Genomic DNA, 54,553 nt, shown 5'->3' on the forward strand with positions numbered 1-54,553 from the left:
GGGCCGTACCCATGGCCCGGCCGGGCCGGCTGTGCAGGGCGAGCGACGTACTGACGCTCGTGATGGCCGGCCGCGACCCGGCCGACGATGACGGAGACCCGGCGTGAATCATGCTGACAGCCCATCAACCGCAACGCCACCAGTGGACATCGCCACGATGCGCGCGAGCATCGCCCTGATCCTCCCACCCGACGTGACCCCCACCGACGCCGCCACCCTGGATACGCTCACCGGTTTGCTGCGCGGCCACATGGAGCTGGTCATCCCGGAGATCGAGCAACTGGCGGTACGGCTGCCCGAGGATGACGTGCCCCGCTACTGCGCACTCGCCTGCACCGGCGAAGCCCGCAGAAAACTGAACGCCGTACGCGGAGCGGGGACATACGACGCCATGGTCCACGCCCGCAAGCTCGCACGATCGCTACTGGCACTTTGCGACCACTACGACACCCTCACGGACGTCCGGATGTGCCTGGCCTGCAACCGGCCCATCCACAACGGGCAGACCAACCGGCCGTACTCCAAAGTCGGCCCCTCGGCGGGAGCCGGCGGCTCCGGACAGATCCACGACCACTGAGCCAAATCCACCTGAGTCAATGATGCTGCCCGCGCTGTCCGGTCCCAGGCCCCTCGCGACCTCCGGACCCAGGAACGGCCCTCTCGTCGGTGGGGGCAGGCATCCCGGGGAAGGCGCTACTGGTCCTCCCTCGTGAAGGTGCCGAGACCGGTCGTGTCGAGGTTCTCGACCTTCACCTTGTCTGCGCGTCCGCCGGACCCGATGGTGAAGGTCACGCCGGACAGGCCGACGGCGTTCTCCCCGGTGGTGCTGTAACTGAAGGTGTCGCCGTCGTAGTGGGTCAAGGTGAACCGTTGCTTCTTGGGGCCGAGTTGCATGGTGAGTTTGTCGCCCTGGGTGCTGACGGTCATCGGGCCGTAGTACTCATTGGCGTACGTTCCGGTGTAGGCGCTGTTCGCCTTGGCGGGTGTGGGCGAGGCCGGAGGCTCGCTGTAGTCGACCGGTGAGCGTTCCCCCTCCGCCGCCTGCTTGAAGATCGGCCCGAGGAACGTCAGCCAGTCGACGGTCGGACCGCCTGTCTGCACGGTGTCGAGGAATGTGGTGGCGATCGCCTCGGGTACGCCGATGGGCTCGCCGTTGGTCAGGACGACAATGCCGAGTTCCTCCGAGGGCAGCAACGAGACGTGGGTGGCCGCGCCCAGCGCGAAGGCGCCGGAGTGACCGAGCTTCAGCCTGCCTTGGTCGTCGTAGCTCACGTTCCAGCCGAGCCCGTAGAACCCGGCCCTGCCCGCGGGCGCGTGCGGCGGCTCGGAGACGATGTGCGGCAGGTGGGTCTGCTCCAGCGCGTCGGTGTCGACGAGCTTTCGCCCCTCGAATTCGCCGTTGCCCAGTTGCAGGCGCAGCCACTTCGTCATGTCCTGGACCGTGGAGCTGGCGCCGCCCGCCGGGCTCTGGGCGTCCGCGTCGCGGACGTACTCGGCCTGCCAGGTGTCGCCTTTCCTCACATGCAGGGCGGCCTTGTTGGCCGCCTTCTCGTAGTCGGCGAAGGAAGAACTGGTGGAGTCCATGCCGAGCGGCTCGTACAGCTTCTCGGCGGACAGCTCCTCCCAACTGGTGCCCGCCGCCTGCGCGGTGGCGACGGCGGCTTCGGTCAGCCCGAAGTTGGTGTACGCGTAGTGGGCGCGGAAGGGGGCCAACGGTTGGTCGCGAAGGTGGTCCAGGATGTACGAGCGGTCGTAGCCGAGGTCCTCCAGGAGGTCTCCGGCGTGGTCGGGCAGTCCGCTGCGATGCGAGAACAGGTCGGCCAGCGTCACATGGCGGGTGACCCATGGATCCTTCAGGGCGAAGCCGGAGCTGTGCTCGACGACCGGGTCGTCCCAGCCGACGGTCTCCTCGCCCACGGCCGCCGCGACCACTGTGGACGCGAGGGGCTTCGAGACCGAGGCGAGCTGGAAGACGGTGTCCGGGCCGACCTTGTCCTTCGTGCCTGCCTTCCGCAGGCCGAACCCCTTCTGGTAGACCACCTCGTCGTCGTACACCACACCCACGGCGACTCCGGGCACTCCGGTGCGGCGCATGACGTCCTCTACGACGTCGTCCAGCTGGTCCACCGCGGTGTCGACCTTGGCCCGGGTGAGCTGGGCCGGTGGCTGCGCGGGTGGGACGGTGGGCAGGGGCGACGTCGCGGCGGCCGCACGGCCGGCGGCGGTGGTGTCGGCATCAGCATCGGAATCGGCACCGGTACAGCCGACGGCCAGCGCTGCGACCAGGCCCAGTGCCGCGGCGGTGTGGAGGGGGCGGCTGCATGCGCTGTCGAGTCGGGGCATGTTCTCCATGGAAATCCCTCCGCCGATGCCTGTCGTGCCTGGGCGGCTGTTCGGGGGACGGTTCGGCGTACGCCGTCGGCCTGACGAGTCGGGTTCGAGCCCTCGGTGGGCCGGACGCCTGACGGTGTCGTACGACGACGGGCTGGGCCTGTGATGCCGACAGTGCCCCGGGACCCGGACTCCGACCGGCTGTGACCGGGGTGCCGTGCCTTCCGGGCTCAGCCGGTGGACTCCCTCTGCTGTCGCCACTCACGAGGCCAGTTCCCGGACGGAGGCGGGGGCCCGGTGACCCCCAGTTCGCGCCGGGCGCAGGTGTAGAACGCATCGCGCCTCTGACTCACCCGCTGCGAATCGCGGGTCCCCCCTCCGCGTCGTGGCGCGGCTCTCGTACATGGAACCCCCGCGTCCAGATCGCCTCGTGCCATGACCGCGCCGCCGCGACGGTCTCGGCCTCGCCCACCAGCAGTACGGACTCCCAGGTGACGGCCCGGCGTGCCTCCTGACCTCGATCCAGAAACACGCGACCCCCTCAGTCACCGGCCTCGAGGTCGTCGTTCTACCAGATCTTCCTTAACCGGCAACGGAGTTACGCCGGCCGCCTCGGTACGTCGCCGCAGGCGGACGTCGACCGATCAGGCCTACTGGGTGCGCGGCGTCACCGCCGCTGTCACAGTAAGGAGTGTCCGGCACCGAGGGGGTGGTGTGGTGGCTCAGGCCACGAGCATGCAGGAACTCATCCGGCGCCGACGGCAGGCCGGCTTCGTCGGCCGGAGCGATGAAATCAGCGATTTCCGCGAGAACTTCGCGGCAGCTGACGACCAACGACGGTTCCTGTTCAGCGTCTACGGTGACGCGGGCGTGGGGAAGACGCTCCTGACCGAACAGTTCCAGCGTGTGGCAAGGGAAGAGACCGGAGCACTCACGGCGCGAGCCGACGAGACCTCGGACGGCTTGGCCTCCACGCTGGAGACGCTGGTGAGCCAGCTGGCGCCGAAGGGCGCGTCGAAGGCCTTCGACAAGGCACTCGCGGCTCACCGCCAGCAATTGCGGGACGCCCAGAACGTTGCGGATCTGGCAGCGGAGGGGCCCTCCTCGGCGGGTCGGATCGCGGCTGGGGTCGGGCTCGCCGTGGCACAGAGCCTGCCTGTCGTCGGCCCCCTGGCGAGCGCGGTGTCGGCAGAGGAGGTGAGTCAGGCCGCGAGCCGGATGGGTGCGGCGATGTCGGAGCGAGCGCGGACCTCCGACAGCGCACCGCTCACCCCCGCGGCCGCGCTCGGCAAGCCTTTCGTGGACCTGCTGAATCGGCTTTCCCAGGACGTCCCCTGGCTGGTCTTGTTCTTCGACACCTACGAGCGCACTGAGGTGTTCCTCGGCACCTGGCTGCTCGACCTGGTGGCCGGCAGTCATGGGGATCTTCCGGCAAACCTGGTACTGGTCGTCGCAGGGCAACGCCGCCTGCATCCCGGAACCTGGGCCCCCTACCTGGACGCCATGGCCTATGTGCCGCTGCAGCCGTTCACGGACGAGGAAGCACGGCTGCTGCTGGCCGCCAAAGGCGTGACCACGGAACCCGTGGTGCAGGCGATCCTGGAAGTGACCGGATGCCTCCCGGTGCTGGTGGCCATGCTGGCCGAGAGTCGGCCTTCCGACATCGCCGCGGTGGGTGACCACGCCGGCGATGCCGTCGACCGCTTTCTGAAATGGGTGCCGCCGGAGCGTCATACCGCCGCCCTGGCCTGCGCGTTACCCCGCGTGGTCAATCAGGACGTGATGGACGTCCTCCTCGGCGAGCCGGTCAGCCGCGAGCTGTACCCATGGCTGCGCCAGCTGCCCTTCGTCCAGGACGACGCGGGCTTCTTCCGCTTCCACGACGTAGTGCGCGGCGTGATGCTGCGACTGGAACGCAGCCGCTCGCCCCAGCGCTGGCGTCAGCGGCATCAGGACCTGGCCGACGCATGGCGTCTGTGGCGGGAGAGCCTGCGCATGGACGAACGGGACGGCTGGTGGGATGAACACTGGCAGGACTGCGCGGTGGAGGAGACGTATCACCTGCTGTGCGCCCAGCAGGAAGGGGCCGTGGCGAAGGCGTTGTGCGCCTCGGTGCGGGCAGCCGAAGTGGGCACGGTGGTGGCACGGCGCCTGGCCGACGCGATCGCCCAGGCGGGCGAGACCACGGGCGCCGTCCACTTGGAACGGCTCGGCGATTCGCTGGCCGCCACCGTGGGCGCCGAAGCGCGGGACTGCACGGGCTTCCTGTCCGTCCTCCTGGAGGACCATCGTCTGGAGGACGCACACCGGGTCGCGGCGCTCGCTGAGCGGGCATGGCTCCATCAACTCGCCAACCGGCTCGATGCGTCTCTGGCGGACGTCGATCGCATGCTGCGACTGCGCCCCGAGGACTCGCACACTCGGACTCGCCGGGGCTACGTCTACCGACTGATGCGCCGTCACCATGAGGCTCTGGACGACTTCGACCAGGTCCTCGCCGACAACCCTGACCACGTCCAGGCACTGGTCTTCCGGGGTCTGACGCTGGAATCGCTGGGCAGGGACGACGCCGCGCTCTGCGACTTCGACCGCGCCGTGGACACCGGTGCCGGGCACCTCGGTGCGCGGGTGCACCGCGGTCGACTCCTGCGCCGCAAGGGACGCCTCACGCAGGCACTGGACGATTTCGACCATGCTGTCGCCCAGCATCCCCGGTCGGCCTGGGCCCGCGTGGAACAGGCCGCATGCCTGTACCACGCCGACCGCGCCGCTGAGGCTCTCCAGGCAATCGAGCACGCCACAAACCTCGAGGACGCCGCCGCCTACGTGCACGCCAATCACGGCTTCATTCTGTGCCGTCTGGGCAGGCTCCCAGAGGGCGTGGCCGCTCTCGACCGCGCATTATACATCGAGCCCGATGACGACTGGTCTCTGACCTGGCGGGGCTGGGCCACCGGACGGCTGGGCAGTGCTGACAAGGCCCTGGAGGATCTCGATCGCGCTGTGGCCCTCGCGCCTCACAACGCTTGGCCCAGTGCCGCCCGCGGCTGGCTGAACTGGGCAGTCGGCCGCCCGGCCCAGGCCCTGCCTGACCTGGAGCGTGCGGTTTTCCTGGAGGACGACTACGAGTGGGCCCTTACCGGCCTCGCCTTGACGCTGCTGTGGCTCGACCGTCCCGGCGAAGCCCGGGCTGCGCTGCGTCGTGCCACGGCTGAGTGGAGCAGACACGCACCCTACGCGCAGGAATTGGCCGACCGGCTCTTCGAGCTCCTGCAGCGGCACTACCGACACAACGACGAGGTGATTCGGCACGCTTGCTACTACGCACCCGTCGCCGTCTCCCAGCACGGCCGGTGGCAGAGCATCCGCCAGTTCGCGATGCCCCTCCTGCGCAAGAGCAGCCTGCCGCTCCTGCGGGACAGCGCAACACTCCTGCACTTCGCCAGGACCGTCATGGGCGACCACCCCGACACCGGCCCGTTGGAAAGCAACGCACTCACCGCCCTAGCGGGCGAAGTGATCGACCAGCTTCCACCACCGGGGCGGGACGAGCGCGAGTGAACGAAGTCATCCCGTGTGCCGCACCTGGCGACGACACCTGGGTGACTGGCCCTGACAAAGACGAGTAACGGCAGCTCATTGCCGGAAAAGGAAGGGTACGAACCCACCTCGCGAGAGGGAGCCCACATGGCTGCATTCGACGGCAGTGGCCCGATCGACCAGCAACCGCGCCGCTTCTACGACGGTGGCCTCGATGCCACAGCGGAACGCGAGGAAGTCCGGCCCGACGGCGACGCCGATGCCCGCATCGAACTCAAGCGGGTCATCGAGGACGACCGCGAGCAATTCATGCTGCAGCGCCGCATCGCCTACCGGGACCGGCATCTGGGCGAGCTCCTGGTACCTCGGGAGACCGGCACGTTCTGCACCGACCTGACCTCGGTACCGACGTTCCTCACCTGGCTCGTGCCCAAGACCGGCGAGCACCTCCCGGCCACGTTGCTGCACGACGGACTCAGCCATCCCGAGGGCGCCCCGGAGTACACCTCGACCGACGGCCGAGTCGTTTGGCGTGCGGAAGCCGACCGCGTCCTGCGCGACGCCCTGGCGGATGCCGGCACCGCGCTGATCCGGCGGTGGCTGATCTGGTCGGCGGTGGCCATGGCGACGATGTGGCAGGGCGAGGGAACGAACTGGCCGGCGTGGCTGAAGTGGCGCTACCGCCTGATCGTGGGCATGACGGGCCTGGGAATCCTCGTGCTCGGCGCCTGGGCGACCCTCGATCTCTTCGATGGCGAGATTTCCTGGCTCGGGAACCTTTGGTGGATGGGCGACCGGCCGTGCTGGGTGGAGCTGATCGGTGGACTGACGGCTGCCGTCGTGTTGTCGGTGGGCTGGTCGGTGACCTGGGGGCGCTTCTGGAGGGCCGGCGCGATCGTCGGGGTCAGCCTGGCGGTGCTGTTGCACGTGACGGTGGCCGTGCTGTGCATCACCGCCGTGTACCAGGTGATGGAACGCCTCACGAAGTGGGCACCGAGGGCGGCGGGCGCTCTGGCCGCCCTCGGCATGGTGGCGGCGCTGGGCGCATTCGTCGCGGTGCTCTGGACCCGGTGAGGCAGTACTTCACTGTCTGGCCGTGCGCTTCGTCAGATGTGGCGGTCGTCCGGTGCCGGCGGGCAACTCGCGCGGCAGGCCTCGGGAGTCCATGGCCCACTGCATGGGGCCGGATCGAGCGGACTGGTCTCCCGCGTGACAGCGCGGTCGCACCAGTCGCACAGCACTGTCGCCTGGACGCCCGCGGCATCGAGGACCTCGGCAGCCTCTTGCGCGGCTTCGAGCCAGCGGGCTTGCGTGACCGCTACCGGCGCTCTGTCCAGCAGAAGCTTGCTGTTCCAGAGGCTGAGACCGGTGACCGTCCGGATCGCACGGACCGCGTCCGTTTTCCTGTCTCCCGCCCCGGTCAGCAGGACACGGAATCCTGGCTCTTCCACACACCCTCCCCGGCGGCCTCCCACTGTCCGGCAAGTGAACCATCCCGGCCCTGGACAGGGGAGGCGGACCCGGGAGGGCGGCGACGGCCTCCAGGCCGTACCCGCCCTTCCTCTCAGTGCTCGCAGAGGGAGAACTCTCGTTCGTAGAGCTGTTCGTTGTGCTCGTCGATGAAGAACTTGCGTTCCTGCATGAGCTGTTCACGGTAGGTCTTGGCCTGCTCCAGCGTCATGGTCGAGGTGTCCGACCATGGCTGCTGCGGAGGCACATCGGAGGTCGAGACGATTCTCTGCGACGGGTCGACCAGGAAGAACGCGAGGATCTTGCGGTATCCCGGGCGGGTGGGGTCCGTCAGGCCGAACGAGCCGACGCGGTGCTGCAGGACGTTCGGGAACGCCAGGCAGCGGCCCGCCGGGGTCGCTACCGAGCCCAGCACCTGGTTCAGGGCGTCCTCGTCCTCCAGGCCGTAGACCTCACGCAGACCGTTGTCGTCGTTCTGTTCGTACGAGGGGTCGTCCAGGGCCGCCCGGAAACTCAGCCGGCTTTCGGTGATGTTGTCGCTGTCCCAGTAGTAGATGCCGGTCGAGACGATCCGCTCGTTCATCATCCCCTCGACGTGCCAGGAACCGCCGGCGTACTCGGGCTTGTCCGGGGTGAGATGAATGGTGGCGAGCTTGACGATGACCTGGAGGCTGCGGCCGCGCAGGTCGACCCGGGCGAAGTCGTCGGGCAGCTCGGGCGGGGTGAAGGCGGGGGCGTCCGGGACCACCGGGCGACGGTTCTCCCACCAGTCGTCCTGGGCCTGCTCCCACGCACGGGCCGCTTCCTGGTAGGCCGCGTCATCGCTGTAGGAGGCCTTGTCCGGGTACGCCGGCTTGGGGTCGTACCAGCCGTAAGGGTCGGCTTCGATCCGCAGGGGGCGCGGATGGCGGAGGTCGGTGAGCACGCTCTCCAGCAGCGGGCGCATGCGTCCGAACAACTCGGGCAGGACGGCGGCGAGTTCACGGTGCTTCTCGGGGTGGACGTTGTTGACGTACGAACGGAAGGCGACCGTGCCGTCCTCACTGACGTCGACGTCCGTGGGCAGCCACTGGAACTTCTCCGAGAACTCGTACCGCGAATAGCGGTCCGTCGGGTTCTGCCAGGCCCGCTCGGGCCCACCGCTCGCCTCGCGCACCAGGCAGAAGAGTGACGGGTGCACCAGATCCAGTACCTGGTTGTCGGATCCGGGATGCCAGTCCTGTTCTGCTGCGGGGACCTGTTCCAGAACCCGCACCGCCTCACGCAGCCGGCTCCTGAGGTCCTCGTCGATCAGGGTGTCCGACTGCCACACCCCGTCCACGGCGGACACCTCCGCGCCTGTTCGTGCGTCGCGCTGCGTGGCGTAGTGCGCGAGTTCCGCGAGCACGTAACGAACCTGGGCCTCGGTCAGGCCCTGGGCGAGGGCTTCCCGCGTCCACCTGGCGACGATGTCGGCGTCGTTCGCCTTGTCGACCCACCCCGGCTTCGCCCGGATCTGTGCGCTGCACTGCATCATCTGCAGTTCCCGCAGCGTCCGCGGTGTCGCGAACGATATGGAACGAGAAGCATGAAACGGCAGCGGGAAAGCAGACAGGCCAGTCAACTCTCTTGGTCCTCCCAGTCGATGTGCAGCGGCCGGAAGGATACGTCAGCTCACTGACATCGCCGCCGTACGGGCCCGGGATGACGAGCGCGCGAGGCACGTGTCGCCTGTGCCCCGCGCCCTCGTCGGTCCCGGCAGCCCGTCACTGCGTGACGACCGGGTTCATCCTGCCGGGGAGCGGGACTCAGGGAAAGGTCAGCTTGAAGCTGTTGATGTAGCCGGTGTCGTACGTCGCCCTGTCCTGGACGCGCAGCTTCCAGGAACCGTTCGCGACCTCTGCCGAGGCGTTGACCGTGTACGTGGTCTGGACGTTGTCGGCGGAGTCGGAGGACGAGAAGGGCTTCAGGTTGTAGACCGTGCCGTCGGGAGCGACGAGGTCGACGACGAGGTCACCGCGCCAGGTGTGGATGACGTCCACGCCGACGGCGAGGTTGCTGGGCGCGTTGCCCGTGATGCCGGTGACGCTGACGGACGAGGTCACCGCGGCGCCGTTGTCCGGGATGGAGACGTCGGCGGTGTTCTCGAAGACCTTGCCCGGCGGGTTCGTCGTACCGGACGAGAGGGTCCAGATCGCGTGGGCGATGGCGTCGCTGTTGCGGTCCAGGGCCGTGTCGTTGATGTTGGCGGTCGTGTCGCACGACGAGTGGTAGCAGCGGTCGAAGGCGGTCGTGGTGCCGCCCCACTTCTGCACCTGCGTCGAGGTCTTGGTCCGGCTGGCGCCGGTGAACAGGCCGCCGACGGGTATGCCGACGTTCTTGAAGGAGGCGTGGTCGGAGCGGCCGTCGCCCTCGGTCTCGATCTCGGTGGGTACACCGAGGCCGGCGAAGTAGTCCTTGAAGGTCTTCTCGATCGCCGGGTCGTCGTCGTAGACGAAGTAGCCCGGGTTGGGCGAGCCGATCATGTCGAAGTTCAGGTAGCCGCTGATCTTCGCGCGGTCGGTGGACGGCAGGTTGTTGACGTAGTACTTGGAGCCGACGAGTCCGAGTTCCTCGGCACCCCACCAGGCGAACCGGAGGTGCTTGGTGGGCTGGTAGCCGGACCGTGCGACGGCCAGTGCGGTCTCCAGGATCGCCGCCGAGCCGGAGCCGTTGTCGTTGATGCCGGGGCCGGACGTCACCGAGTCCAGGTGCGCGCCGGCCATGACGACCTGGTTGGTGTCGCCGCCGGGCCAGTCGGCGATCAGGTTGTAGCCGGTGGAGCCGCTGGTGGTGAACTGCTGGATTGTCGTGGTGTAACCGGCGGCATCCAGTTTCGCCTTCACGAAGTCCAGGGATGCTCTGTAACCGGCTCTGCCGTGGGCCCGGTTGCCGCCGTTGGCGCTGGCGATCGACTGGAGATCGGCGAGGTGCTGCTTGACGTTGGCGACCGGGATGTCGGGCGCCGCGGCGGCGGTTCCTGGCGCGGTGGAGGCCGGGACGGCCCCGGCGAGCAGGGCGGTGACGGCGACACCGGCCACTGCGAGGACACGCTGACGAGCGGAGAGGTTCATGTGGGGGCTCCGTGATTCCGAACTGAGGATGGGTTACGGAACGTGCGAACGTCCCGCTGCATTGGTGAAGCGGGACGCTGGAGCTGTGTGATGCCTGTGCCTGGTGCGGCGATGCGAATTGAATGTTCGGGGAATGCTGACCCATCGTCAAGAGCGCAGCAGGCGCACCTGTGTTGGGTACGCCCGACGAAAGGCGCGGCGCCGTGGTCACCGCCTCATCCGGAGCGGCGGGCTTCTCTACGACTCGTACCGAGGTGGATCAGGCCCGCCGCTAGCGTGGCCTCCTCGCCTCCGCGCGGACACGGTCGGCGATACCCAGGGTCAGCGCCTCCGCCTTGTCCTCGAGGTTCCATTTGCCATCGCGGTAGGCGTGGTTGCTGACCCAGTACACGAGGACGCCGTCGCGCAGGGAGCGGCTCAGGAGGCCGAGGGACCAGTCGTTGCCGCCGTCGTGCCAGGCGAGACGGCCGTCCGGGGTGTCGCTGATGGTCCAGCCGTAGCCGTACGAGGTGTCTGCTCCCGGCTCTGTCACGCGCGGTTCGAAGAGCTTGTCCCTGGCCGCTGCTGGCAGGATCTCCTCCCCCAGGAGCGCGCGGTGCCAGCGGAACATGTCCTCGGCGGTGGAGAGCATGCCGCCGTTGCCGCGCAGGTTCCAGTACGGGCCATCGTCGGCCCAGGGGTGGTCCAAGGGCCTGCCCTTGCTGCGGCCCTTGCTGTCGTACTCCACCGCGATCAGGTGACGTGGCCAGCGGGGCAGCACGTATCCGGTCTGCTCCATGCCGGCCGGGGCGAACAGGTGCCGGGCCAGGAACCCCTCGTACGTCTGTCCGGATGCCTCCTCGACGATGGCGGCGAGCAGGCTGTAGCCGGTGTTGGAGTAGTGGAACTCCTGGCCCGGGGCCGCCCGCAGCCGCGATGCCATGGCCCGGCGCAGCAACTCCTCACGCGATACGGGGTCGTAGTCATCGCCGAGCGCCTCGACCATGCCCGACGTGTGCGTGAGCAGGTGCTCGATCGTGATGCCTCGCTTGTCCTCGGGCACAGGCCGCTCGCGGCCGAGGAACCGGCTGATCGGATCGCTCACTCGGAGTCGGCCCATGGCCTCCAGTTTCACGATCGCGGCCGCGGTGAACTGCTTCGTGATCGACATGACGTCGTACACGGTCCGGCAGCTCGCCGGGGTGCCGGCGGCCCGGTCGGCCGCTCCGAATCCGGCGCAGTGGACGAGTTGGTCGCCGTGGGCGGCGATCACGGTGCCGCTGGGTCCGGCGGGCAGGGCGCGGCGCAGGAAGTCGGCGACCGATTCGCCGTCGCGGGGCTCGGACTTCGCCGTGCGCACCGGCGGCGCCGCGGCATCGGGACCCACGGCGCACCCGCCGAGCATCAGCAGAGCAGCGCCGGCGGCGACCATGGCCGTACGGCGGCGCGGGCGGGACAGAGTCGTGTTCATGCGGCCTCCAACATCGGTAATCCGCTCCGAGGTTGAGCGCCGCTATCGCCGGGCTTCAAGCCATGATGGTGTTCGAGCTTGTGCGAGCTCGTGTACGTCCAGGTCAACAGGGGGGACCACCACGATGACCACACCAGCACCCGCACCGGTCGACACCGACGCGGCCGCCTTCGTGGCGGCGCTGCGCCGGCTCAAGGCGTGGTCGGGCCTCAGCTATCGCAGGCTGGAGCGCCGCGCGGCGGAGGCCGGCCATACCCTGCCCTACTCCACGGCGGCGACCATGCTCGGCCGGGACCGGCTGCCCCGGGCGGAGTTGGTCGCCGCGTTCGTGGCGGCCTGCGGGGTGCGGGGGGACGAGGCGGAGGCGTGGCTGGACGCGCGGATGACCATCGCGTGCGGCGGGCGGAGCGACGTGAGGACCATCGAGCCCACGCCCGTGGCGCGGAACAGGTCTGTCCAGCGGCCGCGTTGGGCGCTCGCCGGGGCCGTGGCGCTCGCGGTCGCGCTCTTCGGCGGGGCGGCGGCGGGCGGTGGCTTCACCGATGACGTGGAGGTCGACGAAGGGCGGACGGCGCTGCATCTGCCGCGTTCCTGAGCGGCGACACCGGCACGATCCTGACCCGACCCGGCGTGCGGAGTGAGTCCTCACTCATTGACGGAGTGTGCACTCACTCCGTACGCTCGTCTGCATGACGGCACCCAAGGAGAACCAGACGCCCCGCCGCCGCGCCCCCGGCATGTCGCCGGAGCAGCGCCGCGAAATGATCATTCAGGCCGCGATCCCGTTGATCGCCGAGTACGGCGCCACCGTGACCACCGCGAAGATCGCCCGCGCGGCGGGCATCGGCGAGGGCACGATCTTCCGGGTCTTCACCGACAAGGACGAGCTGCTGCAGGCCTGCATGGCCGTGGCGCTCTCCCCCGACCACGTGGTCCGCGAGCTCGACGCGGTCGACCTGTCCCAGCCGCTGGCCGACCGGCTCGCCGAGGCGGCCGACGCGCTGCAGGCCCACATGGCACGGATGGGCGTGATCGCCGGCGCACTGGGCCACGGCGGCGGCAAGCATCCCGGCACGGTGCGCGGCGCCGGCCGCCACGAGTCGACTGCCCGCATCCGCGCCGCCCTCGCGGAGCTGCTGGAGCCCGACAGAGCAGCTCTGCGCCGGCCGCCGGAGCAGATCGCGGCGCTCTTCTTCGGACTGCTCTTCACCCAGCCGCGTACCGACGACGAGCCCGACCTGACCCCGCAGGAGCTGGTGGAGGTCTTTCTGCACGGGGCGGTCTCGGGAAGCGCCGAGTGAGCGCCCGGCGAAGGCGCCTGGGGGCTACGGCTCTGGCCGTCCTGGCCCCCGTCATGGTGTGGCTGGTCGCGGACCCCCTGCTCGGGCAGCGGCTGCGGATCGCCGACGGCGAGCGGACGCTCGACGTCGGCGCCGTGCCTGTGGCCGTCGTCGCCCTGCTCGCGTCGCTGAGCGGCTGGGGACTGCTGGCGGCCCTGGAGCGGTTCGGGGTGCGGCGCGCCCGCGCCGTCTGGAGCGGGGTGGCCTGCGCCGTACTGGCCATGTCCTTCCTTCCACTCGTCGGCGGCGGCATGAGCAACGGCACGCGGGCCTGCCTGGCTCTGATGCACGCGGCGGTGGCGGCCGTGCTGATCCCGGGGCTGGGTGGCAGGTCCCCCGGGGCAGGGGCCACCGCGGCCAGGGGATGATCGCCGGCACTACATACGACGGCTTCTGATCCCACAGGCGGCAACGCTCAGCCATGGGACCGACCCGAGTGATGAGTTTTCGCGTCCACACCCGTCACACGTACGACAGGGCACGACGAGACGGAAGGATGACGTGATGAGTGCGATCGGGCGGCTGGAGGAACTGGGTGTGGACGGTCTGGGCGAGGTCGACGAGCCGGCGTTCTCGGGGCTGGCCGAACGGCACCGGCGGGAGCTGCACGTGCACTGCTACCGGATGCTCGGGTCGTTCGAGGACGCCGAGGACGCCGTGCAGGAGACCTTCCTGCGTGCCTGGCGGCGGCGCGAGACCTTCGAGGGGCGCTCGACGTTCCGGGCCTGGCTGTACCGGATCGCCACCAACGCCTGCCTGGACCTGCTCGCCAAGCGCCGCCCTGAGCCCGCGACCGGTGGTGAGGTGCGGTGGCTCCAGCCCTACCCGGACCGGCTGCTCGACGAGCTGCCCGCGGACGACGCGGACGAGCCGGAAGCCGTCGCCGTCGCTCGGGAGACGATCGAGCTGGCGTACGTCGTCGCGGTCCAGCACCTCGCGCCGCGCCCGCGGGCCGTGCTGATCCTGCGGGACGTGCTCGGCTGGCCGGCCAAGGAGGTCGCGGAAGCCCTCGGGGACTCGGTCAACTCCGTGAACAGCGCGCTGCAGCGGGCTCGGGCGGGGATGCGCGAGCACCTGCCCGCCGCGCGGCAGGACTGGACCGGCGGCGAACAGGGCACCGATACGCGCGAGTTGGTGCGCCGCTACACCGAGGCCAGCGTGGCCACGGACATCCCGGCGCTCACCTTGATGCTGCGGGACGACGTCCGCTGCTCGATGCCGCCCACCCCCGGCCTGTACGTCGGCCGCGACGCCGTGGTGAAGGACTGGGTGGAGAGCGGCTTCGAGGGCATGCAGGGTCTGCGCCCCCTCCTCACCTCCGTGAACCGGCAGCCCGCCATCGCCTTCTACCAATGGTGCGAGCAGGAGGGCGCGTACCTGCCGTTGACGATCGACGTCCTGCGCGTCGCGGGCGGGGCGATCGCCGAGATCGTCACGTTCCACGACGACCAGTTCCCGCGGCTCGGGCTGCCGAAGCGGCTGACGGCGGACGGCGCGAAGTAGTACCGGAGGGCACCCGCGAGTTCAATGTCAGACTTCGCGGTGCAGGTCATCGAAGTACTGCTGGACCTGAACAGCCATGGCCGTCACCGGGTCCGGCTCGGTCTCCTCCAGGAGCGGACCGTCCGGATCAGGGCGGAACACGTAGAGCTCCATTCCCTCCGTTCCCAGTTCCTGCATCTCGGCAAGCTGGGCGGCGGCGATGCCGCCGTCGAGGTGTGTCTGCTCGAGCGCGGCGATGGCCTGGGCGTTCACGTCGACGCGGCCGTCGACGACACCGGTGACAGCGGTCTGGAAGTCCTGGACGGCGCTGACTGTTTGGTCGCCGACGAGCCCGTCCAGCGAGATCAGTGATCGGCCGTTGCGGCCACGCCAGTCGTTCAGCAGGGCCTGGACATACCGGGTGTCCTGATGCTCGTTGACGCCCCCGGCCCCCACGCTGCCGCCCAGCGGAGAATTCCACGCGAAGGCGGGTGCCGCCACGGGAACCAGCAGGAGCAGCACCGCGAGGACCGCCATCTTGATCAGCGCCTTGGCGAACACCTCGGCGAGCAGCTGGCCGGACACCTCCACGCACACCTCGTAGACGATGAGGCCTTCTTCTTCTCGGAAGAAGTGGAAATGCACCTTGACCGGACTGCCGAACCAGGTCCCGTCCCAGATCAGAATGGAGCGGTCCGGGTCGAACAGGATGCCGCGCTGATAGGTCAGCGTGGGCACTGTCGGCTTGAAGAAGTCGACCAGGGCCTGAAAGGCGATCAGCTTGGTGCGGCCGTCGGCTTTACCCGATGCCGAGTTCGGCTTGATCTCGTAGTATTCCATCCGCTGGGGCGGCTCGTGCGTGATGATGTCAGGGACCGGGAATCGCTCATCGTTCTCATCACCCGGACGTTTGGCCCGCTTGCGGATCTCGCAGGTCTGAACGAGGAAATTCTCGTCCAGCGCCGGGTTGTGGAATTTGAGGAAGGCCGCGAGATATCGGCATCGAGTCGTGCCGGCATTCTCGTCGAAGAAGTCAGTGCCAGCGTTGACGGGCAATGTCACAAATTCACTGCACCCTCCCTTCGCCAAGCAGTATTCCTTTTTGACGAACCACTCGGCGATACGGCCGAACAGGCTCGCCAAACCGAGGTCGACTCCCGCCTGCGCCGGAGTGAAACACTGCTGGACCATGGATGATCAGCCCCTTGGTCTCCTCGCCTGCACGTCCACGTCCGGGGCACTTTATGCCGGATCATCCGTGGGCACACGGAGGCGGTGCGGGCTGTACTCGGGGCAACCGGAATGGCCATCAGGCGGGGACCGCGCCGATCAGGCCGCCGTCGATGACCAGGTCCTGGCCGTTGATGTAGGAAGCGTCGGACGAGGCGAGGAACGCCACGGCCGCGGCGACCTCCTCCGGGCGCCCGAAGCGGCCGGCGACGATCCGGCCGGTGACCGCCTCCGCCTCGGCCTTGCTCAGTGCCTCGGCGGGGTACATCGGGGTGTCGATGTACCCGGGGCTGATGGAGTTGACGCGAATGCCGCGCGGGGCGAGGGCGGCGGCGAGGGTGCGGGCCAGGTTGTGCACGGCGGCTTTGGTCGCCGAGTAGAGGGTCAGCACGCTGTTGCCGCGGTGCAGGGTCCAGGAGGCGTTGAGGACGATCGAGCCTCCGTCGGCCAGCAGCGGCAGGGCCTTCTGGACAGTGAAGTAGACGCCCTTGAAGTTGACGTCGATGCCGTGGTCGAAGTCGGGCTCGGTGATGCTCTCGAACGGCAGGAAGGTGCCGGTGCCGGCGTTGGCGAAGAGGCCGTCCAGCCGGCCGTGACGGTCGCGGACGGTCTCCATCAGCGCGTCCAGGGCGCCGAGGTCGGCGGCATCGGCCACGATCCCCGAGGCGCCGGAACCGATCTGCTGGACTGCGGCATCGATCCGTGCGCGGGTGCGGCCGGTCACGATGACCTGGGCGCCCTCGGCGACGAGACGATGTGCGGTCGCCAGGCCCATACCGCTGGTGCCGCCGGTGATGAGGAGGGACTTCCCCGTGAAGCGCTTCATGCCGATGTTCCTGTCAGGGTGTGGGCGAGGTGGTCGCCGAGGTGGGGCAGCCAGTCGGGCCGCGCGTTGCCGAGGAGGTGGTCGCCGTGCGGGACGGACAGGTAGCCGCCGTGCGGGGCCAGGCGGGCCAGGGGTTCGCCGTTCGTCACGCCCGGGATGACGTCCTGGTCCCCGTCGACGACCAGCAGCGGCGCCTCGATGCGGGGTGCCAGAGCGGCGAGGTCCACGTGTCGGGCGAAGTCGCGGGCACCGTCGGCTCCTCCGCAGCGCCGGGCCATGATGTCCCGTACCGGCGGGGGCAGTTCTTCCCAGACGAGGCGGAAGGGACCGCTGACGGTGGCGACGGCCGCCACACGTGGTTCCAGCGCCGCGGTCTGGGCCGCGAAATAGCCGCCCAGGCTGAGGCCGACGAGGCCGATGCGTGCCACGCCGAGGGCGTCGACGACTCGGCCGACGACCCCCTCGTAGTCCGGGCACAGGGTCGTGGTCGCCGCGAGCACGCCTTGTCCGGGGCCGTCCATCGCGAACACCGCCAGCCCTCTGGCCAGCAGCGCGGCCACCACATCGAGGAACTCCTCCTTGGCCGAGTCCAGGCCGGGGACGACGACCACGGTCCCGGGCGCGTCGGCGGGGCCGCGCAGCCAGCCGGTGAATCCCTCACCGCTCACCCGGCGCGCGCCGGGCTCCAGCATGGAGAGGGCTCGGCTCAGGGCGTCATCCGCCTCGGCGGCCGCCCGATGTGCTTCCGCGTACGGCGCCAGGGTGGCCAGGTGGAACCACCGGGCCGCCGTGAGCAGGTACTCACCCGCCGAGCGGGGTGATCCGGCGTTGTCCGCGCGCTGAAGGTAGGCGTGTGCGGTGCTCCGGAAGGACGGTCCCCAGTCGGCGACGGATGTGAGGCCCTCGGTGACGCGCCGGTACTCGTGAAGGTCCACGCCCGCCCCGGTGGCGCGGGTCCACTGGGCGGCGGCGAATTCGGTGGCACTCATCGTGTTTCTCCCATCAGCAGTACGGCCTTGCCGCGTATCCGGCGCTCTCGCAGGTCGACGAGGGTGTCGGCGGTGTGTGTCCAGTCGGTGACGTGGCCGATCTCCGGGTGCAGCCGGCCCTGTTCCACCAGGCGTACCAGTGCGGCGAGATCGGCGGCGTACGGGGCGCCGGCGTAGTGGAAGTGCTGGATCGTGACGCGCTCGGGTCCGCCGAGGAGGTGGAAGAAGTCCAGGGTCACCGGGGTGCGGCTCGCCTGGCCGAACCAGACGAGCAGGCCGCCCGGGCGCACCTTCGACAGGGCAAGGGGCAGATCCGGCCCGCCCGTTGACTCCAGGACGACGTCGAACGGACCCTGGGCCGCGGCGACTTCGTGCACCACCTTCGCGCCCATTTGAGCGAGCCGCTCGCCCCGCGCAGGCGTCGCCGTGACCGCGGTGAGTTCGGCTCCGGCCCCGACGGCCAGCTCGGTGACGTAGTGGCCGACTCCGCCCGAGGCGCCGGTCAGCAGCACCCTGCGGCCGGCCAGGGAACCGGCCGTACGCAGCAGCCGCAGGGCGGTGATCCCCGCCAGAGGCAGAGCGGCCGCCCGGGCGCTGTCGATGCTGTCCGGGAGCACCGCGAGCGAGTGGGTGGGCACGGCGGCGTACTCGGCCCAGCCGCCCTGCGGCGGGTGCCCGACCACGCGGGTGCCGATGCCGGGGCCGGAGCCGTCGGCTGCCGCCTGTACGACGAGCCCGGCGATGTCCTTGCCGGGCAGCAGATCCGGCCGGGGGTGTTCTAGGAGGAAGGTCTCGCCCCGGTTCGGCGCGAAGGCCTCGACCTTGACCAGTGCCGCCCCGGGCTCCGGGACGGGCTGGGGGACCTCGGCGAAGGCGACCGGCCGCGCCGCCTGCCCCGTAGGAATCAGTCGTTGCATGCCGACGAGCAAACCCCCGCGGCCGCACCGCGATCCAACAACGAACAAGCAAACCCGACAACCCTTGGTTGTCACCTATGGTGAGCGGCATGGATCTCGACGTGGCGCAGGCACGTGCCTTCGTGCGCACCGCCGACCAACTGCACTTCGGGCGGGCGGCCGAGACGCTCGGCATCTCGCAGCAGGCTCTGTCCAAGAGGATCGCGCGGCTTGAATCCCTGCTCGGCACCGCACTGTTCGAGCGCGGCGGGAACGGCGTACGTCTCACCGAGGCCGGCCGGCGTTTCCTCCCACCGGCGCGCCAGGCTGTGGCCGCCGCCGATGCCGCCGTAGCAGCGGTAGTCGGTGAGGAGCGGCCGCTGAGAGTGGACGTCTGGGGGCACCTCTACGCGCCGATGCGGACGCTGGCCCAGGTCGCCGCACGAGCCCGCGACCTGGCGCTGGGGCACGGGCGCGACCTGCCGTCGGTGACGACGGCACTGCTGCACGGCGACATCGACGCCGCCTTCGGCCGCGTCCATCCCCCGCTACCCGCAGGCCTCGCACACCGCCTCGTCCGCCTCGAACCGGTGGACGCCGTGCTGAGCGCGGACCACCCGCTGGCCGCCGAACCGGCACTGCGTCCGGACCAGTTGCGCGACAGCGTGCTGTGGGCGCCGGGCGCGCTGGACCGGCTCGACTTCCTCCACCAGTTCGCCCACCGATTCGGCATCCCGAACACGGCCACCGGCGTCAACCTGGGGCTCACCCACTTCCTCACCGAAGTAGCACAAGAGCCACGACGCTTCTCACTGATACCCGCCGACGTACCACTGCCGGACGTCCCCGGCCTGCGGTCGGTCCCCCTGATCGCCCCCACGCCGCTGTACGCCTGGTCATTGCTGTGGCGCACCGGCACCGGGCACCCAGGCCTCGACGACCTCGCCACCGCCTGCGCGGAGGAAGCAAAACGCAGCCGATGGCTGGAGTACGACCCCACCCGCGACTGGCTGCCCGAACACCACTAACGGCTCCGGTCCCGGCGCCGAATGACCTCGTGTGTCAGTCTCAGTCCACGTCGGGGCGGCCCCTTGAGCTGCCCGCGGCCTTCCTGGTGTCAGACATGGAGTTCGGGCGGGAAGCCGGTCCAGCGCAGTTCTGCGGGCAGGTGCCGCATGTCGTTGGACAACAGCACGGAGGACGGCCTGCCGGGCGCGTATCGGATGACCGTCAGAGCCGCGTTTGCCTGGTTGAGGCCCATCCAGCGCCACTCGGGCGCGTCGAGTGCGGCTCGGACCAGCCAGCCGATGAGGAAGTTGTGGGTGACGAGCAGTTCGTGACGGGGATGATCACCGTCCACCGGACCGGTGAACTCCGCGAGCGCTTCCCGGGCCAGCGCCGGACCACGGTCGCGCTCCTCCTCCGGAACCTGGGCGAGGAAGGCGAGCAGGGTGTCGGCCGCATCCGGCGGCAGCTCGTCCTTCGCCGGGAGGTAGGGGACGTAGTCGCCGGCCAGTTCCGACTCGTGCAGGGTTACGGTGTCCAGCTGCGCGCCGATCAGCCGGGCCGTCTGCTGCGCCCGGGGCAGCGGTCCGTGGTAGATCGCCGAGAGTGGGGCGCTCCGGAGCCGTTCGCCGAGCAGAACGGCTTGGCGCCGGCCGCTCTCCGTCAGCGTCGTCTCATCCTCTGACGCCTCACCGTGCCGAGCGAGGTAGAGGTATCGAGCGGCCGCGTCTGTCATGTCCCGGGTCTCCGTCGCCGTCCGTGATCCTGTATGCCGGGATGGACGCCGAGTGCGTTGTGCGCAGTTCCGTCGCGGCGGCGAGCCGACTCGGTTGGCGATGACTGTGGAGTCATGCCCCACGTAGCCTCGTACCCATGCCAGCCTCCCGCCTGCACCGCGTCGCCGTTCTCGTGCTCGAGGGCGCGAAACCGCTCGACGTCGGCATCCCCGCGCAGGTGTTCACGACCCGCGCGAGCATGCCGTACGAGGTGCGGGTGTGCGGGGCGACGCCCGGTCTCGTGACCGGTGGGGACGGCCTCGCCTACTCCGTCGCGCACGGTCTGGAGGCACTCGAGTGGGCCGACATCGTCTTCGTCCCCGGCTACCGGCACCCGGACCGCGAGGACCCGCCGCAGCCGGTGGTCGACGCGCTGACCGCCGCCCACACCCGGGGCGCGCGGCTTGCCGCGATCTCCACCGGTGCCTTCGCGCTCGCAGCCACGGGCCTGCTCGACGGCAAGCGGGCCACGACGCACTGGCACTACGCGCGGGCGCTGGCGGACAGGCATCCGCTGGTGAAGGTCGACGAGAACGTGCTGTTCGTCGACGAGGGCAGCGTGCTCACCTCGGCCGGCGCCGCCTCCGGCATCGACCTGTGCCTGCACATCCTGCGCGGCGATCTTGGAGTCGCCGCCTCCAACCACGCGGCGCGGCGACTGGTCGCCGCCCCCTACCGCAGCGGCGGCCAGGCCCAGTACGTGCCCCGCAGCGTCCCCGAACCGCTCGGCGAGCACTTCGCCGCCACCCGCGAGTGGGCGCTGCACCGCCTCGGCGAACCCCTCACCCTCGATCTGCTGGCGCGGCAGGCCGGGGTCTCGGCCCGCACGTTCTCCCGACGCTTCGTCGAGGAGACCGGCTACACGCCCATGCAGTGGGTGATGCGCGCCCGCATCGACCTGGCCCGTGAGCTCCTCGAACGTTCGCAGCGCAGCGTCGAGCAGATCGCCGCCGACGTCGGGCTCGGCACCGGCGCCAACCTGCGCCTGCACTTCCAGCGCATCCTGGGCACCACGCCCAGCGAGTACCGGCGCACCTTCACCCGAGGGGAATGAACCGCTTGCCCGGGTGTGGCGGGATCCTTTTGAACCGTGGCGATCTCGCCACTGTCCGCGGCGCGGGTGGCACGCGAGCCTGGGGGCAAAGGGAAGGGACCCCATTCATGACTCGCATCGCCATCAACGGATTCGGCCGCATCGGACGCAACGTGCTGCGCGCGCTCCTCGAGCGCGACACCACCCTCGAGGTCGTCGCCGTCAACGACCTGACCGAGCCCACCGCACTCGCGCGGCTCCTCGCCTACGACTCCACGGCCGGCCGCCTCGGCCGCCCGGTGACCGTCGACGGGGACACCCTCGTCGTCGACGGACAGCGGATCAAGGTGCTGGCCGAGCGTGAGCCGGCGCAGCTGCCCTGGGCCGAACTCGGCGTCGACATCGTCCTGGAAGCCACCGGCCGCTTCACCTCCGCCAAGGCGGCCCGCGCCCACCTCGACGCGGGCGCGCGCAAGGTCCTCGTCAGCGCCCCCTCCGACGGCGCAGACGTCACCCTCGCGTTCGGCGTCAACACCGACGCCTACGACGCGGAACTGCACACCATCGTCTCCAACGCCTCCTGCACCACCAACGCCCTCGCCCCGCTGGCCCAGGTGCTCGACGAACTCGCCGGTATCGAGCACGGGTTCATGACGACGGTGCACGCCTACACGCAGGAGCAGAACCTCCAGGACGGCCCGCACCGCGACCCCCGCCGCGCCCGCGCCGCCGGCGTCAACATCGTGCCGACCACGACCGGCGCCGCCAAGGCGATCGGACTGGTGCTGCCGAACCTCGACGGCAAGCTGTCGGGCGACTCCATCCGCGTCCCCGTGCCGGTGGGCTCGATCGTCGAACTCAACACGACCGTCGCCCGCGACGTGACCCGCGACGAGGTCCTGGCGGCATACCGCACCGCCGCGGAGGGCCCGCTCGCCGGCGTCCTCGAGTACTCCGACGACCCGCTCGTGTCGTCCGACATCACGGGCAACCCCGCCTCGTCGATCTTCGACTCGGCCCTCACCCGCGTCGACGGCCGCCACATCAAGGTCGTCGCCTGGTACGACAACGAGTGGGGCTTCTCCAACCGCGTCATCGACACCCTCGAACTCCTCGCCGCACGCTGACCGGACCCCAGCCGCACCTCACCACCGGCGAATGGTGCCCCAGGAGCCGGTGGTGTGCGACAGTCGGCTGCCTGCCTCAAAGGGAATTCGGCGCTGCGCGCACTCTCCTGAGCCCCGCTCAGAACGACCGGAAGACCCCCTCGGGATCATCGTGAGCCCACCCCGCGTACTCCTCGAAACCCAGGTTGCCGATGCTCAGGTTCGCGTGGACGTCGTGGACCCCGGCGGGAACGGTGCGGAACTCCCGGCCGAACTCGGTCAGCTGCTCGTAATCCTCGTCGTCCAGGCACTCCTCCCGCGTCAGCGTGGTGACCGCCAGCAAGGGGTGGCATCCGGCCTGCATGGTGGCCAGGTCGGCCAAGAAGACAACGGCCAGGTTCTCGTCGGCGCCCACCGCATGCAGCACCGCGTCAACCGTCGCGCCTGCCCAGACCGAGTCGTCCACGAAGTGGACGCGCGCCTCGTACTGCCTGTCCCCCCAGGGCTCCAACAGCGCGGCCCTGACCTCCTGCCACGCCAGGTCATCGCGGTAGTCGGTCCTGACGACGAGGACATCGAACTCGTCGCGGCCGGTGACGGCGGGCAACGCTCTCATGGATCTCTCTCCTCCGTGGCCTCGGTACGGGGCCCGACTGTCTCATGCGTCGTATTCGCGGTTCTGTCCGCCTGTCGTGAGCGCTTCCGACAGGGACCTCCCCCGCGGCGCCGGCAACACGGCCGTCCAGCAGCCGTGGTGGCACCTGCGGTCGCATCCGACCACAGCGCACACCAGCGGGCAGCCACCGCGCGCGTCAGCGCACCCGGTCGTCCCGGTCCCCGTTGCGCGGAACTCGGGCGCTGCACCGCGCAGGCCATGCGGCCGGTCTCGATCGATTGCGTATCGGTCGCGGTCGGTGCACAGACGGACGAGGCCGAACGGCGGCGCAGACCTCCGGTCGGGCCTGTGCCGGAGGTTGGTTGCGGCGCCGCGTGGTGAGGGCTGGTCGGGCCGACCACAGGACCTTCCACCGGCTTCGTGTCCCCATCGTCACCTTGGTCAGGTGCTCGTGGTCGGGGGCCGGTCAGCGGGGCCGGCTATGCCCAGCCTTCGTCGACGCGTGGCTGAGCAGCTGCGCGATCGATGGAGGTGATGCGCAGGCGCGGCTCCGCGCGCCGTGCGTCAGCCGCGCGACGCGCTTGCCCAGTGGGCCCGCACCGCGTCGCGATACCCGCGAGGGCACTGGCGCCCGGCGTGCCCTGGCCGAAGGTGACACGCGCCGGGGTCGAAGAGTCCGCCGCCGGTGATCAGGACAGCTCACTCCACGGCCTCTCCGATGGGCACGGCTGACCGGCGGGCCGCCAGGAGTGCGGCGCGGAGGTCTGCCACCGCTCGTGGGTCGGACAGGGAGCGGGCCGTCAGTTCCTCGACGCGGCGCAGGCGGTAGCGGACGGTGTTGGGGTGGACGAAGAGGCTCCGGGCCGCGTCCGTGGCGGAGCCGCCGGCGGCGTACCAGTGCTCGAGGGTTTGGAGGAGACGGGCGCGCTCCGCGGCCGGGAGATCGAGCACGGGCTGGAGGACCACCTCCACCAGGTGCGCCGCCTCGGCCGGGGCCGCGGCGACGACCATCGCCAGCGGGTCGTCGTCGAACCGTGCCACGCCGGGGCCGGTGCCCTGGAGGCCGGACAGTGCCAGCCGGGCGAAGCGCAGGGCCTGAGGGGTGTCCCGCAGCGAGTGAAAGCACGGGCTGACGCCGACGCGGGCACCGGCACGGCGCAGGATGCGCAGGCAGGTGCTCTCCGCCGTCGCCGTGGGCAGGGCGGCCAGGCCGATCTGCTGGTCGGGCAGCAGCCGCCAGGCGAAGTGGACCTGAGCCTGCCGCAGCGCCGCCTCCGTCCCCGCCAGCGGTTCCTCACCGGGAGCGTCGGTCGCCGCGGCGGCGACCACGTACGGCCCGCGGTCGGGCAGGCCCAGCTCGCGGGCGGCCTCCCACAGGGTGCGGTCCGCGATGGCGCCGCTGAACAGCGCTTCCACCAGCGCGGACCGGCGCGCCTGCCGTCGCGACGTCAGCTCCGCGGTCGTCTCCCGGTAGGCCGCCGCCACCGCCTCGGCGTAACTGCCGAACAGGGCCCAGATCTCCGCCGACTGGGACACCAGCTGGGCGTCGGTGACCTCGGGAACGTCGCGTGCCTCGGCGAGGATCTCCGTCCACACCAGCTCGAAGCCGATCCGGTACGCGTGCAGAGTGTCGGCCAGCGGCACGCCCTGTTCGGCGCGGATACGGCCGGTCTCGCGGGCCGGGCTCGGATCACGGGCGTCCGCGCTGCCGAGCTGGTTCAGGAGCAGGTCCGCGTTGGCGGTGCAGGAGCCGCGCAGCGAGTCGAAGGGGATCAGCGACTCGTCCTGGTAGGCGACGACGTCCGAGCGAATGCGCTGCGCCATCAGCTCACCCAGTTCCGGCAGCCTCGCCCGCAGCGCCGGCACCACTCCTGAGATGTTCATTCCCGCAGCGTAACGCCACTGTTTTGTGCCCAGGAACAATCCGAGGCAGCAGACGCTGTCATCCCGCACATAGGCCGACCCCACGGACATCTGCACGATGTCGTCAGCGTGAACAGCGGATTTCGACGGTGACAGACGGTGGCATGCGTGGAGGCGATCATGGCCAATCTGGCTCAGTTCCTGGTGGAGACGGCCCGGCGGCAGCCGCAACGCCCCGCGCTGCGGCTGGGAGGCCAGGTCATCAGCTACGCGGAACTCGACGAGCGCAGCGCCCGCGCCGCCGCGCTGCTGCGGGCCGAGGGCGTACGACCGGGAGACCGCGTCGCGCTGATGCTGCCCAACGTTCCCGAGTTCGTCGCCCTCTACTACGGCGTGCTGCGCGCCGGCGCGGTCGTCGTGCCGATGAACCCGCTGCTGAAGACCCGGGAGACCGAGTACCACCTGCGCGACTCCGGGGCGGTGCTGCTCTTCGAGTGGCACCAGGCGCCGGGCGAGGGTGCCCCGGGCGCGGCCGCCGCCGAGGTGCGGCACCTGGCCGTGGAACCCGCCGCCTTCGCGGAGCTGCTGGCCGGTCACGAGCCGCTGGCGGAAGTCAGTGAGCCGGACGGCGACGACGTGGCCGTACTCCTGTACACCTCCGGCACCACCGGCCGCCCCAAGGGCGCCGCCCTCACCCACGCCGGACTGCGGCACAACACCGAGGTCAACGCGGCCGAGGTGCAGCGGATGACGGCGGACGACGTGGTCGTGGGCTGTCTGCCGTTGTTCCACATCTTCGGCCAGATCTGCACGATGAGCGTGACCGTCCGCGCCGGTGCCTCGCTCACCCTGATCCCCCGCTTCGACCCGCAGGCCGTGCTGGACGCCATCGCCCGCGACGGGGCCACGATCTTCGAGGGCGTACCGACCATGTACGCGGCGCTGCTCCAGCACCCGTCCGAGGCCGACGTGTCCACGCTGCGGATGTGTGTCTCCGGCGGGGCCTCGCTTCCGGTGGAGATCCTGCACGGTTTCGAGCAGCGCTTCGGCTGCGTGGTGCTGGAGGGCTTCGGCATGTCCGAGACCAGTCCGGTGGTCACGTTCAACCACCCCGACCGGCCGCGCAAGGCCGGCTCCATCGGCACCCCGATCAGGGACGTGGAGGTGCGCCTCCTCGACGACAAGGGCCAGGACGTGGCCCTCGGCGAGATCGGCGAACTGTGCGTGCGCGGCCCGAACGTGATGAAGGGGTACTGGAACCGCCCGGAGGAGACGGCCGCCACCATGGCCGACGGCTGGCTGCGCAGCGGTGACCTCGCGCGCCAGGACGAGGACGGCTACCTGTACATCGTCGACCGCAAGAAGGACATGATCATCCGCGGCGGGTACAACGTCTACCCGCGCGAGATCGAGGAGGTCCTCCACGAGCACCCCGCCGTGGCACTGGCCGCGGTGGTGGGCGTGGCCGACGCGCACCTGGGCGAGGAGATCGCGGCCGCGGTGGTGCTGCGCCCGACGGCACAGGCCACACCCGAGGAGCTCCGGGAGTTCGTCAAGGAGCGGGTGGCGGCGTACAAGTACCCGCGCGAGGTGTGGCTCGTGGACGCGCTGCCCACCGGGCCCAGCGGCAAGATCCTCAAGAGGGAGATCAGCGCGCCGACGGGGTGACGCCCAGAGGGTTGGGGGCCGGGTGACGCGTCGGACGGCAGACGCGTCACCCCCACGCGGGGCGGTTGGGCCCGGCGCGATTCCGTACGCCCGGACAGGGTGGTGCCCGGCGAGGTCAGAACCAGTGCAGGCAGTGCGGGGCGCGGTCGGCGCGGAAGAGGGCGTCGGCGAGGGTGGCCGCTTCAGGGCGGTGGGCCCGGATGTGTCCGGCACGCACGAGGGTGCTCGGGGTGGTGCCGCCCAGGTAGACCGAACCCAGGTCGCGCACGTCCAGTGACAGGTCAGGCTCCCGGTCCGTCGGAACGCAGTCGGCCTTGCCGTCCCTCACGGTCAGCAGGTAGCGGCTGTGCTCCCCGAGGAACGGATCCTCGACGTGGAGGACCAGCTCGCCGTCCGCGGACCAGCCGCGTGCGCTCAGCGCGCGCGGGACGTCCAGCAGCCGTACATAGAGCCAGTCCATGTCGCCGCTCACCTCGCCGGCGCGGAAATCCTCGAGCTGCCAGCGCAGCGGGTGCCGGGGCGGGACGTGCTTGAACACGACCTTGGTGACCAGGTCGTGCGCGAGTACGAACCGGGCCAGGGCGGTGAAGGCGGTGTCGTCACCGGCGATGGTCTCGTCGACGGTCAAGGTGTCGCCCTCGACCAGATAGCTGGCGTACCCGTCGGGGACGCCGGTCGTGTCCCGGTGGACGGCGATGTGACGCGGCGCCGGAGAGATCGGGGGCTGGCCCGCGCGCAGAGCCCACCAGCGGTGCGGCCGGGACAGCGCGCCGGGCTGGCCGCGGCGGTACCGGTCGTACACCTCTTCCAGGATCTCCCCGCACTCGGCACGACGCAGCACCTCGACCGAGCCCTGGTCCGGACCGGTCGCCGCTGCGTGGGCCGCCGCGCGCGCCCGGGGCAGCGTGAGGGCGGCCCGGTGGCGCTGGACCGTCAGCCGCTGCGTGTAGGTCGCCGGTCCATAGCCGAACCGGCCGTAGATCGGGGCCTCCGAGGCCAGCAGCACGGAGAGGAACTCCCCGCGGGCCCGGAACTGGGCGAGCTGATGCCGCATCATCGCACTGAGCACGCCCTGGCGCCGGTGCGAGGGCAGGACGCCGACGGCGGTCACCCCGGGGGCCGGGACGAGGATCTCACCGGGCAGGGTGAGCTCGAAGGAGTGCGCCCCGGCGGTGCCGACGGGCCGCCCGTCGGCCGTCAGGGCGAGCAGACAGCGGTCCATCTCGAGCGCCGACCACCACAGCCCGCCACCCTCGACCGGGGTTTCCGGGAAGCGCCCGAACGCGGCATGCACGGTGTCGACGAAGACGTCGAGGTCCTGGTCGGTCGTGGGACGAATCTGCATCGCTGCGGCTGCCTCCTCGGGATACCGGCACCACGGCTCATGGTGCCTGGCCACACTGCAGCGTTGCGCCATGGCCGGGTCAAACGAATTACGGAGCCCAGAGGGCGGATGCCCGACGCCCGTCCGATCCCGCCCGAGGTCGCGGACGGGCGACTGGGGAACCCTGCCGCGGCGGGGTTCAGCCGACTGGAAGCCATCGGTCCAGGTAGGCGCTCAGACCTTCCGGTTCGGCATCGTGGGCGACGTATCCGAGATACCCGTCAGGCCGTACGAGGGCATGGGCGACGCCTGGCCACGGGCTGTCCTGACCGAGTCGGTGCACGGCGACCAACCGCCGGCGCCCCCGCAGAAGCGGGGCGTGCCAGTCGGCCGGCCACGCGCGGACGGGGCCCGCCAGCAGCAGCTGCCAGCGAGGGCCGGTGACACGGGGCTGGAGGCCGTGGGGCACGTCGGGCAACCGTTCCCCGGCGCGCGGCCCGTGTCCTCGGGAGCCGCCTGCGGTGAGGGGGCTGTGCCGGTAGTGGATGCCCAGTTCGGAGACCGTGCGGAAGACCCGGCCGCGTGGTCCGGTCGCCCGGAGCGCCAACGGGGCCAGCCGCGGGGCAAGTCGGGTCCGGGCCAAGCGGACGAGCGGATGGCGGCTGGTGCCGAAGGTGAAGGCGCGATCCGTGAAGCGCAGCACGCTGCGGCCGACCGGGGCGCGCTCGGCCTCGTAGGTGTCCAGTAGTTCACCGGGACCCTCGCCACGGCAGCAAAGCGCGAGCTTCCAGCCCAGGTTGAGCGCGTCCTGGATGCCGGTGTTCATGCCCTGTCCCCCGGCCGGGCTGTGGATGTGGGCGGCGTCCCCGGCCAGGAAGCAGGACCCGGCGCGGTAGCGGGTGGCACCGCGGTTGTGGAGCCGGAAGTCGGTCATCCAGGCCGGGTCCCGCAGAGTCAGCCGGTCGGTGCCGTACCGGTCGGCGAGTCGTTGCAGCGACTCCAGCGTGACCTCCGCGTCGGGGGCGTCGGGTGGCCTCATCGTGAGCAGCCGCCAGGTGGCCGGCCAGCCGAGCGGGAAGAAGAACAGCATGCCCTCCCCGCTCATGTACGTGTGCACGGCCCCCGGCTCCAGCCCGTCGACCTCCAGGTCGGCGAGGATGAACGTCTGCGGATAGGCGTACCCCTCGAAGCCGATCCCCGCCTGGGCCCGTACGGCGCTGTGGGCACCGTCGCAGCCCACGACGTACCGCGCCTCGAGGACCTCCTCCGCGCCGCCACCGTTCCGCAGGCGGCAGACCGCGTAGGAGTCCTTCTGCTCCAGCCCGACCAGTTCGGTGCCGCGCTCGACCGTCACGTCCCGCGCGGACAGGTGTGCGGACAGGATGTTCTCGGTCGCGGCCTGCGAGAGGAACAGCAGGAAGGGATAGGCGGTGTCGGTCAGCCCGATGTCGAACAGCGGTATCCGGAGCACGCGCTTCGGCAGGTGCATATGCACCCGGATCGCCGGGTTGCCCCGGGCGACCAGCTCGTCCGTGACGCCGAATCCGGCCAGGGCCTCCAGAGTGCGGGGCTGGATGACCAGCGCCCGTGATTCGCGGACCCGGTCCAGCGAGCGGTCGACCACCCGGAACGGGACGCCGTACGCGCGCAGTTGCGCGGCGAGCGCCAGCCCGGTCGGGCCGGCGCCGACCACCAGGACGTCCAGGGGCACCGCCGCCATGACTCCACGGTAGCGCCGCAGGTGCCGGCAGCCGAGGTCTCGCGGTGGCAGGGGGTTCTCGCCGGTCCGGCACCCGCCCGGCGCCGACTGTCCGCCGGCCCTGAGGCATCGCTGCAACACCCAACGTGGTCATCGGCTTGTCTGACCCAATAGCGCATACGCCGTCGAACCGGTGGGGCCGGCGGGCGAAGATGGCGTCGGGCACGTGCCGCGGGCGCTCACACCTTCATTCGCGAAGAGCCACTTCAGGAGCCGATGATGGACGACGAACTTCAGCTGATCAGCGACGGCGACGGGCTGGCGGTCATCGGGAGTCCGACGGCTGTCGAACGCTTCCTCGTCTCCGAGAAGCTGCCGTCGAGGGACCTCGGGCTGCCCCGGCTCGGACCCGCCCTCAGCGCGTTGGCCGGTGCCACCCAGACGGGATCCGAGATCGCGGCCAACTCAGGTCGCTGGGTGAAGCTGACCGAGCAGTCCGCGCAAGCTCTCAAGAAGTACCCGCTGATGAAAGGTTCGCACCCGGGTGTCAGCCGTGCCGTGGTGACGGAGAACGGCAGGATCAAGGGCCTGCTGGAAGTGGTGCGCACGCCCGGATCGCTGCTGTCCAACCCGGGTCTGATGGCTGGTGCCGCTGGGCTCATGGCCCAGCTTGCGATGCAGCAGACCATGAGCGAGATCACCGACTACCTCGCCGCGATCGATGCCAAGGTCGACGACGTGCTCCGGGCCCAGGAGGACGCGGTGTTGGCGGACATGATCGGAGTCGGCATCGTCATCGACGAGGCCGTCACCGTCCGCGAGGAGGTGGGTCGTGTCTCCGAGGTCACGTGGTCGAAGGTGCAGGCCGTGCCGATGACGATCGCGCGGACGCAGGCCTACGCGTTGCGGCAACTGGACGCGCTCGCGGAGAAGTTGGAGGGCCAGACCAGGATCGGTGATCTCGCCAAGGCGTCCAAGGAAGCAGAGGGCACGGTGCGGGAGTGGCTCGCCGTGCTCGCTCGGTGCTTCCAGCTGCACGACGCGATCGCCGTCCTCGAACTCGACCGCGTGCTGGACGCGTCTCCGGACGAACTGGACCGGCATCGAGTCGGACTTCGGGCCGCCCGGCAGAAGCGGACAGAACTCATCTCCCAGAGCACCGAGCGCCTGTTGGCCCGCGTGGACGCGGCGGTCGGCACAGCCAACGCGAAGGTGCTGCTGCACCCGAGCGCGTCCCCGGCTGTGGTGCAGGCGGGCAACCACGTTGCGATCACCGTCGGAGACTTCCACGGGCGGCTCGGGATCGAGCGCGGGGAGCAGTCGTCGGAGGCGCGACGGTGGGTGGAGGCGGCCGCTGAGGCGAGGGGCAAGGTGCTCGAGGCGGGAGCGGACGGCGTCGACGCCGCCAAACGCATCGGTACCGAAACCCTCGGCCGAGCCAGATCGGTGACCGGCAACCTCTCCAGCGGGATCGCCGAGCAAGTGCTCCGTCGGCGCGGGAGCGGCAAGGAACGCGCCGAGGAGGACTGAGGAGGCCGGCCCGCACCATGGCCGTCCGAACCGGCCGTGGGTGTGCCGTCTCGTTCAGTACGAGCAGTCGGGACTCCGCCGTCGACCGGGCACCCGACGAGCTCACCGAGTGGTACCTCCTCCAGGCCTGGCCGGCCTCCGCTCAGGACACGACGGTGCTCCGCCGCCGCGACGCCTACGGAGCCGCCGTCCGCGTCCGTTGAGCGTCGACCCCGGCGACGCCGACCGGCCACGTCAGCTGATCAGGTCGACCAGCAGCTTCGCCGCCACCGTCGCCCCGTCGGAGCGGATCGTGGCGGCCACGGCGGCCGCTCGGGCGCCGGTCTCGGGGGTCAGAGTCGTCTTCAGTGCGGCCGACAAGGACTCGAAGGTCGGCGTCGGACCGTCGTGGGCCACGCCGATGCCCAGCTCGGCCACCCGGCCCGCCCAGTACGGCTGGTCCGCCATCTGGGGAACCACCACCTGGGGGGCGCCGACCCGGGCGGCCGTCGTCGTGGTGCCCGCGCCTCCGTGGTGCACGACGGCGGCCACCCGGCCGAACAGCGCCTGATGGTTGACCTCGCCTACGGCGAAGCAGTCCACCCGGTCGTCGGTCGGTCCAAGGTCCGCCCAACCGCGCCCGATCACGACGCGGCGGCCCTGCGCGCGGACCGCCTCGACGGCGACCTGAGCGACGTCGGCCGCACTGTTCATCGGCATGCTGCCGAAGCCGACGTACACCGGCGGTGCGCCCGCGTCCAGGAAGGCCGACAACTCGGCCGGGAGCGGGCGCTCGTCCGGCAGGATCCACGTGCCGGTCTGCACGACGTCGAGGTCCGGCGTCTGCCGCCACGGGTCCAGCACCGGGTCCGTCGCCAGCCAAGGCCGGTCGCCGATGACGTAATCGCGTACGTGCTTGACCGGAGGCATCCCGGCGGCCGCCCGGTTCGTGTTGAGCGCCTCGCCGAACAACGCGTCGATGCTCTGGGCGTCCAGCTCCCACAGCAGCCGGTTGTCGGTCACCTCCGGCGGGAACGGCCGCCCCTGGTACGCCAGCGGCCGGCGGTGCGCGGCCGGCAGGGTGAGCTGCTGGAAGGTCACGGACACAGAGCGGATGCCCAGCATCTCCGCCACCGACAGCGCCCCGGCAGCGGCCGGCACCATCCCCGTCGCCACCAGCACGTCGCATCCCTCGGCCGCCGCGGGGAGCACCTCGAACTGCCCGGCGATCACCTCGGCGGCGCGCTGCGGCAGGCCGGACGCCGGCGGGGACTGTTTCGTCCACTCCCGCGCCGACCGGCTGACGGGTATCAGCGGCACACCCACACCGCCCAGCCGGTGCGCGAAGTCCTCGTCGGGCGGCGCGCACACCGCTACCTCCGCGCCGAACTCCCGTAGCCGCAGGGCGAGACCCACCAGCGGTTCGACATCCCCGCGCGACCCGAACGTCGACAACAACACACGCACTCGCGACACCCGTTTCCGTAGCTTCCTGCCTCGGCTGGTGATTCTGCGCTACGACGGGGCCCTTGCCGCAAGCCCCGGAGTGCGCGATACGTTGGCCGTGGCCGGACGTGAGCGACTCCCCACCGCTTCGGCCCGGCAACGGTCAGGCGGGACGTTCAAGCGGCAGGCCGAAAGCGGGGAACAGGTCGGCCCGGTGGAACGCGAGCACGGAGACGACTCCCGCTTCGACCACGGTCAGCACCTGCACATAGCGCGCGTGAAAGCGGTCGTCACGGCCGCGGGTGTACAGGGCGAAGGCGGGCTGGCCGTTGGCGGACGTCTCCACCATGACCCGGCGTCCGGCGCCCGGCGGCAGCTTGGCGGCGAGCAGACGCAGGACGTCCTCCCGGCCGCTGAACCACGTCGGGACCGGGGGCATCTCCCACCGGACGTCCTGGGTCAGGAGCCCTTCGAGGGCGACCAGGTCCGCCCGCTCGAACGCCCTGGCGTACTGGTCGAGCAGGGCCCGGCGGCGTGGCTCGTCGGGTTCGCTCAGCTGCTCCTCGGCGGGCGCCACCCGGGCGAGTTCGGCCCGCGCGCGCTGGAGCGAGCTGTTGACCGCCGTGGTCGTCGTACCGAGCGCGGCGGCGACCTCGGAGGCCGGCCACGCCAGGACGTCCCGGAGGATCAGCACCGCCCGCTGGCGCGGCGGCAGGTGCTGCAGCGCGACGACCATCGCCAGCCGCAGACTCTGCCGTATCCCCACGACGTGGGCCGGATCGGTGCTCAGGGAATGATCGGGGAAGGGTTCCAGCCAACTCGCCTCCAGCATCGGCGCGTCCAGATCATCCGGATCGCTTCCGGGCGCTCCGAGCGCCGAGGGGACCAGGCGGCGGCTGCTGTGCTTCAGGGCGTTCAGGCACAGCCGGGTGGCGATCCGGTACAGCCAGGTCCTGACCGAGGAGCGCTGCTCGAACTCCCCGAAGCCCTTCCAGGCGCGCACATACACGTCCTGGACCACATCCTCCGCGTCGTGCAGCGAGCCGAGCATCCGGTAGCAGTGCGCGATCAGTTCACCGCGGACCTGTGCGAACTCCTCCTCCAGGTTCATCGAAGCTCCTCCACCGGTTCGGGGCGAGTGACCGGGGCGACGGGCCGCGCGCTGTGCCGTACGCCGATGCAGAGTCCCGCCGCCGCGCCGAGCAGCGACAGGACGCCGCCGGCGGCGAAGATCCGGGTGAATCCGGTGGGGAAGGACGCGTAGCCATCGGCGGCGGCGAAGACCGCGGCGAGGACGGCGACTCCGGCGGCCCCGCCGAGCTGGCGCATCATGCCGTACACGCCGGAAGCGAGCCCGACGGCCTCGCGGGGCAGTGCTCCCAGGGTCGCGCTCTGCGCCGCCGGGAGGGCCATGGAGACACCGCATCCGGCCACGATCAGCGGTGCCACCAGGTCGCCGTACCGCGCCGTAGCGGTGCTCGCCAGGCTGAGCCAGAACATGCCGACAGCTTGCAGCCCCAATCCCGCGGCGACCAGCGGGCGTTCACCCACCCTGTCCACCAGGCGGCCGGCGAGCGGTGACACAAGGAAGAGCGTGCCGGTCCACGGCAGCAGCCGCAGCCCGGCCTCCAGCGGGCCGGCGGCGAAGGCCGCCTGCATGTACTGGGCCATGAAGAACACCGCGCCGAACAGCGCCGCGGTGAGAAAAAAGCCCGCCGCGTTGCCCGCCGAGAAGGCCCTCGACCGGAAGCTGGACAGGGGCATCATCGGCTGCGGGGCCCGGCGCTCCCAGAGCAGGAAGACCACGAGCAGGACGACGCCGGCCGACAGCGAGCCGATCACCTCGGCACTGGCCCAGCCGGCCGGAGCGCCGCGGACCACGCCCCAGACCATGCCCAGGACGGCCAGGGTGATCAGCGCGCCACCGGGCAGGTCCAGCCGGCGCACCGCGCCCCTGCTCTCGCCGATCCGCAGCAGGACGAGCGGAACCGCCACCGCGCCGGCCGGCACGTTGATCCAGAAGATCCACTGCCAGGCGAGCCCCTCGGTCACCGCGCCGCCCACGACCGGACCGGCCAGCACGCCAAGGCCTGTCAGACCGCTGAAGACACCCGTGGCCCAGCCCCGCCGCTCGGGCGGAAAGGCCGCGCCGATCAGGCTCATCGCCAGCGGCATCACGGCGGCCGCGCCGACACCCTGAACAGCCCGCGCGGCGATCAGCCACGCCACGGACGGTGCCAGCGCGCAGGCCGCCGAGGCGAGGGAGAACAAGCCGAGGCCGACCGCGAACATCCGCCGCCTGCCCCATCGGTCGCCGAGCGCCGCCGCGATCATCAACAGCATGGCGAAGCTCAGGGTGTAGGCGTTGACCGTCCACTCCAGCTGTTCGATGGAGGCACCGAGATCCTGTCTGATGCTGCCCAGCGCCGCCGCCACCACCAGCACGTCCAGCGCCACCATCACCGCACCGAGCGAGGCCAGGCCCAGTACCCAGCGTTGCCCGGCGGTTGTGCGGTCCTTGCTGCCCACGAGAGGTCCTCCAGAAAGTCGCCGTCACTGATACCGACAACCGGGAGGGCTCCGAATCATCGCCGCGATGAGTCAGTGGTGTTCGCGTTGTCCCTATCAGTGACAGCGCACCGATCGCGTGGAGGAGAGTCCGATGAGCACCGTGATCCGCTACCGCACCCGGCCGGAGTGGGCCGACGAGAACCAGCGTCTGATCGAGAAAGTCTTCGCCGAACTGGCGACAGCGGCGCCGCCCGGACTGCGCTACAGCACCTTCCGGCTCGCCGACCAGGTCACCTTCGTCCATGTCGTGGATGGCGAGGGCCTGCCCGAACTGGCCGCCTTCCAGGAGTTCCAGCGTGACCTGCGCAGCAGGCTGGCCGGTGACGTCACACGTGAAGAGGCCGGCGTGATCGGAACGTACGCCCATTCGACCGTGACCAGCCACGGTTGACCGGCAGGGGGTGTGTGAGTCGGGGCCGCCCGCTCGTTCGGCAACCGGGCGGCCCGGCGCGCAGGCGCACGGGGACAGGGGGTGAGGGGTCACCGCTCCTGCGATGGATCACCGCTTTTGCGTGGGAGGCGTGAACGGGCCGGTCTCAGGAGCCGTACAAGCCTCGACCATGGTCCGCTCGCCGGCGACCTTGGCGGCGATCCGGTTCAACATCGTCGTGAAGGACGCCTGTTGTTCCGTAGTCGGCATCTCGGTGTCCTGGACGCCCAACTGGGCTGATCAGTAGAGGAGTTCGTCTCCTGCGCACAGCCTCCGGCCATCCCATGTCTTCTTGCGCAGGTCTCGGCGACTCTCTCGAGCCGGGCGGGGGCGCAGCGGGCCGGACCAGGAACGTCCGGCCCTTCGTCGGGGACTTCTCAGTACCGCGCCTCGGCCGCGGCCTTGAGGTCGGCCAGCCAGCCCTCCAGTCCCATGCCCAGGACGTCGGTCGCGAGCGGGACGTCCGCCTCGACCTGTTCTCCGGTCCAGGTCTCCTCCGTGCGGACGCGGACGCCGCCGCCCTTCACCTTCTCGAACGTCCACACATGGACACCCTCGTCGATGCGCAGCCCCTCACCGACGGCCGGCCCGGTCCACCGCAGGCACTTGTGGTGCTTCAGCTGCTGGACGGTGGACGTGATCTCCAGGGTGGTCTCGGGTGTGGTGGGCGTGGCCGGTGCCGGTGTCGTCCATCGGAACGCCGAACCCTCGCGAAGCCGACCGGGCTCGAGACGTTCGGCGCTGAGGACGGGCGCCTGCCACGCGGGCCACCGCTCGATGTCGGTCTGGAGCTTCCAGATCGTCTCGATCGACGCGTCGATCACGATGGCCGTCGAGTAGCGGATCTGCGCGGCGGGGTCGACCCCCTTCCCTCGGCAGGTCGGGGCGCCGCGGTGGGTCGGCCCGCTCCCGGCCGGGGCCGCGTGGGCCGGCAGGGCGGCCGTTGCGAGGAGACCGGTGGCGGCGAGTGAGATCGCGAGTGCGGTGGCCAGGCGGTTCGGTGACGGCGTGGTGCGGGTGTTCTGCATGGCGTTCCCCTTGGTCCAGAGCGATCGGGTGCGAAAGGCGTGGTGTGGCGAGCAGGTGTCCGCGGGTGATGCGTTCAGCCACTCATCGCCGGCCGGCCCGGTGAATGGTCACGACGAGTACGGCCGAAGCGGCGGCGATGAGACCCACGAACCCCGGGTGCATGTCCTTGGACAGGCTCGGGGCGCCGTCGGGTCGGGTCAGCCAGATGACGAGGGGGATCGCGTAGGCGGTCGCGACCAGTGCGGCCGCGAGGCGCACCGCACGGTCGGGCACCCGCAGCAGAGCGCCGACCAGGGCGCTCACCACCGGCACGACGGCGATCAGGGCGAACTGTCCGACGACCATCACGGGCACGGCCCATGCGGAGACGGACACCGCCACGGGGATACGACGGGGTGGGCGGGTGGGCGACATGGATGTGGCTGCGGTCACGGGATCTCCCCCTGGTAGCTAGATGCTTTGCCGTTCGTTAGAAGTTGTAACCCGCTAACGCCGCTGGAGTCAAGAACTTTCGTTATAGCATCTAACCTGATGCCATGATGGAGCCATGAAGGTCATCGTCGTCGGAGCCGGGGTACTGGGAGTCAGCGTCGCCAGACAGCTGGCCGTCAGCGGCGAGGAAGTCCTCCTCGTGGATCAGTGGGGAGCCGGGAGCGGCACCACCGCGACCACGTTCGCCTGGACCAACTCGAGCCGGAAGCCGGACCCCGACTACCACGCGCTCAACCTCGCGGGGATGGAGGAGCACACCCGGCTCGCCGAGCAACTGCCCGGCGCACCCTCCTACTTCCCCAGCGGAGCGCTGCAGTGGGCGGACTCCGCGAGCGAACAATGGCTCGCCGCCAACGTGGAACGCCTGCAGTCCCTCGGCTATCCCGCGCGCTGGGTCACGCCCGCCGAAGCGGCACGACTCGCGGGCGGCGGCCTACGGATCCCGCGGACCATCACGGCCTGCGCCCACTTCCCCAGTGAGGGTTACGTTCTGCCCGACCTCTTCGTGGCCAACCTGCTGGCCGATGCCGAGCGGCACGGAGCCAGGTTGGCGCTCGGCGAAGTCGTAGCCATCGATGACAGAGCTGACGGAGTGTCCGTCACCGTGGCCGGAGGCGAGACCTTCGCAGGTGACCGGGTCGTGCTGGCGGCGGGCCGCTGGACGCGACAACTCGCCGCACGAGCCGGTATCGACATTCCCATGGTGACGGCAACCAGCCGCGGATCGACGACTGTCGGCCTGCTCGGGTACGCCGAGACTCCCTGGCTCGACCTGCCCTGTGTGATCCACAGCCCTGGCCTCAACCTCCGCCCAGCGGCCCGAGGCAGGACCGTCCTGCAGGCGCTCGACCTGAACGCCGACGCCGATCCGGCCAACCCTCCCTCGGAGGACGGCGACCTTGCGCGCACGCTCGCGCAGCGGCTCTCGGCCCTGCTCTCCGAGCCGAGCCGCGCCCCGGGGATCGAGCCGCGCATCGGCTTGCGGTCATTGCCCGCGGACGGCCACAGCGTCGCCGGCTACGCATCCGACCAGTCCCGCGTTTACTGCCTGGTCTCGCACAGCGGGATCACCCTGGCGCCGATTCTGGGTCGACTGGTCGCCGGCGAGGTCGCCGCCGATCAGGAGGAGGACCTGCTGCGGCCTTTCCGGCCCACCCGATTCATCGGCGTTGGGCGCTCGGACACCGAGGTCGACCAGCGCGCCACCGCTCTCGGCGAGCAGTAGACCAGCGGGCGGGGTTCGGTCAGCCGGCAGAGGAAGCGCGGCGGCCGTGGTGGCGCCGGTACCACAGCCCGGCGACCCCCGCGGATCCCGCCGCCAGAACGATGGCGAGGACCGGCCAGTGACTGTCGGCGATGCGCAGGCCGGCCAGGAAAGTGACGGCGGTCAACGCGAGTGGCACGAGGAGGGAGACGAGTGCGCGCACTGCCGCCGCTATGACTTCCGGCTGGGGACGGGAGATCCGACGGCGGCGCGCAGCGGGGGCGGGGTGGCCGAAGTAGTAGGTCTGGACCCGGCGAGCCAGGCGGGCGTCGGCGCGTTGATAGGACATCGCCATGTACGGCAGCCAGACCAGTGGAGCGACAAATCCGACCAGAAGGACCAGGCCGAGGAGCAGCCACCGCCAGGCCTGCACGGCGAACCTGCGTACCCGCCCGCCCGCATCCTCCCCTCCCTCGCCCGGCGCGAGCACGCCGAGCAGACGGGCCATGCGCAGGGTGACGTCCCACAGAGCCGCCCATCGCCTCCAGCGGCCCGGAGCGTCCGCGGCTCTTGGCGTCCGGGCGAGCGCGTCCCGCGCCTGCCGGGTGTCCTCGTACACGCCTTGGAGGACGAGAAGTTCTTCGGCGCGGGCGCTCGCCGTCGGGTCGCGGCCGTCGAGTGCGGCCAGCTCCAGGACCGTACGCGCCTGGCGGAGCAGAGCCACGCAGAACGCGACGGGAATGAGCACGATGAAGGGGCCACCCACGAGGGACCCCTCCGAAACGACGGCTCGCCGGCCGCGGGCGATCACCAGGCCTCGGAGTTCCACGTCGGTGACGTCGGGGTGGTGGTGACGGAGCTGCTCGACTACGCGAGGCACGGCGGGACCCATGCGGCGGACGGCGAAGGCGGCGAGGAGTTCGGGGAGGTGCCCGGGGTCGGTGACGATCGAGGCCAGCAGCGAGCGCTCGAGGGAGGAGTCCTGGCGAGCGCCCTCCGCCTTGCGTTTGTCCCGGTGCGACACATGTCGTATCTATCACGAAACGCACCGCACGGCGCATAGGGCCTGTATCTACACCTATCGGATGATCCGGGGCACAGCCGCCGGTGCGGTGTCGCACTCGCCCCGGGGGCGGCCGTTACCGAGGACGGGACGGGTCGGCCCGTCCTCGATGAGCGGCGTCCTGGCCGCCGGCCGCCTACCGCGTGCTGCCCGCGAGACCGCCGCCCGGCCTCACTTCAAGTGCCGGTCCAAGAACCGGCACCCGTCCTCCAGTTCGAACCGCGGGGTGCCGGTGTGCCCTCCCACGTTGGCGTGCAATGTCTTCTGCGTGCTGCCGAAGGCGTCGAACAGTTCAAGGGCGCGCTGCCGGGGGTTCCCTTCGTCGTCCCACTGCAGCAGGAACAGCAGCGGGATGGTGACCTGACGGGCCTCCTCGCGCTGGGCACGGGGGACGTAGCCTCCGGCGAAGAAGCCCGCGGCCGCGATGCGCGGTTCGACCACCGCCAGCCGGATGCCGAGGGCGGCCCAGCCCCCGGAGTACCCGACCGGGCCGCGGGTGTCGGGCAGTTCGAGGAGGGCGTCGAGCGTCGCCCGCCATTCCGGCACCGCGTTCTCTACGAGGGGACCGATGAAGGACTCGAAGATCTCGTCCACCGGTTCGCCGGCCTGCATCGCCCGGCCAAGGTCGGCACGGGCCCGCTCCTGGGCGGCGGACCGGGGACGGTCGCCACATCCGGCGGCGTCGATGGTGGCCACCGCGTAGCCCCGCGCGGCGGTGTAGCGGGCCCGCGCCACCAGCCGGGGGTCCGCCTTGGGCAGCCCGTTGTTGTGGGACATCAGGATCAGCGGCGCCGGTGCGGATCCAGGCGTCCACACGGTGCCAGGGATCTCACCGAGGGTGAATTCGCGCTGGAGGACGCCGTCGTCGAGGCGTTGTTCGGAGGTGAAGTGCACGGTCGTGCCTTTCGGGAGTGCGCGTGAACGGCGCTCCCGGGCGACCTATCGCCCGACCGTGACCCCGGAGGGGAGCACCCATGTCGAAACTGCGTTCACGGGTACCACCTCCTCGTTCTCTCGCACGGCCTCGGTCGGGGAGGTTAGCAGGAATCACCGTGGCACGACGACAGCTTTTTCGGAGAGGTTCCGCGGCCCGGATACGCCGGCCCCCTCTGGCGAGTGACCACCTCAGGCTCGGCCAATTTCCTGCGCGACGCAGGCATCTTGGCTAGTCTCCTGCGTGACACAGTTAATGCACAGCGCAGCAACTCACCTCCAGGGGGAACTCATGCTCACCGTCGCCGTAACCGGAGCCACCGGAGCCCAGGGCGGGGCCACCGCCCGCGCCCTGCTCGCCGCTGGTCACCGCGTGCGCGCCTTGACCCGCGGTCCCGCCTCACTCGCCGCCGAAACGCTGCGCGACCTCGGAGCCGACGTCCGCCACGCCGACTTCGACGACCGCCCGTCCCTGGACGCGGCCTTCGCCGGGGCGGACTCGCTCTTCGCGGTCACCACCCCGTTCGGCACCGACACCGAAACCGAGACACGGCAGGGCAAGGCCCTCATAGATGCCGCGGCAACGGCCGGCCTCACGCACGTCGTGTTCACCTCCGCCGCCCATGCCGACCGCGGCACCGGGGTCCCTCACTACGAGAGCAAGTTCATCGTGGAGCAGCACCTGCGCGAGGCCGGAGTGTGCTGGACCGTGATCGCCCCGGCCGCCTTCACGGACAACTGCATCAGCGGCTGGACGCTGGAAGGGCTGCGCCAGGGCAGCTTCGCCTGGCCCATGCCCGTCGACACGCCGTTCGCCCTCATCCCCGCCACGGACATCGGCGCGTTCGCCGCACTGGTACTCCAGCGCCGCGACGAGTTCGCCGGCCGCCGCATCGACATCGCCTCCGATCAGCGCACCCCCGGCGAGATGGCGCAGATCCTCACGACGGCCAGCGGCCGTCCGATCCGCCACCAGGAAGTACCGCTGGCCCAAGTGCGGACCCACTCCACCGACCTGGCCGCCATGTTCACTTACTTCACCACCTCGGGCCTCGAAGTCGATGTAGCAGCGCTGCACCGCGACTACCCAGAAGTCGGCTGGCACAGCTTCGCCGACTGGGCCGCCACCCAGGACTGGACCACGCTCCTGGCGCCCCGACCCACGCGCCGGTAGGGGGCTGGCCAGGGCATGTCCGCTGACGACGGCCACCACGTCGACCGGCTGCTTAGGCTCGGTGTGCACGACCCACTAGTGTGATCAAGGGCTCACGGGCGGCTTGGCCCGAACAGTCCGCCCGAACAGTCCGATCGCAAGGCACGAGGTCGATTCCCCCGGGGGGCCGGACAAGTGAGCAGCCGTCACGTCGTACGTCGGCACCGCACCGCTGCAGGACGGCGCGGCTCGCTGTTACCTGGTCAGCGCAGCACGTCCGTTGGCCCGAGGCGGCGACTTCCCAGTGGCTCGAGGCCGGAGCGGTATTCGGTGTCGTTCGTCCAGGCTCGGCCGATGTACGGCTGGGCACACACCGACGAGAGCATGGCCCGTTTGACACGGGTGGGGTACACCGAAGTTCCGCTGGACGATTTCTTCGACGTCGAGGTCGAGCGAAACGGCCACATTCGCCGGATCGCACTGGAGGGGTTGTCCCTCCGGTCGGAGGGGCTGCCCGGTGGTGAGTGCGAGGCCGAGGCTTCCGTCCATGTGACCGTGTGGTCCATCGGCTTCGCCGTGTGGCGGGTATCCGTGTGCAGCGACGACGTCCGCCTGCCCCGGCATGCCGCTGGTGAATGGATCGCCGGGTTGCACGCCCTGGAGCACGAACTGCCGGACGGTCCAGTTGCCGAGTGGCGATTTCTTCTGGACGACGAGGAACACGTCGTGCGGGGCAATGTCCGTCGGCTGTTCGACTATCTGGGTTTCGCCGCACACGAGTCCATGCTCGAGCGCCCGGTCGATCCCGACCTCCTGCGCAGGTGGTCGTACACAGGCGCAGCCGCCCGGCAGAGGGCTAGCGAGCTCGTCGACTCCGGTGAGAGCGCCTACGTTTATCCGGCGACCTTCGGGACCCACATGGAGTTGCTCTGGACGGACGCCCGCAGGGTGGGCCCTGATCCGTCCCGGTGGGCTCCCAGCCTGATGGGGTTCGCCGAGGACAGTGAGCTCGAGTCGTACACCATGGATGAAAACCACGGGCGTTACTGGTGGTTCATGCGAGAGTTCCAAAGCCTCTCGGTCTCCGTCGTCGGGGATGGCGAGATGCGGCCGCGGAACGGCGTCTGGGAGCAGTTCCGGGTTCAGCTGATCGAGTATCTGGCCCTGCGCCGCGGGGTACTGCGTTCGATCCAGCGGGAGACGTTGCGAGTCGCGGCCGAGCGGGCGCCTCTGGCCCGCCGCCGGGTTTCGGAGTGGTTGTGGTTGATGTCGGTGGCCATGGACGAGTACGTACTCGCCGGATGGCAGGCGGCCCGCTTCGAGCGCATGAAGGTGTGCTTCCAACAAGCGGCGTCCTTACGGGACATCACGACGCTCGAATCCCAGGTTCGGCTGAACATCGAGTCCTTCCAGGGGCGGCTCGACGCGGAGAGCGACCGCGCCGGCGTCGCCGCCGCCGTACTGTTCGGCATCGTCGCGGCTACGGCCCTGGTGCCCGGCGGTCAGGTCGCCGCCCGCGGCGTGCTGGGACTCGACGGCAGCTTCGAGGACTTCCCGTTCCTCCACCCGCTCGCCTACCTCGCCCTCACCACCGGACTTCTCGCAGTCATGGCGTTGGTGGGATGGGGGCTGCTACGGCGAGTTCGCTGGCTTCGTCCGCCGCGCCCCAACGGGGGCCAGGGTCGCCTGCGTCGTACGAGGACCCTTTGGACGCGTGCCCTGACAGGATGGTCCGTGAGTTCGAGGAGGCGGCATCGTGCCTGACACCTGGGGGCTGCCGAGTGTGCCCGCCGATGAGCTCGACCACGAGCTGATGGAGCAGGCCACCAGCTTGCTGCTGAGCCGACGCAGAACGGGGTTCCACTCGGTCGCCGCGGTGGCCCTCGCCTCGTCCGGGCGGCGGTACGCAAGCCTTGACCTGCGGTCCCGCAAGAACGCCGTGTGCGCCGAGCCGGGGGCGATTGCTGCGGCGCACTCGGTGGGCGACTACGACGTCCGCCGTCTCGCCGCGGTCGTCCTCGTCGGCCCGGACGGCCGTACCGGTCTGATCTCGCCCTGCGGGAGTTGTCGAGAGCTGATCAACTATCAGAACCCCGACTGCGAGATCCTCTTCGATGTAGGGGGCCAGCCGGCTCGGATCACGGCAAGGGACCTCTTCCCTTTCGCGGGCATCGCGGGCCAGGCGGACATCACGGGTCCGCCGAGCCGCCACCCGCCTGCCGCCGCAGCACCCGGTAAACCAGACCCCGATGAGCCCCCGCACCGATGACAGGTGACTCTCGCTCGCCGACGGTGAGACTCTCACCGCTTCACCGAGGCGGATCAGCCGTCGGTCCAGCCCTCCACGCCCGCAGGCCCGTTGCGCGGCCCACAGTGCTCCGTGGGGAAATGGCGAACTGACGATCCCCCTCCGGCCTCGACTCCCCCAGTCGGCGCGGCGCACGCCCTCGCCCGGTTGAGCTCTCTCGAGCGAAGGACGTGGAAAGATCTTGCCCAAAGATATGGACGGTACGTTCATTTCTTGCTTATATGTACGTAGCGTTCATTTAGCGAGGGAGAGCCACCATGAACACCCCCACCACTGATCGCGTCGCACTCGTCACCGGCGGTTCGGGCGGCATCGGCCGCGTCGTGGCCGAGCGGCTCGCCGCGGACGGGTTCGCGGTCGCCGTGCAGTACGCGGGAAACCAGGCCAAGGCCGAGGACACCGTGGCCGCGATCACCAAGGCCGGCGGCAGGGCCCTCGCCGTGGGCGGAGACGTCGCCGACGAGACCGCGATGAGCACGGCCTTCGACACGGTCGAGTCGGCCTTCGGCGGCATCGACGTGGTCGTGAACACCGCCGGCATCATGATCCTCGCGCCGGTCGCGACCTTCGACCTCGCCGACCTGGACCGGATGCACCGCACGAACATCCGCGGCACCTTCGTGGTCTCCCAGCAGGCGGCCCGGCGCATCCGCCCGGGTGGCGCGCTCGTCAACTTCTCGACCTCGGTGGTCCGCACCCAGCTGCCGACCTACGCCGCCTACGTGGCCAGCAAGGCCGCCGTGGAGGGCATGACCCTCACCCTGGCCCGCGAGCTGCGCGGCCGGGACATCACCGTCAACGCCGTCGCACCCGGCCCCACCGCCACCCCGCTGTTCCTGGACGGAAAGGACGACGCCGCCATCGCGAACTTCGCCAAGGCGACACCGCTCGAGCGGCTGGGCCGCCCCGAGGACATCGCCGAGGTCGTCTCCTTCCTCGCCGGGCCCGCCCGCTGGGTCAACGGACAGATCCTCTACGCCAACGGCGGCCTCGCCTGACCCTCTGCCGCACCCGCACGATCGCCCGCCGCCACCACTGCCCCCACGGCGCCGCAGCACGGCGCCACCCCTCGAAAGGAACCACGTCCATGCCCACCACCGGCGATGTCATCGTCATCACGGGCGCCTCCAGCGGCTTCGGTGCCCTCACCGCCCGCGCGCTGGCCGACGCCGGCCACACCGTCCACGCCGGCATGCGCCAGACGAGCACCCGCAACGCACCCCAGGTCAAGGCCGCCGTCGACTACGCGGACGAGCACCACGTCGACCTGCGCCCCATCGAGCTCGACGTGAACTCGCAGGACTCCGTCGACGCCGCCATCGCAGCGATCGAGGCCGAGCACAGCCGTATCGACGTGCTGATCCACAACGCCGGGCACATGGTGACCGGTCCCGCCGAGGCCTTCACCCCCGACCGGCTCGCCGAGCTCTATGACGTGAACGTGCTGTCCACCCAGCGGGTCAACCGCGCCGCGCTGCCCGGCATGCGTCGGCGCGGACAGGGACTGGTGGTCTGGGTGTCCAGCACCAGCGTCAAGGGCGGCACCCCGCCCTACCTCGCCCCCTACTTCGCCGCCAAGGCCGCCATGGACTCCCTCGCGGTGTCCTACGCCGGTGAACTCGCCCGCTGGGGTGTGGAGACCTCGATCGTCGTCCCCGGCTCCTTCACCAGCGGCACGAACCACTTCGCCCACTCCGGCCACCCCGACGACACGGCCGTCGAGGCCGCGTACGAGACCAGGTACGCCGGCCTGATGGACCAGGTGGCCACCAAACTCGCCGCCCTCGCCCCCGAAGGCGCAACGGCCTCCCTGGTCTCCGACGAGATCGCCCGCATCGTCGCCCTGCCTGCCGGACAGCGCCCCCACCGCGTCCACATCGACCCCGCGAACGACGGATCCGAGGAGGTCAGCCAGCTCGCCGACCGCGTCCGCCGCGAGTTCCTCACCCGCATCGACCTCGCCGACCTGCTCACCGTCCAGCACTCAAACCCTGCGGGCACGTCCGCCCTCCCGTCGACACCATCGGCGTACAGCCTTACTTCGAACTGGAGTTCATCGTGACGGTCCCCTCCCCCGGCTCCTGTGTCGCCGCCCGTAGGGTGAGCGGCAACGGCCACAACGGCACGCAGGAGCACACATGGTGAACAAGGCGAGCGGCCCCGACGCCAAGGAAGGCACCGGGCGCGGGCGGGGGCGCCGGCCCGCGGACGAGGTCCGGGCGGACGTCCTGCACACCGTGGGGGACCTGCTGCTCACCGAGGGCTTCGCCGACCTGACCTTCGAACGCGTCGCCAGGACATCCGGGGTCAGCAAGACCACGCTGTACAAATGGTGGCCCTCCAGGGGAGCGCTCGCCCTGGACGGTTACTTCCACGCCGTCGAGGAAACGCTCGCCTTCCCGGACACCGGGGACATCCACGCCGACCTGCTCACCCAACTGCGCGCCTTCGCCCACGTGATGACCGAGACGCCGGGCGGGCGCGTGCTGGCCGAGCTGATCGGCGCCTCGCAGAGCGACCCGGACCTGGCCGCCGCCTACCGCGAGCTCTACTCCTCGCACCGGCGCCGACTGGCGGGCGAACGCCTCCGACGAGCCCAGGAAGTCGGCCAGATCCGCGCCGACACCGACGTCCAGGTCCTCGTCGACCAGCTCTGGGGCGCCGTCTACCACCGCCTTCTCATCCCCGACGAACCCGTCACCGACGACTTCGTGGTCGCACTCGTCAGCAACCTTCTGAACGGAGTCCGCGCGAAGTGAGCGCGGTGACCCGTCACGGCGTGGGCCGGGACGGGCCGCCGTCGACCCTCCGCCCTCCGCGGTCTATTCCTCGGACCTCGGGCTCGCCTCCAGGGAAAGGTCGTTGTCGACCGTGTAGTAGGGACGCACCGCGACACCACCGACGGTGGCCGACGGATAGACGAAGATCTCCTTGCGGTCCGCCACGTCGTCGAGCAGTCGGCCGATACGGATGGCAGGGGCTTTAGCGTCCAGGCTGGTCCGGACGCTGAGGTCCCAGACGCGGCTGCCAGTGCCGCTTGCGGCGACCAGTTCCTCGAAGTCCACGGTGAAGGTGAATCGCCGACCATCGCCCTCGACTCGCGGCTCCCGGGTCCGGACCGCGCCGTCGGCACCCCGCAGGCGCAGTCGCACGACGGCTCCCGCCGACAGTGCGGCGCCGTGCGTCCGCGCCCTCACCGTCATCGACCGATCCGTCACCTCCATGCCCTCGACCTCTGCGTGGGCGGTGCGCAGCCAGGTCCGTACCGCGAGGTAGCCGTCCTTGGTGGTGTACGGCACCCGCACCGCCACCGGCGCCGGCCAGTCACGGGTGTGGCCGTCGACCAGGGCGCGCAGGTCCCGCAGACCGGGGCGGAGCCGTTGTCGCGCGGCTCCCGGTTCGGGGAGCAGGTACACGTCCCACCGTCCCTCGGCGAGAGGGGGCTCGGCGTCCAGGACGGCCCGCCAGCCACCGTCGGCCGCTGCTTCGAGAGGGAGTGAGCGGTGTTCGTCCTCGGGCATTCCCTTCTTGGGGCGCAGGCGCATCAGCAACTGGGGCGCCGAACCCGCGAGCTCGGGCAGGTGGAAGGTGATGCGGCCGTCCGCGCCGGCCGTGCAGTGGGCCCGGGGCTGTGTGTCAGGTGTCGTGGCGGTGCTCATCGCTGTTCCTTCCGTACGGCGCGCAGCGCACTGCCGGCCGCGGCATGGGCGGCGTCCCGCGCGGCGAAGGCGCTGCTGATCAGGGTGCGATGTATCGGCTCGCGTTCCGGTGCGGCGGGCCGTCCGGCCCGTCTCGCCGACATCGCGGCGCCGATCAGGCGTTCGGCCTGCTCCACGACGGGGCCGGGGGCGAAACGCCGGGCGTTCTCCATGGCCGTACGCCCCATGCGTCGGCGTCGCTCGTCGTCGCTGACGAGGTCCAGCAGAGCGTCACCGAGCGCGTCACGGTCACCGACGGGCACGAGGCGGCCGTCGACACCGTCCTTGATGATCTCGCCGGGTCCGTGCGGGCAGTCGGTGCTCACCACGGGCAGTCCGCAGCGCATCGCCTCGACGATGGTCATGCCGAACGGTTCGAAGTTGGACGCCGCGGCGCCGATCGAGCCCTTGACCCACTCCGCTTCCATCGGGGCGGCCGCCCCCATCAGGAAGACGTTGTCGCACAGGCCCAGGCTCTGGATGAGCCCGCGCAGCCGGTCCTGTTCCTCTCCCTTGCCGTAGATCCGGAGCTGCCAGTCCGGGTGTGCGGCGGCCACCCGGGCGAAGGCCTCGATCAGCAGGTCGTACCGTTTCACCGCTACCAGCCGACCGGCCGCGATGACCACCTTCGCGCGGCCGTCCGCGGCGGCCAGCACCGGATCGGGGACGCTGTTGGGGAGCGCCTCCACGCTGACTCCGGGCAACCGCATCTTGCGCCGGTAGGCGTCGGCGTCCGCTTCCGTGACCGTGGTGAGCACGTCGAGCCGCCGGTAGGCGCGGCGCAGCGCGGTGCGCAGCGCCGGTGAGTGGTTGTCGAGGGTGAGGTGCTCCTGGCCGACTCGGACGACATGCCGGGGGGCCTGATACGCCAGGTGCACGTTGAGCCCGGGGCGTGTGCCGATGACCACGTCGGCGTCGATGGCCTCCAGGCATTCCCCGATGCGTTGATCGGTCAGTTCGCTGTACTGCTGGTAGCGGTATTCGGCCGCCGGGAACACGCGCGCCGGTCTCAGGTGGAGCGGGTGTTCCTTTTCCTTCCGCAGGTCCACCAGGGGCCTGAGGGAGACCCTCGGGTCCAGGGTGAAGTTGGGGCGTTCCCGATGTCGTAGCACCGAGACGATCTCCACATCGTGACGGGTGGCCAGTGCCTGCGCCAGGTTGAAGGTCGTGGTGATCGTGCCCCCGATGCCATAGGCGTTGTGCAGGAGGAAAGAGATCTTCATGGAGGACTAGACCTCACCAACCCCCTTTCCGTTGTGTGTCGTTATTGGTTTGTTCTCTTTCCGGTCATGCGCGAGGACGACCGGCTGTCGACCGGCAACAGAACATCGATCGGTATGTCACGGTCCGGGTACGCCTCGCCGATCCGTCTGGCCCCGCAACCGCTGTGGCCGAAAATGTGTCTCTGAGCGCGTGGCGTGCTCGCTGGGCAGTGGGCGCGGGCCCGGTTCTTGGGGGATTCGATGAGCACATGGGAAGTGCCCGGGTACACCGAGTCACTCGAACTCGGCTCGGGAGCGAGCGGGCGGGTCGTCCTGGCCGTCCACGACGAGACCGGCGTCGCGGTGGCGGTGAAGTACCTCAGCGAGTCGCTGCGCGCCCGGCCCGGCTTCCTTCAGGGCTTCCGGGCGGAGGCACGGCTGCTCGGCGGGCTGGAGAGCGCGCACGTCACCGGGTTGTACGAGTACGTCGAAAGCCCGGACGGCGCCGCCATCGTCATGGAGTTGGTGGACGGCGTCTCCCTGCGGACGCTGCTGAGTCGGCACGGTCCGCTCGACCCGGAAGCCGCGCTCGTCATCCTCAAGGGTTCGCTGCTCGGCCTGGCCGACGCCCACCGCGTCGCGGTGGTCCACCGCGACTACAAGCCGGAGAACGTCCTGGTCCTACCGGACGGATCGTCCAAGCTAGTCGACTTCGGCATCGCGGTGGACTCGGGCACCACCGCCGGCGTGGCCGGAACCCCGTCCTACATGTCCCCGGAGCAGTGGACGGGCGCGCCCGCCTCTCCGGCTGCCGACGTGTACGCGGCCACGGCCACCTTCTTCGAGTGCCTGACGGGTCGCAAGCCGTACTCGGGCGACAACTTCGCGGAACTGGCGCTGCAGCACGTCGAGGCGCCCGTCCCGGCCGAAGAGGCCCCCGAAGCCGTGCGTGAGATCGTCCGCCGCGGTCTGGCCAAGGACCCGGCACAACGGCCCGCGCAGGCCGCGGAGTTCGTCACGGAGCTCGAGGCGGTCGCCGGTGCCGCGTACGGGCCCGACTGGGAGGAACGCGGCCGGTGCCGGCTCGCCGCACTGGTGGCGCTGCTTCCCCTGCTGCTGCCGTCGGCGCGTACCGGGCCCCGCACCACCACGGACATCGCCCGCACGGTCCTGCCCCAAGGACTGAGCCCCGTCCCGGCACGCTCCTGGCTGCCCGGTAGGCCCGGAATCCTGGTGTCGGTCGCCGCCGTCCTGCTCGGCGTGCTGCTCACCTACGGCATCCCGGCGAACGCCGGGAGCGCGGCCCGGGAGGCGGCGCAGGCCCTGGCCACGACCAGCGCCGCCCCCGGCGCGGAACAGGCCGCGACCACAGAGCCGACCTCGTCGGTCTCCCCCGCGCCCACGTCCACCGCCTCGGGAAGCCCCTCGTCATCACCGGACGAGTCACCCACCGGCCCCACGCCCACCGACAGTGAAGAACCCCCCGCCTCCGCCACCTCGGACGGCGGTGAGCCGACGACACCGCCGCCCGGAGGCACCGACAGCACACCCACCACCACCGCTCCCCCCTCGCCGGCCGCTCCCGCCGTCAAGGCCGTCGCGGTGTCGGCCTTCAGCCAGACAGGCCCCACGACCGCCACCGCCACCCTCGACGTCACCACGGACGGCACCGGTCCGATCTCCCTCACCGTCTCGTGGTTCACGAGCAACTCCAGCGGACAGCTCGGCTCCGCCGACGGCGCACCGCAGACCTTCACGCGCAGCGGAGCCACCACGTACTCGATCACCGTCGATCACACGTTCCAGACCCGCGGCTGCTACTGGTCGGTCCATGCGGCAACCGACCCGGCCGCCGCCGGCGGTGACACCTCACAACAACTCCTGACCAGGCAGTGTGACATCCGGTGACGACACAGAACCCAGAGCGCGAGGAACCCGGTTCCGCCGACGCCGAGTACAGCGCCACCGTGCTGGCCAGCCACTGGATCCAGGGACCGGCCTCGCAGGACACCGTGGTGGAGGAGACCTCGCGGCAGACGCCGACGGAGCCTCAGCCCGACCGGGTCGACGGCACCGTACTGCGCTTCGGACCGGGCGTCACCGCTACCGTGGCGCACCGCACGCACACCGGGACTCTCGCCGCGGTGCCGACGCCCGCGGCACCGCCACGCCGGCGGCTGCGCCAACACGCGCTGCCCGCCCTGGTGTTGATCTGCGTTCTCGCCTTCCTGGCCTGGCAGCGCCTGGGGCCGTCCGTCGAGGTGAGCACGGTCTCCGTCACGGCCCAGCCAACCGTTCTGGGGTGCGACGAGACGGCGGACATCGTCGCCCTGGTCACGACGAACGGCAGCCCCGGCACGCTTTCCTACCGCTGGACCAGGAGCGACGGCACCGCCTCCGACGTCCTGCGTGAAGAGGTGGTCCGCGGCCAGCAGCACGCCCGCCTCCATCTGCGGTGGACTTTCCAGGGCAAGGGTCAGCGCGCGCCGCGGGCCGAGCTTCAACTCCTCTCGCCGACCCACGAAGCGGTCACCGCGCAGTTCACGTACGACTGCTCCTGATGGCTGGTTCTCCTCCGCACGGCTCCGTCAGACCGGGGTCCGCTACCCTACCCGTCGGTAAGGTCCGCCGGCCGAGTCGCGGGGAGGTCGCCGATGGGGCGTCAGCGCAGTCTTCAGGAGTCCGTGGTGGTGGACGCCGCGCCGGACGTCGTCTACCGGCTGGTGGCGCACCTCCCCGACATGGGCCGCTGGAGTCCGGAATGCCGACGGGTCTGGGTACCGCGCACCCCGGTCCGCACCGGCACGCGGTTCGTCGGTTTCAACCGGCGCGGGCCCTTCGTCTGGTTCACGACGGGGCGGGTGTCGACGGCCCGCGTGGGCGAGGAGTTCACGTTCGACGTCGGTGTCTTCGGGCTTCCCATCGCCCGCTGGGGCTACCACTTCACCACCGAAGGCACGGGCACCCGGGTGACCGAGACCTGGGAGGACCTGCGCACCGGGCGCGGCGCACGCCTCGCCGACCTCCTCGGCACCGTCTTCGCGGGCACCACCCCCGAGCGCCGGCTCGCCGTGAACCGCCACGGCATGCGCACGACCCTCACCCGGATCGCTCGGGCAGCGACGACGTCCCCCTGAGCGGAACCGTCGCCTCCCGTACCCGGATGTACGCGGGAGGCGAACTCCCCTGCCGCGCAAGGGACTTCGTCGGCCAAGTGCGGTGGGTTATCGTTCCGCACGTGGGCGGCGGGGAAGGCGCCCCGAAGGGGGAGCTGTGGTGACGAACAGCGAGGGGTCGCGGCTGATAGCGACCGAGGGCGGCCATCGGGTGACACCGGCCGAACTCTTCTTCGACCTGGTCTTCGTGTACGCGATCACACAGGTCACGGCGTTGATGGCGGCCGACCCGAGCTGGCTGCGGCTGCTCGGCGGGATGGTCGCCATGGCGCTGCTGTGGTGGTGCTGGTGCTGCTTCGCCTGGCTGGGAAACGTCGTACGGGCCGACTCCGGCGCGATGTTCACGGTGCTCGTGTCCGTCATGGCCGTTGTCCTGATCGTGTCGCTGACCGTGCCCGAGATCTACGACGACGGCCCCGGCGGACTGCCGGCCCCCCTGGTCTTCGTCCTCTGCTACGGCGCCGTCCGCGTCCTGCACCTGGTCACGTACTGGCTCTCCGACCCCGGCGACCAGGCCCTGCACCGCGTCCTGCGCCACACGGCCCTGATATCGGTGGCGCCGCCCTTCGCCCTGCTCCTCGTGGGCGCCGCCTTCACGGGCGTCACCCAGATCCTCATCTGGCTCGCCGCCGTGGCCATCGACTACCTGGGCATCTTCGTCACCGGCAAGTCCGGCTGGCGGGTCGCCTCACCCGGCCACTTCGCCGAACGCCACGGCCTGATCGTCATCATCGCCCTCGGCGAGTCGATCGTCGCCATCGGCGTGGGCGTGTCCGGGTTCCCGCTGAGCGGCCCGGTCGTGGGCGCCGCCGCGCTGGGGCTGCTCGTCTCCGCGGGCCTGTGGCGGCTGTACTTCCGTCAGGTCGCCGAGGCCGCCGAGCACCGGCTGACCACGCTCACCGGTGACGACCGCACCCGCCTGGCGCGTGACGCGTACACCTTCCTCCACCTGCCACTGGTGGCCGGAGTCGTCATCACCGCCCTCGGCATGAAGAAGACCCTCCAACAGGTCGCCGACACCGGCCACTACGACCTGACCGAGCCCCTGCACGGTGTCGTCGCCTGGGCCCTGCCGGGAGGCGTCGGCGTGTTCCTCCTCGCCTCGGCCGCCCTGCTGCTGCGCACCGCGAACCACCGCTCACCGTTCCTCCTCGTCGCCGGGGCCGCATGCCTCGTCGCCGGGCCCGCCGTCGCCCACGTCCCGTCCCTCCTGTCGCTGGGTCTTCTGACGGCGCTGGTGACGGGCCTGGTTCTGGTACAGGACAAGGCTCCGGCCCCTGCGCAGGTGGGAAGCCGTCACTAGGCCGGAAGCCGAGTGTCGTGCGGCGCGGCAGGAAGTGCCCGCCCCAGGCGGGCGAGGGGGACAGTGCCATCAGTACCGGGGACAGCAGCATGCCCGCGGAGAGCGCGAGGGTCGGCGAGCATCGCGTGACGGTTCATCCGTCCGCGGTGTGCTCGGCCTCCCAGCGAAGGAGGTCGCCCGGCTGGCATTCGAGCACCTCGCAGAGCGCGGCGAGGGTCGCAAAGCGCACCGCCTTGGCGCGGCCGTTCTTGAGTACGGCAAGGTTGGCGGGTGTGATCCCCACGCGTTCCGCGAGTTCGCCCACGGACATCTTCCGCTTGGCCAGCATCACGTCGATGTCGACGGCGATCGGCATCAGATCACCTGGTCCAACTCGGCCTGCATCTGTGCCGCTTCGACGTCGCGGGCGACGGCCTGGGCGAGCAGCAGCCGCAGCACGTGCACGATGAGCGCGACTCCCAGGATGGCCACGCCGATCCCGCCCATGATGACGGTGACGCCCGGGTCGTCCCGCTGAGCGGGGGCGTTCACGGCGGTGACCGCGAACCACACCAGAGCAGCCGAGACGATCGCGCCGATGATGACGTCCACGTACCGGAAGGCGGCGTGGGAGAAGACCGTTCCGCGTCGCACCATCGTGACCAGTCGCCATACACAGACCAGGGCGACCTGGGCCGTCCCGATGCCCAGGATCGTGATGACGCGTAGCGGGGTCAGCGGGAGCGAGCCGTCCTCCGGGTCATTCCCGCCGGCCAACGCCCACACCATCAACGCCTGCACGAACACTGTGCCGGCGAGCACCACCACCAGCACGGCGCGCAGCGCGCGCACTGTCAGTTTTCCCATGACCCACCATCCCATCGAAGAACGATGGGAATCTATCGAATATCGATAGGCGAGACAAGTGTCGGCCGTCCCGGCTGTCAGTGCCGACTGGGAGGATCCCTCCCATGACTTCCTCGATATCCGCGTCCTGGACCCGCATCGAGGCGTGGCTCGCGGACAACGCCCCGCGCACCCGCACCGATCTGGCGCCCCCCGCCGAGCAGGCGGCCATCACGAGGGTGGAGGAGGCCATCGGCATGCCCTTACCCGCTCCCCTGACGGAATCGCTCCTTCGGCATGACGGAACAGCCTCAGGTGTTCTGCTGCCACCGTTTTGGACGATGCTGAGCACGCGGCAGATCGTGGATGCCTGGCGGACCCGGACCAAGATCCACGGGTCGGGGACGACGGACCCCGAGCAGGGCGATCCCGAGGGCGAGTACGGGCCATGGTGGCACCGGCAATGGATCCCCTT

At 70.5% G+C, this 54,553-nt stretch carries 54 protein-coding genes (1 of these 54 cut by a window edge); 27 read left to right on the top strand and 27 right to left on the bottom strand.

The window, feature by feature from the left end; genetic code table 11:
• Positions 1-157 precede the first annotated feature (157 nt).
• Positions 158-577, top strand: a complete 420-nt coding sequence (locus tag ACWDRW_RS10030) for a DUF6415 family natural product biosynthesis protein (RefSeq protein ID WP_451721816.1) — start codon at positions 158-160, stop codon at positions 575-577.
• Positions 578-693: 116 nt separating this feature from the next.
• Here ACWDRW_RS10030 and ACWDRW_RS10035 read toward each other — a convergent pair whose 3' ends face one another.
• The gene (locus ACWDRW_RS10035; protein ID WP_451721817.1) at positions 694-2,343 is read right to left on the bottom strand and encodes a serine hydrolase; all 1,650 of its coding nucleotides are present in this window, start codon (positions 2,341-2,343) and stop codon (positions 694-696) included.
• Between the two features lie 25 nt (positions 2,344-2,368).
• Here ACWDRW_RS10035 and ACWDRW_RS10040 point away from each other — a divergent pair, with 25 nt between their 5' ends.
• Entirely contained in the window at positions 2,369-2,497 is a 129-nt protein-coding gene (locus ACWDRW_RS10040) for a hypothetical protein (RefSeq protein WP_451721818.1), read from the top strand.
• A gap of 183 nt (positions 2,498-2,680) precedes the next feature.
• On the opposite strand, the gene ACWDRW_RS10045 is transcribed toward ACWDRW_RS10040, so the two are convergent.
• Positions 2,681-2,863, bottom strand: coding sequence for a hypothetical protein (locus tag ACWDRW_RS10045; RefSeq protein ID WP_451721819.1), 183 nt, complete (start codon positions 2,861-2,863; stop codon positions 2,681-2,683).
• Positions 2,864-3,066: 203 nt separating this feature from the next.
• On the opposite strand from ACWDRW_RS10045, the gene ACWDRW_RS10050 reads away from it, so the two are divergent.
• Both ACWDRW_RS10050 and ACWDRW_RS10055 read left to right on the top strand, forming a co-directional pair.
• Positions 3,067-5,892 (top strand): AAA family ATPase, encoded by a 2,826-nt coding sequence (locus ACWDRW_RS10050; protein ID WP_451721820.1) that lies wholly within the window; start codon positions 3,067-3,069, stop codon positions 5,890-5,892.
• Between the two features lie 126 nt (positions 5,893-6,018).
• Positions 6,019-6,945, top strand: coding sequence for a DUF1353 domain-containing protein (locus ACWDRW_RS10055; protein WP_451721821.1), 927 nt, complete (start codon positions 6,019-6,021; stop codon positions 6,943-6,945).
• Between the two features lie 32 nt (positions 6,946-6,977).
• Here ACWDRW_RS10055 and ACWDRW_RS10060 read toward each other — a convergent pair whose 3' ends face one another.
• The 4 genes from ACWDRW_RS10060 to ACWDRW_RS10075 form a co-directional block, all read right to left on the bottom strand.
• Positions 6,978-7,346 (bottom strand): ribosomal protein L7/L12, encoded by a 369-nt coding sequence (locus ACWDRW_RS10060; protein ID WP_451721822.1) that lies wholly within the window; start codon positions 7,344-7,346, stop codon positions 6,978-6,980.
• A gap of 89 nt (positions 7,347-7,435) precedes the next feature.
• Entirely contained in the window at positions 7,436-8,944 is a 1,509-nt protein-coding gene (locus tag ACWDRW_RS10065; protein WP_451721823.1) for a DUF4246 domain-containing protein, read from the bottom strand.
• Positions 8,945-9,128: 184 nt separating this feature from the next.
• Complete coding sequence (locus ACWDRW_RS10070) at positions 9,129-10,433, bottom strand: M28 family peptidase (protein WP_451721824.1); 1,305 nt, start codon at positions 10,431-10,433, stop codon at positions 9,129-9,131.
• A 271-nt stretch (positions 10,434-10,704) separates the two neighbouring features.
• Positions 10,705-11,883: a serine hydrolase domain-containing protein gene (locus ACWDRW_RS10075; protein WP_451721825.1), complete on the bottom strand. Its 1,179-nt coding sequence runs from the start codon at positions 11,881-11,883 to the stop codon at positions 10,705-10,707.
• Between the two features lie 124 nt (positions 11,884-12,007).
• On the opposite strand from ACWDRW_RS10075, the gene ACWDRW_RS10080 reads away from it, so the two are divergent.
• The 4 genes from ACWDRW_RS10080 to ACWDRW_RS10095 all read left to right on the top strand — a co-directional run bounded on the left by ACWDRW_RS10080 (position 12,008) and on the right by ACWDRW_RS10095 (position 14,726).
• Positions 12,008-12,478: a hypothetical protein gene (locus ACWDRW_RS10080; protein ID WP_451721826.1), complete on the top strand. Its 471-nt coding sequence runs from the start codon at positions 12,008-12,010 to the stop codon at positions 12,476-12,478.
• Between the two features lie 94 nt (positions 12,479-12,572).
• On the top strand, positions 12,573-13,184 hold the full coding sequence (locus tag ACWDRW_RS10085; protein WP_451721828.1) for a TetR/AcrR family transcriptional regulator: 612 nt from the start codon (positions 12,573-12,575) through the stop codon (positions 13,182-13,184).
• Complete coding sequence (locus ACWDRW_RS10090; RefSeq protein WP_451721829.1) at positions 13,181-13,591, top strand: DUF6069 family protein; 411 nt, start codon at positions 13,181-13,183, stop codon at positions 13,589-13,591. The genes ACWDRW_RS10085 and ACWDRW_RS10090 overlap by 4 nt, the downstream gene beginning before the upstream one ends.
• A gap of 136 nt (positions 13,592-13,727) precedes the next feature.
• Complete coding sequence (locus ACWDRW_RS10095; protein ID WP_451721831.1) at positions 13,728-14,726, top strand: RNA polymerase subunit sigma-70; 999 nt, start codon at positions 13,728-13,730, stop codon at positions 14,724-14,726.
• Positions 14,727-14,753: 27 nt separating this feature from the next.
• Here ACWDRW_RS10095 and ACWDRW_RS10100 read toward each other — a convergent pair whose 3' ends face one another.
• The 4 genes from ACWDRW_RS10100 to ACWDRW_RS10115 form a co-directional block, all read right to left on the bottom strand.
• Entirely contained in the window at positions 14,754-15,896 is a 1,143-nt protein-coding gene (locus tag ACWDRW_RS10100) for a peptidoglycan-binding domain-containing protein (RefSeq protein WP_451721832.1), read from the bottom strand.
• 118 nt (positions 15,897-16,014) lie between these two features.
• Positions 16,015-16,761: an SDR family oxidoreductase gene (locus tag ACWDRW_RS10105; protein ID WP_451721833.1), complete on the bottom strand. Its 747-nt coding sequence runs from the start codon at positions 16,759-16,761 to the stop codon at positions 16,015-16,017.
• Complete coding sequence (locus tag ACWDRW_RS10110) at positions 16,758-17,750, bottom strand: alpha/beta hydrolase family protein (protein WP_451721834.1); 993 nt, start codon at positions 17,748-17,750, stop codon at positions 16,758-16,760. The genes ACWDRW_RS10105 and ACWDRW_RS10110 overlap by 4 nt, the downstream gene beginning before the upstream one ends.
• Positions 17,747-18,667, bottom strand: coding sequence for a zinc-binding dehydrogenase (locus ACWDRW_RS10115; RefSeq protein WP_451721836.1), 921 nt, complete (start codon positions 18,665-18,667; stop codon positions 17,747-17,749). The genes ACWDRW_RS10110 and ACWDRW_RS10115 overlap by 4 nt, the downstream gene beginning before the upstream one ends.
• Positions 18,668-18,756: 89 nt before the next feature.
• On the opposite strand from ACWDRW_RS10115, the gene ACWDRW_RS10120 reads away from it, so the two are divergent.
• A complete protein-coding gene (locus ACWDRW_RS10120) occupies positions 18,757-19,674 on the top strand; it encodes a LysR family transcriptional regulator (RefSeq protein WP_451721837.1) in 918 nt (305 codons plus the stop codon).
• Positions 19,675-19,763: 89 nt separating this feature from the next.
• On the opposite strand, the gene ACWDRW_RS10125 is transcribed toward ACWDRW_RS10120, so the two are convergent.
• Positions 19,764-20,387: a histidine phosphatase family protein gene (locus ACWDRW_RS10125; RefSeq protein WP_451721838.1), complete on the bottom strand. Its 624-nt coding sequence runs from the start codon at positions 20,385-20,387 to the stop codon at positions 19,764-19,766.
• 137 nt (positions 20,388-20,524) lie between these two features.
• Here ACWDRW_RS10125 and ACWDRW_RS10130 point away from each other — a divergent pair, with 137 nt between their 5' ends.
• Positions 20,525-21,481 carry a GlxA family transcriptional regulator gene (locus tag ACWDRW_RS10130; protein ID WP_451721839.1) on the top strand — a complete coding sequence of 319 codons (957 nt, stop codon included), beginning with the start codon at positions 20,525-20,527 and terminating at the stop codon, positions 21,479-21,481.
• A 107-nt stretch (positions 21,482-21,588) separates the two neighbouring features.
• On the top strand, positions 21,589-22,587 hold the full coding sequence (gap, locus tag ACWDRW_RS10135) for a type I glyceraldehyde-3-phosphate dehydrogenase (protein ID WP_451721840.1): 999 nt from the start codon (positions 21,589-21,591) through the stop codon (positions 22,585-22,587).
• 118 nt (positions 22,588-22,705) lie between these two features.
• Here gap and ACWDRW_RS10140 read toward each other — a convergent pair whose 3' ends face one another.
• Both ACWDRW_RS10140 and ACWDRW_RS10145 read right to left on the bottom strand, forming a co-directional pair.
• Positions 22,706-23,182, bottom strand: a complete 477-nt coding sequence (locus ACWDRW_RS10140; protein WP_451721842.1) for a DUF6924 domain-containing protein — start codon at positions 23,180-23,182, stop codon at positions 22,706-22,708.
• Positions 23,183-23,881: 699 nt separating this feature from the next.
• The gene (locus ACWDRW_RS10145) at positions 23,882-25,066 is read right to left on the bottom strand and encodes a PucR family transcriptional regulator (protein WP_451721844.1); all 1,185 of its coding nucleotides are present in this window, start codon (positions 25,064-25,066) and stop codon (positions 23,882-23,884) included.
• 159 nt (positions 25,067-25,225) lie between these two features.
• On the opposite strand from ACWDRW_RS10145, the gene ACWDRW_RS10150 reads away from it, so the two are divergent.
• Positions 25,226-26,713, top strand: a complete 1,488-nt coding sequence (locus ACWDRW_RS10150; protein WP_451721845.1) for a long-chain-fatty-acid--CoA ligase — start codon at positions 25,226-25,228, stop codon at positions 26,711-26,713.
• Between the two features lie 115 nt (positions 26,714-26,828).
• On the opposite strand, the gene ACWDRW_RS10155 is transcribed toward ACWDRW_RS10150, so the two are convergent.
• The gene (locus tag ACWDRW_RS10155) at positions 26,829-28,058 is read right to left on the bottom strand and encodes a GNAT family N-acetyltransferase (RefSeq protein ID WP_451721846.1); all 1,230 of its coding nucleotides are present in this window, start codon (positions 28,056-28,058) and stop codon (positions 26,829-26,831) included.
• Between the two features lie 178 nt (positions 28,059-28,236).
• Positions 28,237-29,757: an FAD-dependent monooxygenase gene (locus tag ACWDRW_RS10160; protein WP_451721847.1), complete on the bottom strand. Its 1,521-nt coding sequence runs from the start codon at positions 29,755-29,757 to the stop codon at positions 28,237-28,239.
• A gap of 258 nt (positions 29,758-30,015) precedes the next feature.
• Between ACWDRW_RS10160 and ACWDRW_RS10165 the strand changes: the two genes are divergently transcribed.
• Both ACWDRW_RS10165 and ACWDRW_RS10170 read left to right on the top strand, forming a co-directional pair.
• The gene (locus ACWDRW_RS10165; protein ID WP_451721848.1) at positions 30,016-31,266 is read left to right on the top strand and encodes a hypothetical protein; all 1,251 of its coding nucleotides are present in this window, start codon (positions 30,016-30,018) and stop codon (positions 31,264-31,266) included.
• A 17-nt stretch (positions 31,267-31,283) separates the two neighbouring features.
• Positions 31,284-31,469: a hypothetical protein gene (locus ACWDRW_RS10170; protein WP_451721850.1), complete on the top strand. Its 186-nt coding sequence runs from the start codon at positions 31,284-31,286 to the stop codon at positions 31,467-31,469.
• Between the two features lie 31 nt (positions 31,470-31,500).
• Here the strand turns inward: ACWDRW_RS10170 and ACWDRW_RS10175 are convergent, their stop codons facing one another.
• The 3 genes from ACWDRW_RS10175 to ACWDRW_RS10185 form a co-directional block, all read right to left on the bottom strand.
• Positions 31,501-32,712, bottom strand: coding sequence for a glycosyltransferase (locus ACWDRW_RS10175; protein ID WP_451721852.1), 1,212 nt, complete (start codon positions 32,710-32,712; stop codon positions 31,501-31,503).
• Between the two features lie 142 nt (positions 32,713-32,854).
• Positions 32,855-33,802: an RNA polymerase subunit sigma-70 gene (locus ACWDRW_RS10180; RefSeq protein WP_451721853.1), complete on the bottom strand. Its 948-nt coding sequence runs from the start codon at positions 33,800-33,802 to the stop codon at positions 32,855-32,857.
• Entirely contained in the window at positions 33,799-35,220 is a 1,422-nt protein-coding gene (locus ACWDRW_RS10185; RefSeq protein ID WP_451721854.1) for an MFS transporter, read from the bottom strand. The genes ACWDRW_RS10180 and ACWDRW_RS10185 overlap by 4 nt, the downstream gene beginning before the upstream one ends.
• A 133-nt stretch (positions 35,221-35,353) precedes the next feature.
• On the opposite strand from ACWDRW_RS10185, the gene ACWDRW_RS10190 reads away from it, so the two are divergent.
• The gene (locus ACWDRW_RS10190; RefSeq protein WP_451721856.1) at positions 35,354-35,653 is read left to right on the top strand and encodes a hypothetical protein; all 300 of its coding nucleotides are present in this window, start codon (positions 35,354-35,356) and stop codon (positions 35,651-35,653) included.
• 108 nt (positions 35,654-35,761) lie between these two features.
• Here ACWDRW_RS10190 and ACWDRW_RS10195 read toward each other — a convergent pair whose 3' ends face one another.
• The 3 genes from ACWDRW_RS10195 to ACWDRW_RS10205 form a co-directional block, all read right to left on the bottom strand.
• Positions 35,762-35,902, bottom strand: a complete 141-nt coding sequence (locus tag ACWDRW_RS10195) for a hypothetical protein (RefSeq protein WP_451721858.1) — start codon at positions 35,900-35,902, stop codon at positions 35,762-35,764.
• Between the two features lie 167 nt (positions 35,903-36,069).
• The gene (locus ACWDRW_RS10200; RefSeq protein ID WP_451721860.1) at positions 36,070-36,720 is read right to left on the bottom strand and encodes an SRPBCC family protein; all 651 of its coding nucleotides are present in this window, start codon (positions 36,718-36,720) and stop codon (positions 36,070-36,072) included.
• A gap of 82 nt (positions 36,721-36,802) precedes the next feature.
• A complete protein-coding gene (locus ACWDRW_RS10205) occupies positions 36,803-37,153 on the bottom strand; it encodes a hypothetical protein (protein ID WP_451721861.1) in 351 nt (116 codons plus the stop codon).
• A gap of 115 nt (positions 37,154-37,268) precedes the next feature.
• On the opposite strand from ACWDRW_RS10205, the gene ACWDRW_RS10210 reads away from it, so the two are divergent.
• Positions 37,269-38,438 (top strand): NAD(P)/FAD-dependent oxidoreductase, encoded by a 1,170-nt coding sequence (locus ACWDRW_RS10210; RefSeq protein ID WP_451721862.1) that lies wholly within the window; start codon positions 37,269-37,271, stop codon positions 38,436-38,438.
• Between the two features lie 19 nt (positions 38,439-38,457).
• On the opposite strand, the gene ACWDRW_RS10215 is transcribed toward ACWDRW_RS10210, so the two are convergent.
• Both ACWDRW_RS10215 and ACWDRW_RS10220 read right to left on the bottom strand, forming a co-directional pair.
• A complete protein-coding gene (locus ACWDRW_RS10215; protein WP_451721863.1) occupies positions 38,458-39,441 on the bottom strand; it encodes a hypothetical protein in 984 nt (327 codons plus the stop codon).
• A 210-nt stretch (positions 39,442-39,651) separates the two neighbouring features.
• Positions 39,652-40,374 carry a dienelactone hydrolase family protein gene (locus ACWDRW_RS10220; protein ID WP_451721864.1) on the bottom strand — a complete coding sequence of 241 codons (723 nt, stop codon included), beginning with the start codon at positions 40,372-40,374 and terminating at the stop codon, positions 39,652-39,654.
• Between the two features lie 331 nt (positions 40,375-40,705).
• Between ACWDRW_RS10220 and ACWDRW_RS10225 the strand changes: the two genes are divergently transcribed.
• The 6 genes from ACWDRW_RS10225 (at position 40,706) to ACWDRW_RS10250 (ending at position 46,633) form a co-directional block, all read left to right on the top strand.
• On the top strand, positions 40,706-41,587 hold the full coding sequence (locus tag ACWDRW_RS10225) for an NmrA/HSCARG family protein (protein ID WP_451721865.1): 882 nt from the start codon (positions 40,706-40,708) through the stop codon (positions 41,585-41,587).
• A 333-nt stretch (positions 41,588-41,920) separates the two neighbouring features.
• Entirely contained in the window at positions 41,921-43,330 is a 1,410-nt protein-coding gene (locus ACWDRW_RS10230) for a hypothetical protein (RefSeq protein ID WP_451721867.1), read from the top strand.
• The gene (locus tag ACWDRW_RS10235; RefSeq protein WP_451721868.1) at positions 43,323-43,835 is read left to right on the top strand and encodes a cytidine deaminase family protein; all 513 of its coding nucleotides are present in this window, start codon (positions 43,323-43,325) and stop codon (positions 43,833-43,835) included. The genes ACWDRW_RS10230 and ACWDRW_RS10235 overlap by 8 nt, the downstream gene beginning before the upstream one ends.
• 296 nt (positions 43,836-44,131) lie before the next feature.
• Positions 44,132-44,872: an SDR family oxidoreductase gene (locus ACWDRW_RS10240; protein WP_451721869.1), complete on the top strand. Its 741-nt coding sequence runs from the start codon at positions 44,132-44,134 to the stop codon at positions 44,870-44,872.
• 89 nt (positions 44,873-44,961) lie between these two features.
• The gene (locus ACWDRW_RS10245) at positions 44,962-45,936 is read left to right on the top strand and encodes an SDR family oxidoreductase (RefSeq protein ID WP_451721870.1); all 975 of its coding nucleotides are present in this window, start codon (positions 44,962-44,964) and stop codon (positions 45,934-45,936) included.
• 76 nt (positions 45,937-46,012) lie between these two features.
• A complete protein-coding gene (locus tag ACWDRW_RS10250) occupies positions 46,013-46,633 on the top strand; it encodes a TetR/AcrR family transcriptional regulator C-terminal ligand-binding domain-containing protein (protein WP_451721871.1) in 621 nt (206 codons plus the stop codon).
• A 63-nt stretch (positions 46,634-46,696) separates the two neighbouring features.
• Here the strand turns inward: ACWDRW_RS10250 and ACWDRW_RS10255 are convergent, their stop codons facing one another.
• Together ACWDRW_RS10255 and ACWDRW_RS10260 are read right to left on the bottom strand one after the other, a co-directional pair.
• Positions 46,697-47,533, bottom strand: a complete 837-nt coding sequence (locus tag ACWDRW_RS10255) for a transferase (protein ID WP_451721872.1) — start codon at positions 47,531-47,533, stop codon at positions 46,697-46,699.
• Positions 47,530-48,795 (bottom strand): glycosyltransferase family 4 protein, encoded by a 1,266-nt coding sequence (locus ACWDRW_RS10260; protein ID WP_451721873.1) that lies wholly within the window; start codon positions 48,793-48,795, stop codon positions 47,530-47,532. Before ACWDRW_RS10260 ends, ACWDRW_RS10255 begins: the two co-directional genes overlap by 4 nt.
• A 240-nt stretch (positions 48,796-49,035) precedes the next feature.
• Here ACWDRW_RS10260 and ACWDRW_RS10265 point away from each other — a divergent pair, with 240 nt between their 5' ends.
• The 4 genes from ACWDRW_RS10265 (at position 49,036) to ACWDRW_RS10280 (ending at position 53,253) form a co-directional block, all read left to right on the top strand.
• Complete coding sequence (locus ACWDRW_RS10265) at positions 49,036-50,682, top strand: serine/threonine-protein kinase (protein WP_451721874.1); 1,647 nt, start codon at positions 49,036-49,038, stop codon at positions 50,680-50,682.
• The gene (locus tag ACWDRW_RS10270; protein ID WP_451721875.1) at positions 50,679-51,335 is read left to right on the top strand and encodes a hypothetical protein; all 657 of its coding nucleotides are present in this window, start codon (positions 50,679-50,681) and stop codon (positions 51,333-51,335) included. The genes ACWDRW_RS10265 and ACWDRW_RS10270 overlap by 4 nt, the downstream gene beginning before the upstream one ends.
• Positions 51,336-51,428: 93 nt before the next feature.
• Positions 51,429-51,911 (top strand): SRPBCC family protein, encoded by a 483-nt coding sequence (locus ACWDRW_RS10275; RefSeq protein WP_451721877.1) that lies wholly within the window; start codon positions 51,429-51,431, stop codon positions 51,909-51,911.
• A gap of 139 nt (positions 51,912-52,050) precedes the next feature.
• Positions 52,051-53,253, top strand: a complete 1,203-nt coding sequence (locus ACWDRW_RS10280; protein WP_451721878.1) for a low temperature requirement protein A — start codon at positions 52,051-52,053, stop codon at positions 53,251-53,253.
• Positions 53,254-53,386: 133 nt separating this feature from the next.
• On the opposite strand, the gene ACWDRW_RS10285 is transcribed toward ACWDRW_RS10280, so the two are convergent.
• Together ACWDRW_RS10285 and ACWDRW_RS10290 are read right to left on the bottom strand one after the other, a co-directional pair.
• Positions 53,387-53,608, bottom strand: coding sequence for a helix-turn-helix domain-containing protein (locus ACWDRW_RS10285; RefSeq protein ID WP_451721879.1), 222 nt, complete (start codon positions 53,606-53,608; stop codon positions 53,387-53,389).
• The gene (locus ACWDRW_RS10290) at positions 53,608-54,099 is read right to left on the bottom strand and encodes a DUF2975 domain-containing protein (RefSeq protein ID WP_451721880.1); all 492 of its coding nucleotides are present in this window, start codon (positions 54,097-54,099) and stop codon (positions 53,608-53,610) included. Before ACWDRW_RS10290 ends, ACWDRW_RS10285 begins: the two co-directional genes overlap by 1 nt.
• Positions 54,100-54,203: 104 nt before the next feature.
• Between ACWDRW_RS10290 and ACWDRW_RS10295 the strand changes: the two genes are divergently transcribed.
• Positions 54,204-54,553: the 5' portion of an SMI1/KNR4 family protein gene (locus tag ACWDRW_RS10295; RefSeq protein ID WP_451721882.1), read on the top strand. The gene runs 232 nt beyond the window's last position; only the first 350 of its 582 coding nucleotides appear in the window; it begins with the start codon at positions 54,204-54,206; the stop codon falls past the right edge of the window.

This window comes from Streptomyces sp. NPDC003635 (assembly GCF_053587635.1).

Excerpts from the sequence above, each read along its gene's own strand:
- ACWDRW_RS10195 (WP_451721858.1), bottom strand. The coding sequence starts at position 35,902 with ATGCCGACTACGGAACAACAGGCGTCCTTCACGACGATGTTGAACCGG.
- ACWDRW_RS10125 (WP_451721838.1), bottom strand. The coding sequence starts at position 20,387 with ATGACAGACGCGGCCGCTCGATACCTCTACCTCGCTCGGCACGGTGAG.
- ACWDRW_RS10120 (WP_451721837.1), top strand. The coding sequence starts at position 18,757 with ATGGATCTCGACGTGGCGCAGGCACGTGCCTTCGTGCGCACCGCCGAC.
- ACWDRW_RS10100 (WP_451721832.1), bottom strand. The coding sequence starts at position 15,896 with ATGGTCCAGCAGTGTTTCACTCCGGCGCAGGCGGGAGTCGACCTCGGT.
- ACWDRW_RS10130 (WP_451721839.1), top strand. The coding sequence starts at position 20,525 with ATGCCAGCCTCCCGCCTGCACCGCGTCGCCGTTCTCGTGCTCGAGGGC.
- ACWDRW_RS10275 (WP_451721877.1), top strand. The coding sequence starts at position 51,429 with ATGGGGCGTCAGCGCAGTCTTCAGGAGTCCGTGGTGGTGGACGCCGCG.
- ACWDRW_RS10225 (WP_451721865.1), top strand. The coding sequence starts at position 40,706 with ATGCTCACCGTCGCCGTAACCGGAGCCACCGGAGCCCAGGGCGGGGCC.
- ACWDRW_RS10105 (WP_451721833.1), bottom strand. The coding sequence starts at position 16,761 with ATGAAGCGCTTCACGGGGAAGTCCCTCCTCATCACCGGCGGCACCAGC.
- ACWDRW_RS10145 (WP_451721844.1), bottom strand. The coding sequence starts at position 25,066 with ATGAACATCTCAGGAGTGGTGCCGGCGCTGCGGGCGAGGCTGCCGGAA.
- ACWDRW_RS10030 (WP_451721816.1), top strand. The coding sequence starts at position 158 with ATGCGCGCGAGCATCGCCCTGATCCTCCCACCCGACGTGACCCCCACC.
- ACWDRW_RS10290 (WP_451721880.1), bottom strand. The coding sequence starts at position 54,099 with ATGGGAAAACTGACAGTGCGCGCGCTGCGCGCCGTGCTGGTGGTGGTG.
- ACWDRW_RS10230 (WP_451721867.1), top strand. The coding sequence starts at position 41,921 with ATGTACGGCTGGGCACACACCGACGAGAGCATGGCCCGTTTGACACGG.
- ACWDRW_RS10285 (WP_451721879.1), bottom strand. The coding sequence starts at position 53,608 with ATGCCGATCGCCGTCGACATCGACGTGATGCTGGCCAAGCGGAAGATG.
- ACWDRW_RS10200 (WP_451721860.1), bottom strand. The coding sequence starts at position 36,720 with ATGCAGAACACCCGCACCACGCCGTCACCGAACCGCCTGGCCACCGCA.
- ACWDRW_RS10115 (WP_451721836.1), bottom strand. The coding sequence starts at position 18,667 with ATGCAACGACTGATTCCTACGGGGCAGGCGGCGCGGCCGGTCGCCTTC.
- ACWDRW_RS10210 (WP_451721862.1), top strand. The coding sequence starts at position 37,269 with ATGAAGGTCATCGTCGTCGGAGCCGGGGTACTGGGAGTCAGCGTCGCC.
- ACWDRW_RS10055 (WP_451721821.1), top strand. The coding sequence starts at position 6,019 with ATGGCTGCATTCGACGGCAGTGGCCCGATCGACCAGCAACCGCGCCGC.
- ACWDRW_RS10250 (WP_451721871.1), top strand. The coding sequence starts at position 46,013 with ATGGTGAACAAGGCGAGCGGCCCCGACGCCAAGGAAGGCACCGGGCGC.
- ACWDRW_RS10160 (WP_451721847.1), bottom strand. The coding sequence starts at position 29,757 with ATGGCGGCGGTGCCCCTGGACGTCCTGGTGGTCGGCGCCGGCCCGACC.
- ACWDRW_RS10050 (WP_451721820.1), top strand. The coding sequence starts at position 3,067 with ATGCAGGAACTCATCCGGCGCCGACGGCAGGCCGGCTTCGTCGGCCGG.
- ACWDRW_RS10265 (WP_451721874.1), top strand. The coding sequence starts at position 49,036 with ATGAGCACATGGGAAGTGCCCGGGTACACCGAGTCACTCGAACTCGGC.
- ACWDRW_RS10035 (WP_451721817.1), bottom strand. The coding sequence starts at position 2,343 with ATGCCCCGACTCGACAGCGCATGCAGCCGCCCCCTCCACACCGCCGCG.
- ACWDRW_RS10070 (WP_451721824.1), bottom strand. The coding sequence starts at position 10,433 with ATGAACCTCTCCGCTCGTCAGCGTGTCCTCGCAGTGGCCGGTGTCGCC.
- ACWDRW_RS10255 (WP_451721872.1), bottom strand. The coding sequence starts at position 47,533 with ATGAGCACCGCCACGACACCTGACACACAGCCCCGGGCCCACTGCACG.
- gap (WP_451721840.1), top strand. The coding sequence starts at position 21,589 with ATGACTCGCATCGCCATCAACGGATTCGGCCGCATCGGACGCAACGTG.
- ACWDRW_RS10075 (WP_451721825.1), bottom strand. The coding sequence starts at position 11,883 with ATGAACACGACTCTGTCCCGCCCGCGCCGCCGTACGGCCATGGTCGCC.
- ACWDRW_RS10180 (WP_451721853.1), bottom strand. The coding sequence starts at position 33,802 with ATGAACCTGGAGGAGGAGTTCGCACAGGTCCGCGGTGAACTGATCGCG.
- ACWDRW_RS10190 (WP_451721856.1), top strand. The coding sequence starts at position 35,354 with ATGAGCACCGTGATCCGCTACCGCACCCGGCCGGAGTGGGCCGACGAG.
- ACWDRW_RS10110 (WP_451721834.1), bottom strand. The coding sequence starts at position 17,750 with ATGAGTGCCACCGAATTCGCCGCCGCCCAGTGGACCCGCGCCACCGGG.
- ACWDRW_RS10040 (WP_451721818.1), top strand. The coding sequence starts at position 2,369 with ATGCCTGTCGTGCCTGGGCGGCTGTTCGGGGGACGGTTCGGCGTACGC.
- ACWDRW_RS10240 (WP_451721869.1), top strand. The coding sequence starts at position 44,132 with ATGAACACCCCCACCACTGATCGCGTCGCACTCGTCACCGGCGGTTCG.
- ACWDRW_RS10140 (WP_451721842.1), bottom strand. The coding sequence starts at position 23,182 with ATGAGAGCGTTGCCCGCCGTCACCGGCCGCGACGAGTTCGATGTCCTC.
- ACWDRW_RS10260 (WP_451721873.1), bottom strand. The coding sequence starts at position 48,795 with ATGAAGATCTCTTTCCTCCTGCACAACGCCTATGGCATCGGGGGCACG.
- ACWDRW_RS10080 (WP_451721826.1), top strand. The coding sequence starts at position 12,008 with ATGACCACACCAGCACCCGCACCGGTCGACACCGACGCGGCCGCCTTC.
- ACWDRW_RS10150 (WP_451721845.1), top strand. The coding sequence starts at position 25,226 with ATGGCCAATCTGGCTCAGTTCCTGGTGGAGACGGCCCGGCGGCAGCCG.
- ACWDRW_RS10245 (WP_451721870.1), top strand. The coding sequence starts at position 44,962 with ATGCCCACCACCGGCGATGTCATCGTCATCACGGGCGCCTCCAGCGGC.
- ACWDRW_RS10155 (WP_451721846.1), bottom strand. The coding sequence starts at position 28,058 with ATGCAGATTCGTCCCACGACCGACCAGGACCTCGACGTCTTCGTCGAC.
- ACWDRW_RS10165 (WP_451721848.1), top strand. The coding sequence starts at position 30,016 with ATGGACGACGAACTTCAGCTGATCAGCGACGGCGACGGGCTGGCGGTC.
- ACWDRW_RS10170 (WP_451721850.1), top strand. The coding sequence starts at position 31,284 with ATGGCCGTCCGAACCGGCCGTGGGTGTGCCGTCTCGTTCAGTACGAGC.
- ACWDRW_RS10085 (WP_451721828.1), top strand. The coding sequence starts at position 12,573 with ATGACGGCACCCAAGGAGAACCAGACGCCCCGCCGCCGCGCCCCCGGC.
- ACWDRW_RS10095 (WP_451721831.1), top strand. The coding sequence starts at position 13,728 with ATGAGTGCGATCGGGCGGCTGGAGGAACTGGGTGTGGACGGTCTGGGC.